The organism is Lysobacter korlensis (genome assembly GCF_042434515.1).
In genome coordinates this window covers 498,109-552,599 of the sequence record NZ_JBHLTG010000002.1, presented here as the reverse complement: position 1 = coordinate 552,599, position 54,491 = coordinate 498,109, and the positions used below count along the sequence as shown (strand labels likewise).

The window sequence follows — 54,491 nt, the reverse complement described above, 5'->3', positions numbered from 1 at the left end:
CGTAAGCGCATCGTCTTCCTGCCGAACTACGACATCGGCATGGCGAAGCTGCTCTACCCGGGCACCGACGTCTGGCTGAACAACCCGCTGCGCCCGCTGGAGGCGTGCGGCACCTCTGGGATGAAGGCGGCACTGAACGGCTCGCTGAATCTCTCGATCCTCGACGGCTGGTGGAACGAGTACTACGACGGCGAGAACGGCTGGGCGATCCCGTCCGCCGACAGCGCCGGCGACGCCGCGGAGCGCGACGCGCTCGAGGCGGAGTCGCTCTACGACCTGATCGAGCACCAGGTCGCCCCGCGCTTCTACACCCGCGACGGCGACGGCGTGCCCCGGGGCTGGACCGCTTGGATGCGCCACACGCTCTCGACGCTGTCGCCCGCGCTCTCGGCGGACCGCATGGTGCGCGAGTACGTGGAGCGGCTGTACGTGCCCGCCGCGCATTCGGAGCGACGTGTCTCCGCGGATTCGTACGCCGGAGGCAAGGAGCTCGCCGCCTGGATCGCCCGCATCCGCGCAGCGTGGCCGGACCTGCGCGTCGCGCACGTCGAGTCGGAGGGCGTGGAGATCGTGCCGCAGGTGGGTGACGAGCTGACGGTTCGTGCGTTCGTCGACCTCGGTGCGGTGGAGCCCGGCGACGTCAACGTGGAGGTCGTGTCCGGCCGTGCCCACGACGGCGACCGGCTGAAGAACGTGCAGCACACCCGACTGGAGCTCGCCGAGCAGAACGGTACGAGCGCGACGTTCGCTGGCAGGCTGCGTCTCGACCGCGCCGGAAGCTTCGGCTACAACGTGCGGGTCGTGCCGAGTCATCCGCTGCTCGCGAACCCGGCCGAGCTCGGCATCACCGCGGTCGCGTAGGGAAAGCCGGGTCTCTGATCCTGTCGAAGGGACCGCGGGGCTGACCGGTCGATCCCTTCGACGGGCTCAGCGACCGAGCGAGCCTCGTCAGTGGGCGCGGAACAGCTGCATCGAGGATGCGGCGACGCGCAGCTCGCTGCCCGGACCGTGCTCGAGCTCGAGCTCGTCCAGCTCGTCGGCCGCCGAGTCCCAGAGCAGCGAGTAGCCGGTGACGCCCTCATGCTCGGGAAGCGTCACCGTGACGTCCTCCTCGAGCCCGTGGACGATCAGCAGGATCCGGTTGAACTCTTCCTTCTCGGGCGTGTACGCCGCCAGATACTGCAGCGTGCGCTCCGAGGGGGAGTTCCAGTCCTCGATGGTCATCGAGAGGCCCTGCTTGTTGTACCAGTCCATCTGCGTCGCGGTCGGGACGGTCTCGCCCCACTTGCCGAACTTCGCGGGCCGCAGCGCCGCGTTCTCGCGACGGAGCCGGATCAGCTGCTGCGCCACCATCCAGAGCTCGTGCTGCCAGTCCTGCCAGTTCCAGTCCAGCCAGGTGAGCTCGTTGTCGTGGCAGTAGGCGTTGTTGTTGCCCAGCTGAGTGCGGCCGAACTCATCCCCGGCGGTGAGCATCGGAATGCCGGCGCTCAGAAGGAGCGTGCCCAGCATGTTCCGCATCGCCTTGGCGCGGGCGGACAGCACCTGCCGGTCGTCCGTCGAACCTTCGGCGCCGTGGTTGAAGGAGCGATTGTTGTCGGTGCCGTCGCGGTTGTTCTCGCCGTTGGCCAGGTTGTGCTTCGTGTTGTACGCGGTGAGATCCGCCATCGTGAAGCCGTCGTGGGCGGTGATGAAGTTCACCGAGGCGAGGGGGCCGCGCTCCTGGCCGAACACGTGCTCCGATCCGGTGAGCCGTCCCGCGAACGGGCCGATTCCGACCGGCGCGCTGCCGTGCTGACGTGCGGCGGCGATGTCGGTGAGCCAGAACTCGCGCATCTGGTCGCGGTATCCGTCGTTCCACTCGGCGTAGCCGGGCCGGGACTTCGATGGGCCCGGGAAGTTCCCCACCTGCCAGCCGCCGAGTCCGACATCCCACGGCTCCGCGATCATCTTGACGCCCTGCAGCTCCGGATCGTCGAGGATCGCCTTCAGCAGCGGGTGGTTCGGGTCGAAGTGCGCCTTCTCATCCCGGCCGAGGCTCGCGGCGAGGTCGAACCGGAATCCGTCGACCTGCATCTCGTTGGCCCAGTACTTCAGGCTGTCGATCACCAGGCGCTGCGCAGCTGGCGTCGCCGTGTTGAGCGTGTTGCCGCATCCGGTGGTGTCGATGTAGTGGCCGCGGGCGTCCTGGCGGTAGTAGCTGGCGTTGTCGAGTCCGCGCAGGCTCGTGGTCGGGCCCCGGCGACCTTCCTCGGCAGTGTGGTTGTAGACCACGTCCAGCACGACCTCGATGCCGGCCTCGTGCAAACGCCGGACCATGTCCTTGAACTCGCGGGCGACCGCATCGGGCCCCTCCCGGCGGGCGGCCTCGGTGGCGTACTCGGCGTGCGGGGAGAAGAAGTTCAGGGTGTTGTAGCCCCAGTAGTTCGACTTGCCCTGGCGCTTGAGGTGGTTTTCGCTGGTGAACTGCTGCACCGGCAGCAGCTCGACCGTGGTGATGCCGAGCTCGAGCAGGTACTCGATGGTGGTCCAGTGGGCGAGTCCTGCGTAGGTGCCGCGCAGGTCCTCCGGCATCCCGGAGTTCAGCTTGGTGAGGCCCTTCACGTGCGCCTCGTAGATCACCGTGTGGTGCAGCGGCACCTCCGGCTTCGTGGCGCCTCTCCAGTCGAATTCGCCGTCGATCAGATACGACCGCCAGTCGCCGGCCGAGGTCTGGGCGATCCCGCGGGCATACGGATCGATCAGGTCCCGGCTCTGGCTGAACGCGTGGGTCGCCCCACGAGGTCCGTTCGCGCGGATCGTGTACGGCACTCCGGGCTGCAGCGACCGGCTGACGCCGCACCAGACGCCGTGCTCGTCACGGGTCAGCGGAACCCGCTTCACGAGCCAGGTGGGGTCGTCCGCATCCCAGATGCAGAGCTGCATCGATGTGGCGTGCTCGCTCCACACCCGCAGCTCCCCGCCGCGCGGCGTCCGCCGCGCCCCGAGCTCACCGAGGTCGTCGGCGGTCGTCGGCCGCGAGAGCGGTCCGGAGAGCGACGGGTCGATGCTCGGCTGGACGGAGGACATGCGCTCTACAGTAGGTGCTGTTGACCGGTGCTCGGTCGGCTCTCCACTGGAGGACGAGTGGGAATCTACCTCGACCACGCGGCGACCACGCCGCTCACCGCCGCCGCGCTGGCGGAGTACACGGATGCTCTGCGTGTCGTCGGAAACCCGTCGTCGATCCATTCGGCGGGGCAGTCCGCTCGGCGAGTCCTCGAGGAGGGACGGGAGCGTGTCGCCCGTGCGCTCGGGTGTGATTCGATCGAGGTCATCTTCACCGGCGGGGGCACTGAGGCCATCAATCTCGCCCTGAAGGGGCTGTACTGGCAGCGGAAGCGCCCGCGCATCGTGGCGCCGCTGGGTGAACACCACGCCACGGTCGACACCCTGGAGTGGCTCGCCGCTCATGAGGGCGCCGTGATCGACTGGATACCGGTCGACGAGCACGGCAAGATCAGCCTCGAGGCTCTGGAGGAGGCGCTCGCGGACGATGTCGCCTTCGTCACCCTGCTCTGGGCGAACAACGAGATCGGCACGATCCAGCCAGTCGCCGAGGTGGTGGCTCACGCGGCCGTGCACGGCATTCCGGTACACGCTGACGCCGTTGCCGCTTGCGGTCAGATCCCGCTGGATTTCGCCAGAAGCGGGCTCGCCGCGCTGAGCGTCTCCGCCCACAAGATCGGCGGGCCGCTCGGCATCGGCGCTCTCGTCCTCTCCCGTGGCACCACGGTCGAGCCCCTCGTCCACGGTGGCGGGCAGCAGCGGAACGTCCGGTCCGGCACCCAGGACGCCCCGGCGGCCGCGGCGTTCGGGGTGGCGGCTGAACAGCTCCACGACCGGCGCGAGCTCCGCGACCGGCTGATTGAGGGGGTCCAGCGCGCGGTCCCGGATGCCGTGCTGCGCGGTCACCCCGTCGACCGGCTGCCGAACAACGCCCACTTCACGTTCCCGGGATGTGAGGGAGACTCCCTGCTCTTCCTGCTCGACGCTGCGGGCATCGCCGTGAGCACGGGGTCCGCCTGCCAGGCCGGTGTTCCCCAGCCCTCGCACGTGCTGCTCGCCATCGGTCTTGTCGAGGAGGAGGCCCGCGGCGCCCTCCGCTTCACCCTCGGGCACGACTCCACGGTCGAGGACGTCGACGCCCTCGTCGCCGTGCTCCCGTCCGTCGTCGGGCGGGCTCGTCTTGCGGGCTTCGCGAGCCGCGTTCCTGGCGCCCAGCGCTAGCGCGGCGTCGATCTCCGCCTCGATCTCAGCGGCGGTGCGGCGGGTTCGTCGGTACTTCGGCAGGTTCACTGGTGCGTCCCCCCTCAAACCGTCAGTCTGCTGTGAGGCCGAGCCTAACCGCGCGTCGAGTCCGCCCTCCGGCAATCCGGTGCCGAGGCGGGCCGCGTGTCGCGCGTCCGCTTGAGGTTCCCGGGAGTCATTCCAGGTTGTGCTGGATGATGCGAGGCGACGGGTGCAGGCACATCATCCGGGTGCGCCCCTCGCCGGTGACGGTGAACTTGTGCGGCGTCTCCGGCGGCACGGTATAGATGTCGCCGGGTCCGGCGTCCGCCTCCTCGCCCGCCTGGTGGAACCGCACGGTCCCCTCGATCACCAGCCATGTCTCCGCGTACGGATGCCAGTGCAGCGGCGGACCCTCACCGGCTCCGTTGTTCGTGGCGAAGAAGGAGACGCCGGCGCCGTATGGCTCACCCTCGAACGTCGCCGTGGTGCCGGGCCTCGGCATGAAGTCCGCCAGCTTCAGGATCTCGAGCATCGTGCCTCCCTCTCATCCGCCATCATTCCGCCCGCGGCGCCACCCAGGGAAGCGCGAACACCGCCGCGCGTAGACTTGGTGCATGCGTGTTCTGGCGGCCATGAGCGGGGGAGTGGACTCCGCCGTCGCGGCTGCCCGCGCCGTCGACGCCGGCCATGACGTCGTCGGAGTGCACCTCGCGCTGAGCCGCATGCCTGGCACCCTGCGCACCGGCAGTCGCGGCTGCTGCACGATCGAGGACTCGATGGATGCGCAGCGCGCCGCGAACGTGCTCGGCATCCCCTACTACGTGTGGGACTTCTCGGAGCGGTTCAAGCTCGACGTGGTCGACGACTTCGTCGCCGAGTACACCGCCGGCCGCACCCCGAACCCCTGCATGCGCTGCAACGAGCGGATCAAGTTCGCGGCGCTCCTCGAGAAGGCGCTTGCGCTCGGGTTCGACGCTGTGTGCACCGGTCATTACGCCGAGATCCGGACCGACGCCGACGGCAACCGCGAGCTGCACCGCGCCGCATCGTGGGCGAAAGACCAGTCGTATGTGCTCGGCGTGCTGACCGAGCAGCAGCTCGCGCACGCCATGTTCCCGCTCGGCGCGACGCCGTCGAAGGCCGAGGTGCGCGCGGAGGCGGCGGCGCGCGGCCTGAGTGTCGCGAGCAAGCCGGACAGCCACGATATCTGCTTCATCCCGGATGGCGACACCCGCGGCTGGCTGTCCGACCGGCTCGGCACAGCTCCGGGGGAGATCGTGGAGCGCGACGGGACCGTCGTCGGCTCGCACGACGGCTCCCACGGCTACACGATCGGCCAGCGCCGCGGGCTCGCGATCGGGCGCCCGGCCTCGGACGGCAAGCCGAGATTCGTGCTCGAGATCCACCCCAAGCAGAACCGCGTCGTCGTCGGACCGAAGGAGGCGCTCGACATCGCCGAGCTTGCCGGCCGCCGCTACAGCTGGGCGGGTGTGGCGCCGGACTTCGCAGCCGATCCGTTCGAGTGCGAAGTGCAGATCCGGGCCCACGCCGACCCGGTCCCCGCCATCGCCGTCCTCCGCGCGGTGACCCCGGTCCCCGCGGACGCGGAAGGTGCATCGGTCCCCGCGCCGGTCGAAGGGGCCGTGACGGTGACCCGGGAACTGGTGATCACCCCGCACACGCCGCTCAACGGCGTCGCCGCCGGCCAGACCGCGGTGGTCTATCTCGGCACCCGTGTGCTGGGTCAGTGCACCATCGACAGGACCGTCTCCGCCGTCCCGGCCACCGCCGCCTCCTGATCTCACCGCAGCCGTCCTCACGGTGGCCGGCAGCGTGCGTCCGATGCTCAGCGGGCGGCGCGCAGGACCGCGAGCTCCTGGGCGACGTACTCGTCATCCGGACGCTCCAGGTGCAGTGCCTGCTGCAGAAGGAGGGCTTCCGCGCGCCGCCCGAGTGAGCGCAGGCACCGCGCCTCCGCCCAGCGGGCGACGAACAGCTGCTCGGCGGTGCCGAACCGCAGGCTCGCCGTCACCGCCGCGCGGAACGCGTCGAGCGCGTGCGCGTACCGCCCGGCGTCGTGCAGGTGCCAGCCGTAGTTGGTGCAGAGCGCGACCGTCCAGCGTTGGGTGCGGGGATCGCGGATGTCGGCGAGCTCACCGATCGCCTCCTGGAACCACTGCTCGGCGTGCTGCGTGTCGACGATCGCCGCCATGTGCAGGGCGTCGAGAAGCAGGAAGTCGTCGCCGGCTTCCCGCGCCGCGGTCATCGCGCGGAGGAAGTGGGGAAGCGCTGCATCCGGGTCGCCGGCCGAGTTCAGCAGCCGCCCCCGCTCGAGCGCGATCCGGGCCGCCACCACCGGGGCGACCTCGGGAACGCTCGCGAGCAGCTCCTCGGCTTCGTCGAAGCGTGCCTGCAGTCCGAGTGCGCGCGCGACCTGCGTCTGGAGCTCCGCTCGTTCGACGGGGTCCGTGACGAGATCGGCCACCCGGCGCAGCGCAGCCTCGCTGGCGACTGGGTCGTCGAAGTCCCAGAGCGCGTCGAGCGATGCCTGCTGCACCGGCATGGCGACATTCTGGCAGGGAGCCCCACATTCTGGCAGGCAGGTCAGAGCGGCGCAGTACGACCGGTGCTGCGACGGTGGTGCTCTCTAAACTGGGCCCGTGGCGGAGCAGGCGAACCCGAATCAGCCGGACCAGGAGCCCACGGGCACGATCGTGGCCGAGCCGGAACCCGAACAGGTGCCCGAGCACGGCGATCCCGTCCTGTTGGCCGCGAAGCGCGAGGCCGACGAGCTGACCGCGCGCATCCTCGAACTCCGCGACGCCTACTACCAGGGCGATACCGTGCTGGCGTCGGATGAGGAGTACGACGCCATGATCCACCGGCTGGAGGAGCTGGAGCGTCTGCACCCGGAGCTGCAGGGCCAGGACAGCCCCACCCTCACGGTCGGCGGCCGGGCGCAGACCACCCTGTTCGCGCCGGTGACCCACGCCGAGCGGATGCTGAGCCTCGACAACGTGTTCAGCCGCGACGAGTTCGAGGCGTGGGCCGCGAAGGTCGAGCGCGACTCCGGTCGGCAGGTCCGCTACCTCTGCGAGCTGAAGATCGACGGGCTCGCGATCAGCCTCCGCTACGAGCATGGCCGCCTCACCACAGCGGCGACCCGCGGCGACGGTGTGGTCGGCGAGGACGTCACGGAGAATGTGGCGCTGATCGCGTCCATCCCCACCCGGCTCGCCGGGTCCGGGCATCCGCCGGTCGTGGAGGTGCGCGGTGAGGTCTTCTTCGCCGTCACGGCGTTCGACGAGCTGAACGCGATCCAGGCGGAGGCCGGCGACCGGGTCTTCGCGAACCCGCGGAACGCAGCCTCCGGCAGTCTCCGGCAGAAGCAGGAGGGCAAGAACGAGGCCCAGCTGGGGCGGATGCGGGCGCGACTCAGCCGGCTCAGCATGTACGTGCACGGCATCGGCGCCTGGCCGAACCCGCCCGTCCGCGCGCAGAGCGAGATCTACGAGCTGCTTCGCGATTGGGGGCTGCCGACCACCCCGTATTTCCAAGTGCGGGACTCCATCGCCGCGGCCGCCGAGTTCATCGAGCACTACGGCGAGCACCGGCACAGCGTGGAGCACGAGATCGACGGTGTCGTCGTGAAGGTCGACGAGCTCGCCCTGCACGACGAGCTCGGCGCGACCAGCCGCGCGCCGCGCTGGGCCATCGCCTACAAGTACCCGCCCGAGCAGGTGCACACGAAGCTCCTCGACATCGTCGTGAGCGTCGGCCGCACCGGTCGCGCCACACCGTTCGCCGTGATGGAGAAGGTGCTGGTCGCCGGCAGCGAGGTCCGCCAGGCCACCCTGCACAACCAGGACGTCGTGAAGGCGAAGGGTGTGCTGATCGGCGACACCGTCGTGCTGCGGAAGGCGGGCGACGTGATCCCCGAGGTGCTCGGCCCCGTGGTGGAGCTTCGCGACGGCAGCGAGCGGGAGTTCGTGATGCCGAAGGACTGCCCGGAGTGCGGCACGCCGCTGAGGCCGGCGAAGGAGGGCGACGTCGACGTGCGCTGCCCGAACGCCCGCAGCTGCCCCGCTCAGGTGCGCGGCCGCGTCGAGCACATCGGCAGCCGTGGTGCCCTCGACATCGAGGGGCTCGGAGAGGTGAGCGCCGCGGCGCTGACCCAGCCCTCCGGCGACACCCCGCCGCCGCTCGAGACGGAGGCCGGTCTGTTCGAGCTGACCCTCGAGGACATCTTCGACATCACGGTCGAGGTGCGCGACGCGGAGACCGGCCTGCCCAAGCTGAATCCGGACGGCACGCCGGACGCGCGCGCGCCGTTCCGTCGCCGGCGGAAGAAGACCGACCCGCCCGTCGACCCCACAGGGCCGTTCTTCGGCGACGAGCGGTGGGCGCCGTCCGCGGCGGCCGTGGAGCTGATCCAGAACCTGGGAGTCGCCAAGACGAAGGAGCTGTGGCGCTTCCTCGTGGGGCTCAGCATCCGGCACGTCGGCCCGGTCGCCGCCCGCGCGCTGGCGCAGCACTTCGGGTCCCTCGACGCGATCCGGGGCGCGAGTCGCGAGGAGCTGGCAGGCGTCGAAGGGGTGGGGCCGATCATCGCGGACGCGCTCCTGGAATGGTTCGAGGTGGACTGGCATCGCGAGATCGTCGACCGGTGGGCCGCCGCCGGCGCCCAGCTCTTCACTCCAGGACACCCAGGTCCCGGAGCCGCGGCCGCCGCCGGGGGAGTGCTCACCGGGCTGACCGTCGTCGCCACCGGTTCGCTGGAGGGCTACAGCCGTGAGGAGGCGCAGGAGGCGATCCTCGCCGCCGGCGGCAAGGCGGCGAGCAGCGTGAGCAAGAAGACGGATTTCGTGGCCGCCGGGCCGGGAGCCGGCTCGAAGCTGGCGAAGGCCGAGCAGCTCGGTGTTCGCATCATCGACGCGGCGCAGTTCAAGCGGCTTGTGGAGCTGGGACCCGACGCCCTCTAGCACGAGCCGCGGCACCACCCGGCGCAGCGGATTCGCGTCCGCCTTGCTCGGGTGCCGGGCGATTCGCGGACCATTCCGCGCCGTTCTCTCATATTTTTTCCTGTCCCCCTTCGGGCGGACTCCCGCATATTTACTGGCCCCTCTTCGGGGGACCGAGGTACTTCACAGGATTGTCACAATTTCGGCCCACATTCGGGGTGCAGTTGCCCATATGATGGCGCTGTCGCGGGGGCTTCGATCGTTGGGGGAGTGCCACGCGGGATTCGGGTCTCAGGGGGTGGGGAATTGCTGTTCGCGATCACAGCGCTTCTCCTTTCCCCAACGCCGGTCGGAGTCGCGCACGACACCCTCCCGCTGGTGGCGCCGACGGCGGAGTCCGGTGTCCTCCAGTCGCTCGAGGCAGAGGCCCAGAGCCGCTCAGGCCTCCTGCTCGCCGCTGACCCGGCCGACCAGAGCGGCATCGCGCTCGACGAGGCGACGGTGTCCCCGTCGAGCCTTTCCGGCGTGGGGGCCGGCCCCGACCTCGAAACGGCGTCGGTTCCGGCCCAGCCGGCCGTCGCAGCGCAATCCGCCCCGGGAACCGGATCCGGCGCCGGCCTCTCGGCGCTCGGACCGATGTCGACAGGGGCAGCCGACGCGGCACCGTCGGTCGGGGTACTCCCGGAACTCACCCAGCCTGCCGGTGGCCCGGTCACCGCCGCGGCACTGATCGGCCCGGTCGTGGCGGTTGAGCCGGCCGTGCTGCCGCAGATGAAGGGCGTCGCGCTGCTGCGGCAGCTCGCGGTGCAGCCACGCAGCGAGCTCGCCCGGTTCTTCGTGGGAAACGCCGACTCCGTCCGCTCGCTGCTCGCCGCCCCGCCGAGCGCCGGCGCAGTGACCGCGTGGTGGCAGTCCGTGCCGCCCGCCTGGAAGCACACCATCAGCCGGTCGGCCCCGGAGCTCGTCGGAAACCTCAACGGCATCCCGTTCCCGGAGCGGAGCGCCGCGAACCAGTCGCTGCTCACCGAGTCGCTCGTGCACCTCGAGTCGCAGCTCGACGCCGACCTGGGCCGCGCCGAGCTCGGCGAGACTCTCCGCCGCGTGGAGGCGCTGAAGGACATCCGCGGCGCGCTCGGCGACGGCAACAGCGAGCCGCAGCGCTACCTGCTCTCGCTCGACCTCGACCGGGAGCCGACTGCGGCGATCGCGGTCGGCGACCCGCAGCAGGCCGACTACGTGAGCTTCCTCATCCCGGGCATGTTCTTCAACACCGGCTCGCAGATCAGCGAGTGGACCGACACCGCCGCCCGCCTCTACGAGGAGCAGGTCTCCTGGCTCGAGTTGCTCGGTGCGAAGGGGAACGAAGCCGGCGACACGATCGCGACGATCGCCTGGGTCGGCTACCAGACCCCCCACCTGCTGAACGTCGGATCGCTGGACCTCGCTCGCGAGGGCCGCGACTCACTGACCGGCATGGTGGAGGGGCTGCAGTCCTCGCGCGGTGCGGACCAGCCGTTCCTGTCCATCCTGGCCCACTCGTACGGGTCCACCGCGGCGTTGATGGCGCTCGAGGAGAACGACTTCACGGTGGACGCGCTCGCGGTCATCGGCTCGCCGGGCAGTGCCGCGCAGTCGGTCGACGAGCTCAACGTGCGCAACGGCAACGTCTTCGTCGGCGAGGCGGCCTGGGACCCCATCCCCAACAGCTCCTACTTCGGGAGCGACCCGGGCGCGGAGTCCTACGGCGCCAAGCGGATGGACGTGGGCGGCGGCCTGGATGTCATCAGGGAAGAGGTCCTCGCGGCGTCGATCGGCCACAACGAGTACTTCGGCCCCGGCACGGAGTCGCTGCGAAATCTCGCGCTTCTCGCCATCGACCAGGGCGACCTGGTGACCGATGGCACCGAACGGGACCAGGAGCGCACCGTCGCTTCCGTTGGCCGATAGCGCCCGGCCCCTCGACGAGCCGGCGCGGCCCCTCCTTCCCGCGCCCGCTCGCGACTGCCGACCGGACACCCCGCGAAACAGAGGTTCGCAAACCACTTCGGGAACACACGCCGGTGATACCGTTGCCTCCCCTGTACCCGGCAGTTGAGGGATCGATGAAGTCGCGCTACCTGCTGGCCGCCGTCGCGGCCGCCGTCCTCAGCCTGACCGGGTGCGTGATGGCGCCCGGCAGCGGCGTCACGCCGGACGAAGCCCGGGAGCGGTTCATCGGCATCCTCGACTCCACGCAGGAAGCTCTCGGGGGCTCGTGGGAGAACGTGGATGACCCGACCGCACGCAACTGCACGATCCCCCTCTGGGTCGACGGGGTCCGCTACCCGGGTCTGCGGCTGGGTGAGGCACCCGAGTCGCCGATGCACGCGCTCCGCACCGTCGAAGACCACTGGGACGCACTCGAGGTGAGCTCGGAACGCACCAAGGTCGGCGAAGTGACGGAGCTCCGAGGCACCAACCCGTCGGGCGACCTGTTCATCTTCCGCGCCAACCAGGCGGCGATGACCCTGCAGGGTGAGAGCGAGTGCCGGCCAAAGGCGTGAGGCGGCCGCCAAGGTCCCCGACGGCGCTCTCGGCCTCCATCCGACCGATCGACCAGGCGAACGCGGTCTGCCCGCCGCTCGGCTGACCTCTACGGCACCGGCTCGGGCTCAGGGCCTGGGTAGGGCTCCGGCGCCGGCCCGGGGAACGGCTCAGGATCCGGGCTGGGGAACGGCTCCGGAGCGGGCGTCGGCAGGTCCGGCTCGCGTCCCGGATCCGGGATCGGATTCGGTGACGGTGAGGGAGGCGGCGGCGCCGTCGACGGCGAACTCGGGTCCGGCCCCGTCGGCGGCGGCAGCGGAGACTGCGGGTGGGTGAACGGCGGCTCCTGAGTGCCCATCGGATCGCTCATGGTCGCGACGCTATCGACCCCACCACAGGATGCGCTGAGTGCCCCGCGAGTCCGGTGCGGCGCGGTGTCAGTCCAGCGTGTCCACCTGCTGGGGGTAGACGACCGCCTTCATCGAGTCGGGCACGCGGCCGGCGAGGGTGAGGGCGTCTTCCGATCCGGCCAGCGGGAAGCGGTGCGTCACGATGGATTCGACGTCCACCCGGCCCGATGCCACCAGATCGATCGCGGTCGGCCAGGTGTGCGAGTAGCGGTGCACGAGGCCGAGCGTGAGCTCCTTGTCGTTGAGGTTCGACAGCGGCAGCTCGACCGGCTGCTTGGGCATCCCGACCATCGCCGCGCGGCCGTTCGTGCGCAGCCGCGCGAGCCCGGCGGCAAGCACACCGGGGGCGCCGGAGCACTCGAGCAGCACATCGAAATCCCGCCCGGACGGAGCGTCGCTGCGTTCGATCTGAAAGCCGAGCCGGCGTGCGAGCTCCAGCCGGAACTCGGAGACGTCCACCAGCGTCACCGACCCGGCGCCGAGGGCTCGGGCGGTCTGCGCGGCGAGCACGCCGACCGGTCCGGCACCGGTGATGAGCACGTCGTCGCCTGGTTCCAGGTTCGCCCGCTTGCACGCCCAGATGCCGACGGACAGCGGCTCGAGCAGGGCGCCCTCCTCGTAGCTCATCGAATCGGGGATGGGATACAGGTTCCGCTCGTCCATCGCCAGGTACTGCACGAGGGCGCCGTCGTACGGGGGAGTGGCGAGGAACTCGAGGTCCCGGCAGAGGTGATACCTGCCCGCCATGCAGTCGCGGCAGTCGCGGCACGGCGAGCCCGGCTCGATGGCCACCCGGTCCCCGACCTTCACCCGGGTGACTTCCGATCCGACCTCGGCAACGCGACCTGCCACCTCGTGGCCGAGGATGATGGGGCCATCGACGACCCAGTCGCCGATGTAGCCGACCTTGTAGTACGTGGTGTCGGATCCGCAGACGCCGACCGCCTGCACCTCGATCACGGCGTCGCGCGGGCCGAGGGAAGGGTATGGAACCTCCCGGAGTTCGATGGTCTGCAGCTCGGGCATCACCGCGGCGCGGTTCTCCATGACTCTCCCGTGAGGTTCGGGGCGCTGCACCGGCGACTCGCGTCGGCCTCAGCCGGCGACAGGTCCGGGCGCGCGCCTACTGTACCCGCGAATGCTAACGCTCCCAGGTGACGGCGAAGCGAGGGACCGTTCAGGATCCGGCGGCGGCTGCCGTGTACACGAGCCCGGTCGACCCGACCGTGGACATCAGCGTGAGCTGGTCGCCCTCCACCGTCGCGCGGAAGCCGCCCAAGACCCCCAGGATGTGATTCTCCTGGTCGACGAACTCAGCCGGGCAGTCGGCCGCCTCCACGTCGAGCGCGGTGGTGATCTCGCCGAAGTGGGCGTCGTAGCGTCCCTCGAAGCCTCGGCATCCGGCGCTGCCGGTGATCCGCCCGTCCGCGGTGAGCAGCAGGGTCGGCTCGCCGGTCACGCTCGAGGCGGTTCCGTTCGGACCCTCGCCGGTCAGCAGGGTGGTGAGCCGCCAATCCGTGTCGGTCAGGCTCTCCGTCGGCACCTCTGGGATCGGCTCGAATGCCAGCTCCACCTCGTCCCCGCGCAGCACCAGCGACGCCGAGCCGACCTCGGCCGAGGTCGTGGTGCTGAGGGCGGTGATGTACCGGGACTCCAGTTCCATCAGACCGTCGTCGAGGCACGCCATCTCCGTCATGGTGGCGGCGCCGATGGTGAGGTCGTCCACGGTGCCGGTGATCTCGACGTCGTACGTGTTGCATGCGGCCCGCCCGCCGGCGGATTCACCGTCGACGATGAGTGTCACGAACGCGTCGCCCGGTTCGATCGGCCCCTCCGCGTCGGCCCCGGAGGTCAGCTGCCAGGCGCCGGTCAGCGCCCCGGCGCCGGAGGATGCGCCCCCGGGGCCGCTGCACCCGGTTCCCGCCAGCAGCAGCGCGGCGGTCAGCGCCGCCGCAACCAAGGTCCTGTCGCGCATCCGTGCCTCCCGCCGTCGGCTGACCAAGCCCTTGATTGCTGAGACGAACGAGATCGCGAAATCGTTGGGGGCGTCAGCCCCCACAGCGCCGCCCGACCGGGAGGTCAGCCGGCACCGCTCGCGTCGCCGGTCTTCCGGTACACCAGCTGCAAACGGTCCCTGGTCAGCGTGAGGCGGTCGCCCTGGACCGCGGCACGGAACTGGTCGAGGACCCGTGAGACGAACAGGTCCTGCACCGCCGCCCCGCGCGGGCAGTACGTGAACGGGGACGAGCGGACGTCGTGAAGCACGGCCGAGACTTGCGTGACCGCCACCCGGTAGAACCCGAGGGAGCTGCGGCAGGCGAGCACCGCCGAGAACTTGCCGTCGTCGAGGAACTGCAGCGTCGAGGGGCGGGACATCGGAGTGTTCTGCTGACGGCTCCACGTCTCCCCATACTGCTCGAGCACCCATGAGGTGCCGGACAGCTGGGCTTCCGGGAAGCGCGGGGCGGGCCAGAACACCAGCTCCGTGTCCGGTCCCGAGAGCCGGAGCGCCCGCCCCTCGACTGTGGCGCGGGAGGAGGAACGGAGCGCCGCGAGGTACTGCACGCGCACCTGCATCAGCGGCGGTGCGCAGACCTCGAAGGCGGTGGCAGACTGGAGTTCGACGGGCGTCGAGAACTCGGCCTCCGGAGCGGTCCCGGAGAGGCTGACCCGGTACTCGCCGCACCCAGCGTATCCGGACGCCTCCTGCCCACGCACGGTGAGTGAGATCCCGGCGTTCAGCACCGCGAAGCGCCCGACGGAGTCGCGTGCCTGGATGAGCAGCCAGTCGCCGTCGAGCGGTCGCGCCGCGGTCCCGGCCGGCACGCTCGCAGCCGACCAGAGCGTCCCTCCGACGAGAAGAGCCACGACGACCGGGAGCCACCGGCGCCGTGGCAGGGCGGAGAGTTCTCTGCGGGCCATGGACGCGCCTCACTCCGCCGGCAGCGCCCGGTACATCAGCTGCAGCCGCCGGTGGGCCAGCACGAGGTGCTCATCGCCCACGACGATGACGCGGAAGCCGTCGAGGAACTGCGCCAGCAGCTGGTCTTGCTCGGAGAACGCCGACAGGCAGCCGTCGGCGCCGTACCGGTGCAGCGACGTCACGAAGACTTCGGTCCCGAGAATCCGGTAGGTGCCCGCGATCCCGCCGCACCCGAGCGTGCCGACGAATCGGTCCCTGCTCAGGAAGCGCAGGGTGGGTGACCCGATGACGTCGGTGGTCCAGCGGTCCTGCCAGGTGTCTCCGTAGCCGTTCAGCACCCACTGCTTGCCCATCAGCTGTGGGCCAGGGAACGGCGGGAACGCCTTGAAGAACAGATAGCTGTTGCCGGCCGTCAGCAGGAGCTCGTCGCCCCGGACCTCTGCGCGCTCGGCGGCGAGCAGAACCGACAGGTAGCGGGACTCGATCCGCTCGAGGGACCCGTTGCAGGGCAGCATGTCCTCGTAGGGATCGGCCGTCGGCCCGGGCTCGAGCGGGTCGCCGAAACCGAAATCCTCGGCCTCTCCGGTCATCGCGTACGCATACTGACGGCAGCCCGAGAAGCCCGACGCCGACTCGCCGTCGGACACCAGGGTGATCCCTGCGCCCGCCACCGTGAACTGGGCCTCACCCCAGCCGGCCTGCACCAGCAGCCAGTCGCCGTCGAACGGGCCCTCGGCCTCTCCGGGGAAGAGCGGGGCGCAGGCCGCCAACGTCAGGGCGCACACCAGCGCCAGCGCGGTCACCCGCAGTCTTCGCACCGCTCGCCGAACCATCGGAACTCCGCTGTCCACGCATCCGAACCGAGCTCGACGGTACTCCGGTCCGTCGGGAGTTCGCCGGGCGGACCACGGCTGGGCGACGGCACCGCAACGTCTCGGGCGGTGGAATACCGCCGCGCCGCCGCAAATAGACTGATCCGGTACCCCCGCTCATCCTTCTTGGGAGTCGCATGTCTGAAATCACGCCAGAGGTCGTCCGTCACCTCGCCGGGCTTGCCCGAATCGGGCTCTCCGAGCAGGAGATCACGAAGCTCACCGGAGAGCTCGGCGCGATCGTCGACTCGGTGGCGAAGGTGAGCGAGGTCGCGACGCCCGACGTCCCGGCGACGAGCCACCCCATACCGCTGCAGAACGTATTCCGGCCGGATGTGGTGGGCAGGACGCTGACCCCGGAGGAGGCGCTCGCGGGAGCGCCGGACCACGACGGCACGATGTTCCGGGTGACCGCCATCCTCGGCGAAGAGCAGTAGGGGAGCGCCATGAGCGACCTGATCCGCAAGACCGCCGCCGAGCTCGGCGACCTGCTCGCCGCCAAGGAGGTGTCGAGCGTCGAGGTGACGCGCGCGCACCTCGACCGCATCGCCGCCGTCGACCAGGACGTGCACGCCTTCCTGCACATCTCGGATGCCGCCCTCGCCACCGCGGCGTCCGTCGATGCGGCCCGCCTCGACGGAGCCGACCTGTCGCCGCTCGCCGGTGTGCCGGTCGCCATCAAGGACGTGCTCTGCACCTTCGACATGCCCTCGACCGCCGGCTCGAGAATCCTCGAGGGCTGGGTGCCGCCATACGACGCGACCGTCGTCGCCCGGATGCGGCACGCCCACCTGGTGCCGCTCGGCAAGACCAACATGGACGAGTTCGCGATGGGCTCATCCACCGAGCACTCCGCGTACGGTCCCACCAGGAACCCCTGGGACCTGGACCGGATCCCCGGCGGCTCCGGCGGCGGCAGCGCTGCAGCGGTCGCCGCGTTCGAAGCGCCGATCGCCCTCGGCTCCGACACCGGCGGCTCCATCCGCCAGCCTGCCGCCGTCACCGGCTCGGTCGGGATGAAGCCCACCTACGGCGGAGTATCCCGCTACGGCGCGATCGCCCTCGCATCCTCGCTCGACCAGGTCGGGCCCGTCACCCGCACCGTGCTCGACGCGGCGCTGCTGCACGACGTGATCGGCGGGCACGACCCCCGCGATTCCACCTCGCTCACCGACGCCTGGCCGTCGTTCGCGGCTGCCGCCCGCGCCGGGCAGACCGGCGAGGCGCTGAAGGGCGTCCGGGTCGGCGTGGTGAAGGAGCTCGACGGTGAAGGGTTCCAGCAGGGCGTGCGTCAGCGGTTCCAGGAGTCCCTGGAGCTGATGGCCGGAGCCGGCGCCGAGATCGTCGAGGTCAGTGCCCCGCACTTCGACTACTCGATCGCCGCGTACTACCTGATCCTGCCGGCGGAGGCGTCCAGCAACCTCGCCAAGTTCGACTCGGTCCGGTACGGCATGCGCGTCGTGCCGGACGGCGGCGGCACGGTCGAGGATGTGATGGCCGCCACCCGCGACGCCGGCTTCGGCGACGAGGTGAAGCGACGCATCATCCTCGGCACGTACGCGCTGTCCGCCGGGTACTACGACGCCTACTACGGCAGCGCCCAGAAGGTGCGCACACTCATCCAGCGCGACTTCGACGCCGCCTTCGCGCAGGCGGATGTGCTGGTGTCGCCCGCCGCGCCGACCACGGCGTTCAAGTTCGGCGAGAAGCTCGACGACCCGCTGGCGATGTACCTCAACGACATCACCACCATCCCGGCGAACCTTGCCGGAGTGCCGGGTATCGCGCTGCCCATCGGTCTCGCACCGGAAGACGGCCTGCCGGTCGGCATCCAGCTGATGGCGCCGGTGCGCGAGGACGCCCGCCTGTACACGATCGGCGCGGCACTCGAGCACCTGCTCGAATCCCAGTGGGGCGCGCCGCTCCTCGCGAAGGCCCCCGACCTGGTGAGCGGTGAGATGTTCGCGGCGGAGTCCGGCGCGGTCTGACCGAACCGGTCGCTGAGCCTGCCAGAGCCGCCTGCGGTGAACTCGGTCGCTGAGCTCGCCGAAGCGCGCTGACGACGTACCGGTTCGGTCCCTTCGACGGGCTCAGGAACCGAGGCGTCCCAAGTCGGCACACAAGTAGAGAAGCTCCCCGTGTGCGTCGTCGTCACGTCGGTGAAGACGCATCCCGATTCGGTCGAGCACCCGAAGTGACGCCGTGTTGCCCGGACGCACGGTCGCCCACACCCGTCGGATGCCGGCGGCGTGCGCCTCACCCAGAACAGCAGCCGCAGCCTCGGGCGCGATCCCGTGCCCTCGTTCACGGTGCGCGACTTCCAGCCCGATCTCGGGGTCGTCGCCGGTGCGGCCGAGGAAGAGTCCGCAGTTCCCGATGAGAACGTCCGATGAGCGTGCGCGGATGGCGTACCAGGCCAAGCCCCGGCACTCGTGAGCCTCCCGCCGCCGGGCGATCCACTCCCGCGTCTTCGCGATGTCGGTGATCGGCCCGCTCACGAAGGTATGGGTGAGCGGATCGCTGAAGAGCGCGTGCAGCCCCTCGGCGTCTTCGAGAACGAACGCTGCGAGGTCCAGGCGGGGCGTCCGCAAGGTCGTCGCCATCGTTCGCGCAGGCTCCTCGCTCAACCGGCCGACTTCCTGGCGGGCGCGAAGCACAACGCGACGATCCGCATCCACGCCGGCACCGACTTCATCCGCCCATCCTTCTCCATAATGGGCACCATGATCGCCTCTCCTGCCCAGCCGGAGTTCGACGAGCTCGCCACATCGCTCGCGGCGGACGGCGCCGCGCGGTCCCAGATGATGGGGAGGCCCATGCTCGCCATCGGCGGCAAGATGTTCGCCTGCCTCGACGGGCCGGTGCTCGCCGTGAAGCTGGGGCGCAGCACCGCGGAGTTCGAGGAGGCGCTCGATCTGCCCGGCGCCTCCGTGTTCAGCCCGGGGCAGGGCAAACGCAGTTTCCACGACTGGGTCGCCCTGCCGCTCGACGCCATCGACGAATGGGAGCGGTTCGCCCGTGCGGCGATGGGCTTCAGCGCCGCCGGTCCCGCGAAGCGCTGATTCGCCGGCCCCACGTTCAGCACCTTGCCGAGTTCGTCTGGGCACATCCATAGCCGCGGTTCGCAGAATGGCCCGCATGATCGCGTCGGTCGCCATTGCCGAGTTCGAGGAACTGGCCGCCCCCCTTGAGAGACTGGGTGCGCACCGGGCAGAGCTGCTCGGCCGCCCGGTGATGACTCTCGAAGGCCGGATGTTCGCATGCCTGGACGACACGGACCTCGCCGTGCGCCTCGGTCGCTGGACTCCGGAGTACGAAGCCGCTCTGGATGTTCCTGGAGCGTCCATCTTCAGCCCCGGCACGAGCGGCCGCACCTTCAACGACTGGGTTGAGCTGCCGCTGGCGTCCGCGGACGTCTGGCACCGGTTCGCGATCGATGCCCTCTCCCATGTGATGGCGTTCCCAGCACGACGCTGAGTGTCCAGCCCGCTCCGAGCAATCAATCACCCGGCGTTCCGTAGGCTCGGAGCATGACGACTCCCACGCTTCCCCTCAATTCCGGTCACGAGATCCCTCAGCTCGGCTTCGGCGTCTTCCTCGTCGACCCCGCCGAGGCGCAGCGCATCGTCGAGGATGCGCTCGAGGTCGGCTACCGGCACATCGACACCGCGGCGATCTACAAGAACGAGGAGGGGGTCGGCCGGGCGATCGCAGCGTCGGGCATCCCCCGCGAGGAGCTGTTCATCACCACGAAGCTGTGGAACGACGACCAGGGCACCGACACCGCACACCGGGCGATCGACACGAGCCTGACGAAGCTGGGCCTGGACTACGTCGACCTATACCTGATCCACTGGCCGACCCCGAAGCGCGATCGCTACCTGGAGAGCTGGCTGGCGCTGGAGCAGATCCAGGCCTCGGGCAAGACCCGCTCCATCGGTGTCTCCAACTTCCAGCCCGACCATCTCGAGCGGATCATCACCGGCAGCGACACCGTGCCGGCCGTCAATCAGATCGAGCTGCACCCCGCGTTCCAGCAGCGGGAGCTGCGCGCCGTGCACGCTCAGCACGGCATACACACCGAGTCGTGGGGACCGCTCGGGCAGGGCAAGTACGACCTCTTCGGCATGGACGCCATCCAGTCGGCCGCCGACGCCCACGGCGTGACGCCCGCCCAGGTCGTCATCCGCTGGCACCTGCAGTCGGGCATCATCGTGTTCCCGAAGTCCAACTCCCGCGAGCGGATGCAGCAGAACTTCGACGTGTTCGGGTTCGAGCTGACTCCGGATGAGATGGGCGCGATCGACGCACTCGACGCCGGCAAGCGGGTCGGCGGGAACCCGGACGAGGTCAACTAGCGAGCACGTGCGGCGCCCGTTTGCCGACCATGTGCGGGAACCCCGATGTTTGCTGCGATTCAGACGGCCCAACAGCATGGGGAGCGAAGCTGACCCTCTTGCCGCCAGTCGTCAGGCGCCTGCATTAGCGTCCCCATAACCACTGTGGTGGACGGAGGCACTTGTGCCGCAGGTGTATTTCGAGGTCGCGACGTCGAGCGATATGCATGAGCCATATCAGTGGCTTGTGCGTCGAGTCGGCAATCACGAGATCCTCGCGCAAAGCGAGGCCTACGTGAACAAGAAAGATTGCATCGACGCGGCCAACATAGTCCGCAACGGCACGGCGGGTGCCTCCCTGATTGACACCACCAGCGGCTCCGCGGTCGAGTTACATCCCGCGACTGGCGAGGGCGGGGCTGATAGGTCAACCGAGCCAGCGAAGTCAGCGTCTTTGAGATGGTGGGTGACAACGCTGGTCGCCATCGCCGGTGTCCTGGTCGGGGCCGCGGCCGTCTACTTCCCGGTTGCCGTCCAGGCACGGCTGTGGCCGTTCGCACCGAGCCAATCGGACATCGCGGACACGTACGACAACAAGTACGCGTCGGCAGAGTGCAGGGCGTCCGCTCTCAAACGACACACCGAGGTCATGACGCGCCTCGGTACCGAGGACCCGATGGCCACCGCAGAAGTTTGGCAATCCGTTAACTGTCCGACGAGTTGGGTGCGCGTCATCACACAGGCCGTCGACGTGACTGTCGAGAAGTACATAGAGCGGGAAGGGCAGCCGGACCTGGAGGGAGCAGTCGTTCGCAGAGCCGATCCATCCATAGAGAACAGCGAGGGCGTGATTGAAGCCACCTTGAGCGAACAGCTCTATGCGCCGGGCTGTGTCCTTGCGGGTGTGGTGATCACCGACACAGCAGGGGCAGTGGTGGCCGAAATGCCGGTCAAGGAGCTTTGCTGACTGAAACCCGAGGCGAAGCCGAGGGTTGCGGCAGGCTTCGGCATGCGTGTTATCGGGAGTCTCGATGATGGGACGACCCGCACGCTGCGGCTCTCGAGCTATCAGCCGAGGCGCACCGTGCCGTCCTCGCCGATCGACCAACCGGGGTTGTGCGCGATCTCCCACACGACACCATTCGGATCGGCGACATGCCCGGCGAATATCCCGCCGAATGGTGACGGCTGGGGCGGCTTGCGCACCGTGCCGCCTGCTGCCACCAGCCGGTCGACCGTCGCCACCACGTCATCCGGGCTGCCGACGTTGTGCGAGAGCGTCACGCCGCTGATGCCCGCTGTGGGTGTGGCTGCCGCTCGGTCCTCGTCGAACTTGGCCCGGTCGAACAGCCCGAGCAGCAGGCCGGGCGCCACCTGGAAGAACAGGATCTCTTCGGGCACGTCGAGTATCGGCTCCCAGCCGAGTCCGTCGCGATAGAACTTCCGCGCGGCGTCGAGGTCTGGTGTCGCGAGGGTGAGGAAGTGCAGTCGCGGGTCCATCGGGATCCTTTCGTCTCAGCGTTCGGCTGCCGCCCGGTCGCCGTCGTCAGAGTGACCCGGAGAGCCGACGCCACTCGCGGGGTGACATCCCGAACTCCGCTTTGAACGCCCGGCTGAAGGTGGCGGCGTCCCGGAACCCCCAACGGAACGCGATACTCGCGATGGTCCGGTCGCGGAGGTCCGGGCGGGCCAGCTCTCGACGGCAGCCTTCCAGCCTGTGGCTTCGGACCCAGTCGCCGAGCACGATGCCCGACCTCTCCAGCACGGCGTAGAGGTAGCGCACCGAGATGTGCAGCGCGGCGGCGACGCGACTGGCGCTCAGCTCCGGGTCCGCGAGATGACGCCGCAGGTGGTCGAGGATCCTCGCCTCGAGGGTCGCCTCCAACGCGGGATGAGCGAGGCCGCGATCGTTCAACCGTGTCGCGATCGCGGCGCGGAGCACCTCGATCGTTGGCGCACCCAACGCTTCCGCGTGGGTGCTGTCCTGCAGATCCGTCTGAGTCGCGAGCCGGCCAAGATACGACGCCGCGAACTTCGCGATCGGGTGGTCGTCGCCGAACGTGGTCGCCGAGACCGAGGCCAGAGCCGCGTCCGGCAGGGCGAGCGCCGCCCGCGGAACTCGGAAGAAGTGCTGGTCCATGCCGTCACCGTTGAGCAGCGTGTACGGGGTGGCGGTGTCGTACAGCGCGAACTCGCCGGGCCGCAGCGTCGCCGAGCGCCCGTGCTGGATGACCACGCTCGAGCCGGCCACTTGCAAGCCGACGAATACGGCGGGCTCCTCGAGCAGTCGGGCGAGCTTCGGCGTCCTCCGCACGTGCACCGGAGTCGCCTGAACCGAACACAGCTCGACAGGCCCGAAGGGTGCGACCACCACACTGACGTCGAGGTCCTGGGGCGCGGTCTGATGGTCGATCTCGACCTTGACCACCGACGTCCAGACGGCATCCCGCAGCAGCTCTTCGCGATCCCGCACGGGCACGGTCGCCGTGGTGAACCTGGTGAACACGTCACCTCCTCATGCCAGCCGAAGGCTGACCTCGACAACTGAGGACCTGGGCGGAACCGCCTCGCTCGTGGGACGTTCTCGCGGTTCGCGGCTGTGGGAGCCGGGCAAGTCAATGAATCTGGCGCGCCTGCCGAATCCAACCTGGCGCGGGTGTCGCGGTGAAGTCAAGTGAATTGTGCACCCCGTGTCCGCTGGCGTGCACGCCGGGTCAACACCAGAACACCGTGCGGTCGTACCGTGGCCGCGTTCACATGACAACGAAGGAGGGAAAGTCATGAACGGTAAGCCAACCATCGTGCTGGTGCACGGTTCGTTCGCGGACTCGTCAGGGTGGAACGACGTCGTCCGCAATCTCCACCAGGGCGGCTACACGGTCCACGGGATCTCGAATCCGCTGCGCGGGGTGCACTCCGACGCCGAGTATCTCGACGCATTCCTCGACACCATCGAGAGCCCGGTCGTGCTCGTCGGCCACTCCTACGGCGGAGCGGTCATCACCAACACGAAGCACGCTCCGGACAAGGTGAAGGCGCTCGTCTACATCGCGGGGTTCGCACTGGATGAGGGGGAGAGTCCGGGGGTCGCGACGGGCCTCGGCGGCGAGAACGTCGATCTGTCGCAGGTCGTGGTCGTCCGGCCGTTCCCGGGCGCGGGGGAGGGGAACGGCGACGCGTATCTCAACCCGGAGATCTTCCCGCAGGTGTTCTGCCAAGACCTGCCCGAGGAACAGGGCAGGATCATGGCGGCCCTGCAGCGTCCGTCGGCGCTCGCGTCGCTCTTGGAGCCGTCCGGGCCGCCGGCGTGGAAGTCGGCGCCGAGCTGGTACATGATCGCGACCCAGGACCGGGTCATCCCGCCGTCGGCGGAGCGGGTGATGGCCGCGCGGGCCGGGGCGAAGACGGTCGAGATCGACAGCTCGCACGTCCCCATGATCAGCCACCCGGACAAGGTGACCGAGCTCATCCTCGAAGCGGCGATGTCGGCCAGTTCGCTGGTGAGCCACTGACGCGCTCATCGGTGGATGCCGCCGCCCGGCCGCGGGAGGAGGCCGGGCGGCGTTCCGCTCGACGTCGCCGGCGAGCTCCAGTTCTTCCACTCTCGTCGCCGCTGGCTTCTCTGCGCTCAGGGCCGGATGTGTGCCCGGCGAAAGCGGGCCACGACGTCCGGGTCGCCCTCGGTGTCTACGGCGTCGAGGTCCAGCCGGTTCCACACGAACAACGCCAGCGAAGCCGGTGAGGCGGCTACCGTCGCGGTTGCGGCGCGTGCTTCGCCCGGCGACCAATCACGCGCGAAAACCCATTCCCGCCCGCAACCGGTCGCGACGATCCGGAGCGTGCCGCCCAGGTCCAGTCGGTCCGCAGCGGATGAGCGTGGGAGGAACACGTCGAACAGCTCGTCGACGGTGTCGATCCAGACCTCCTCGCTCACCTCACCGGGCGGCTCAGCATCCGGGTTGCGGCTGCGCAGATCCCACAGGTGGATCAGGGATTCGTGGAGCTGCCGCCGGTGCCAGAAGCGCACGGTCTTGTCGGTTCTGCTCAGTGTGTAGCACCGAGCGTCGGGATCGAGCTCGTGAAGTGTGCCGAGCAGTTCGCTCCGCGCCTCCGCGTACCACTCCGCGGGGGTGACGTCGAGCTCCGGCACGTTGACTCGCGGATTCCTGTGGCCGGTGCGTGCGTTGAGTGCCGCCCAGCGGTGTACGGCTCCGAGATGCGCGGCGACCTGCTGGACGGTCCAGCGCACCGCCTGCAGCGGTGCAGCAGGGTCGGCCCCGTCGAGTTCCGCCGCGAACGCACCGGTGACCCGCTCCACCTCCGCCAGAGGGTCCATAGCCGGATCCTATTCGGACCTCCCGACACCGACGCACGCGCCGGCCTCGCCCCTTGAGAGACGACCAGTCCGCGAGGACACTGAGCACATGCCCGCTCTCGGCCACGACCTGCAGTTCGGCACCTTCATCACCCCGCTGAACGCGGATCCCCAGATGCCGGTGCGGCTGGCGCGACTCAGCGAACGGGTCGGCCTGGACCTGGTCACGTTCCAGGACCACCCCTACCAGCCGAGGTTCCTCGACGCGTGGACGCTCCTCACCTGGGTGGCCGCGAGAACGGAACGCATCCGCCTCGCTCCGAACGTGCTCAATCTTCCGCTGCGGCCGCCGGCGGTGGTCGCCCGGGCGGCGGTGAGCCTCGACCTCCTCTCCGGCGGCAGGTTCGAGCTGGCCCTCGGCGCTGGGGCCTTCTGGGACGCCATCGAGGCAATGGGCGGACGCCGGCTCGAGCCGGGGGAGTCGGTCACGGCCCTGACCGAGGCGATCGACGTCATCCGCGCCATCTGGACGACCGGTGACCGCACGCCGCTCCGCGCAGGCGGGGAGTACTACCGGCTGGCGGGCGCCAAGCGCGGCCCGGCCGCGGCACACGCGATACCCATCTGGGTCGGCGCGCAGAGGCCGAGGATGCTGCGGCTGGTGGCGCGCCAGGCGGACGGCTGGCTCACGTCCCTCGGGTCGTTCCCGCCGGGCGGATTCGAGGCGGCCAACGGCATCCTCGACGACGCGGCCGCCGACGCGGGACGCGGCCCTGGCGAGATCCGCCGGCTGCTCAACATCGGCGGCCGGTTCGCTGATCGCAGCGGCGGCTTCCTGAACGGGCCGAGCCGGCAGTGGGTCGAGGATCTGCTCCCGTTGGCACTCGAGCAGGGCGTCGGCACGTTCATCCTGGCCTCCGACGATGCGGCGGCGATCGAACGCTTCGCCGCGGAGGTGGCTCCGGCGCTCCGGGCCTCGGTGGCCTCAGAGCGGGCGACGCGAGGCCAGGGCTAGGCGTCCACCCGCGGCTCCAGCAGCACGATGGCCGTCTCGCGCGAGCGGAGCGCGGCGTAGTCGTCCAGTTGTCGCGCGACCGCGGCAAGCCTCGGCCACAGCCGTGCTCGCTCCTCCGGAGTCGCTGCCCGGCCGGTCACCGGAATGGTCGCCTCCTTGAGATCCACCCAGGCGTCCGGGTTCGCCTGCAGGTTCAGCCACCAGGCGGGCTCCGGGCTCGCCCAGCCGTTCATCGCCATCGTGACGAAGTCGTCGCCGTCGTAGATGTAGAACAGCATCACGTGCCGTTCCTCGCCGGTGCGGCGGCCGACGGTGCGCAGCCGCAGCGTTCCAGCCCGCGTCTCGGTCGCCTGGTTGCTGCCGAGCCGGCCGCCGCTCGCGGCGTACAGCCCACGGTGCAGCATCCAGACCGTGCGCACGAACCAGCGAGGCGGCAGCTTCGGCGCACGCTTCGGTGTTCCGAGGCCCGGCTGGGTCGCACCCTCCGTCATGCCGCCAGGGTACGCCCGATCGGTTCCGAGCGGCGGGCGTTCAGCCGATTCCGCTGGGCGGGGTGAGACGGGTCAGGTCTCGACCGGCTCCGGCGGCTCCAGCCCCTCGAAGGGAGCCAGCCGGCGCTCGAACTCGGCCTCATCGCCCTCGGGCAGCAGGGCGTTCGCGCCGAAGCCGAAGCTGAAGGTGTTCAGCTGCCAACCGTGCTCCGTGGACGGCGCGAGATCCCGCTCGAATCGCCCGTCGACATCCTTCGACAGGTCCTGGAAGGTGAAGAACATCCACTGCCCGGTGGGGCCCATCATCGACCCGGCGACGATGACCTGCTCTTCCGGGGTCGCACCTCCGAGGTCACGGATGCGGTCCTCCTCGGTCCAGTCCCAGGAGTCGGCGTCAAGCGTCGGGGCGGAGAAGCCGTAGTCGGCCGCGATGCGGGCGATGATCTCCAGCATCCGCTCCTTGTCGGACCAGTCGGTGGGCACCCCGATAGTCTGCGAGGTCGGCCCGTTGACGGTCGTCAGCATCGACTCGCCGCCGTACCAGTTCTGGGTGCGCTCATGGAAGGGGTCGAACGGCTGCTCGGCACTGGCCGGTGGCGCCCATTCGAGCCCGAACTCCGCCGTGATCGCGGCACGCATCCTGGCGGTCATCGCCTCGCTGGCCGCGTACGCCTCCTCGGCGCTCGGTCCGTCGAGCACGTCCCGAGAATCGACCCCGGCGACGCCCGGGTACTCGCGCCAGTAGACCGTTCGCCTGCCGCCGGCTTCGTCTTCGACAACGGTGACGCGGCCGATCGACGACTCGAGCATCCACCGCATCACCGCGTTGGCGGGCAGCCCGACCATCAGGGCGACGAGCGTCGCGCCGGTAAGCAGGGCCGCGATGAGCAAGGCGCGTCGCCGGTGCCCCGTCCTCGCCGACTGACCGGTCATGGCTCGACCCTAGTGGCGGACCGGGATGCACCGCTTCGGAGAAGCAGCGTCGGCGGCGGTGCCGGCCCGACACCTCCGAAGACGCAGTCCCGGCAGCAGGCGTCCAGTCACCACTCGATGAACGCCGAGCGCGCTTGTGGGGTAATCCCGGTACTCACTAACCTTCCGAAATCCGGACCCGAACGGAGAGCACTGTGGAAATCTTCTATCTCGCCTGCCTGACCCTGTTCCTGATCGGCGTCGTCATGATGGTGTTCGAGGGGCGGATCATGCGCAAGCCCGAGTCCGAACGGTCGGACCGGGAGCGCAAGTTCCTAGGGTGGAGCCGCAAGGCGGGCGCGGGGTACAGCAAAGTCGGGCTGAAGGTGTTCCCGATCATGCTCATCGTGCTCGGCCCGGTGCTCGCGCTGCTCGGCATTCCGATGATTGCTGATGGACAGTCCGTCGGGTGGATGCTGGTGGCGATCGGCGCCGCGTCGGTGCTCCTCGGCATCGGCTTTCTCATCTTCGCGAAGAAGCGGCGCGGACCGGACTTCTGGGCACGGCACGAGGCCGCGAATCGGAAGGCGGATGAGGCAGGACGCGTCCGCTGGTTCGGCAGCCCGCAGGCGGCGATCGTGCTCGGCGTAGTGTTCATCGTCAGCGGCGGCGCGTATCTGGCCGTGACGCTGCTCACGGGCGAGGGCGACTTCACGGGCTGGGTGTATCCGGCACTGCTGCTGGGCGCCGGTGCGCTGTGCGTCTTCGCCGCGCTCGGACAGCTGCGGCAGGAACGCTAAGCGGCGCCCGGCAGCCCCACCCGATCCGGGACGGCGGTCCGCAGGCCGCGCAGCCACGGCCCGGACTCCGGCCACGGCCGCCCGGTCGGCAGCCGCCGGAGGAGCTTGGCGAGCGACTCGTCGGGGTTGGTCCACGGGATGACGCGGGTGGGGGAGGCACCGGGCAGCACCCCGAGCCACCAGTGCTTCCAGGTGCGCTCGAGCGCCTCGGGTTCAACCACGACGTAGTAGTCGGGCACGGCGATCGACCCGCTGCCGAGCGCCGACACTGTGCGGTCGATCTCGAGCTCGAGCACCTCGAAGGTCGATTCGTCCTCGAAGAACTCCACCCACGAGTTCGCGACGTGCCCGAGCGGATCCCAGTCGTGCACGAGATACGTGGCGTGTGCACGCCGGGCCCAGTGGACGGCTTCCTCTTCCGGGGCTCCGGCGAGGCTGGCCGCATCCACGTTGCTGAGGCCCTCGACGGAGCGGATCGCGCGCGGGGCCTGGTCTCCGATCACCACAACAGTGGTGCTGCTGCTTTGGTGTCCCATTTTCGGATATTACGCCCGACCGCGCGCCGGGCGGCGGATCGGCCGGTCACGAATGCGTAAAGGAGGTCGGCGTTCATGACGGGCCGGCGAAGTGATCGAGGGGGCGGCGGATGCCCGTTGGTTACCGACGAGCAACGCTCGGGCGTTTCGCCGAGTCTCCGCGACGGGGGTGCAGTAGACAGGTCCAACCCACCGGTGCCGCTTGACGACATTGACGCGGCACGGTGCGGTCTCCGGTGCACAGCGTGAGGGGACGCTCGACAGACATGGTGCTTGATCCGCTCGAGACGACGGTCGTCGTCGTCGCCGTCATCTCGGGTGTGTGGCTGTGGCGGCAGTGGACCGCCGTCGCGACGAAGAAGTTGAACCAGTCGCTCTTCTCCCGCGGCGCGCACCGCCGCGGGCAAGAGGCAACCCGCGCCCGGCTGCTCTTCGCGAGCAACCGGACGGCGGAGGAGGTCGGCCAGGCGCTGCGGGAGGGGCTCGGCGTCGAGGCGGGCGTTCCGGCCGGGATCCGTGCGCTGGTTCTCGAACGGCTGTACGTCTCCCGCACGACGCCGCGCGCCATCGAGTTCACATTCGGCAGCCGGCTGCACACCAGCTTCCGGTCCATGGTGGTGCTCGACGACCGTCCGTCCGGCGGTTGCGAGGGGAGCTACGAGGTTCGGGCCTGGGAGGAGTCGCACGGCCTGGTGAACGACCTCGAGCAGCTTCAGCTCGTGCAGCGCCTCGTGCTGGCGGAGCTGGCGGACCTCGGCGCGACGGTCGCCGTGGTGGCGGCGCCGGAGCGCGACAGCGTCCGGGCGGCGCCTCGCAAGCGCCGGCTGCGGATCCCCGCTCGCCCGCTCGGGCGGCGCGCGGCACCCACGCGGCTGCGGCTCGGTCGCGTCCGCGCATGACGGCCGACAGTCGGCTCTCCGCACGCGGCGGAGTCAGTCGATCGTGACGACGACGCTGCCGCGTTTCCGCTCGGTGTCGACGTACCGGTGCGCCTCAGCGGTCTGCTCGAGCGGATAGATCCCGTCGATCACGGGGACATACGCGCCCGTGGCCGCCAGATCGCGGATGTACTCGAGGTCCGCCGCCACCGCGGCTGCCGGACGGAGCCCGGTGAACGAGATCGCACCCCGCCGGCCCCGAGCCCGCCTCGTCACAAGCGTGCGCGCGAGGATCCCCAGCGACGGCACGGTGGTGAGGTACCGGCCGTTCGCCGTGAGTGATCCCTTGCACTTCGCGTAGGAGCTCTTGCCGATCGCGTCGAAGATCACGTCGTAGGTGCGTCCGGACGTCCTGAAATCCTCTGCGGTGTAGTCGATCACCGTGTCCGCGCCCAGAGATCGCACGAGGTCATGGTTTCGCCTGCTGCAGACGGCGGTGACCTCCGCGCCGAAGTGCTTCGCCAGCTGCACGGCGGCGGTGCCGACGGCTCCGGAGGCTCCGTTGACGAGGATGCGCTGGCCCGGCTTCAGCTCCGCGCTGTCCCGGAGGAACGGCAGCGCGGTGAGCGCGCCGTCGAACACCGCCGCGGCCTCGGCGAAGCTGAGATTCGGCGGGATGGCGGCGATCGCGCCGCCGGTGGTCACCCTGGCGACCTCGGCGAGCGCGCCGAACCGGGGCCCGACGCTTCCGAACACGCGGTCGCCGACCGAGAAGCGGGTGCCGGATCCGGTGGCGAGCACCTCGCCCGCGAAGGTGGATCCGAGGATCGGGAATCGGGGCCGGCGGAGCCCGAAGTAGAGCCGTGCGAATCCCTTCCCCTTCCTGGCGGCGGTCTCGGCTGCGGACACAGTGGTGGCGGAGTTGCGGACGAGGATCTCGCCGCCCTGGGGCTGCGGCTCGGGCACATCCTCGAGACGGAGCACATCCGGTGACCCGAAGGAGCGGTAGGCGATGACTTTCATTGGGGATCCTTCGAGAGGTCGGAAGTGGAATCGGACGCGCTGCACCGACGGAACCGGGCTAGTCGGCGTCCGGGTACTGGAAGACATCGTCGAGTGGCACGTTGAACACCCTGGCGATCTGGAACGCCATCTCGAGGCTGGGAGAGTATCGGCCCTGTTCGATGGCGATGATGGTCTGCCGGGTGACGTTGACCCGCTCGGCGAGCTCCGCCTGGGTCATCTCCCCGTGCGCGAATCGCAGGGCCCGGATCGAGTTGCTGACCTTGGTGGGCTTGACCACGGTCAGAGGCCCCGGCGGTAGGCGACGATCTTGACCGCCGAGAACACGATGGCAGAGAGGATGAACGCCAGATAGAGCGCGTGGGCGATCCAGAACTGGTCGACTCGTGCCATGGCCAGGGCGAGCGGGACGACCGTGAACGCGCTCATCACGATGAAGGCCACGTGGCCGCCCAGGCGGTTGATCTGCTTGTCCCGCTCGTCGGTCTTCCCGGTTTGCGGTGCGGCGATGGCGTTCAGCACGATGCCGGCTGCAATCGCGGCCAGCAGCGGCCAGACGTAGTCGATCTCGCGCACCGGGATGAGCACGGTCTGCGGAAGCACAATCGCGAAGTACACGATCGGCACGAACGCCGCGACCACGCCGTACACCCAAACCCGCTTCTCCTCGGACATCGTCCATCCTCCCCGTCGAGTGATGTAAAGAATTCTCGACATGGCGAACGTACGCTCTATCAGACATCGTGTCAAGAAAACCAGACAAGCGGACGCTGCCGCGGGGGCGGCAGGCAACCGCACGCACGCGCGCTCGCCGCCTCGCCGGTGCTCAGAGCCGTGCCCGGCCCAGCTCCCGGGTCGCCGTAACGGCACTGCGAAGGCTCATCGGGTCGGGAGTCGCACCCGCGACGATGTCGTCGATGCCGCGCAGGCCGGCGCGGTCCAGCATCCGCTTCTCGTTCGTGGTCCACTCGCCGCGCGCCGCGAGGATGGCGTGCGCGTACTCGGTCGCAGCCACGACGAGCTGTGCGGTGCATTGGGCGAGTCGTCCAGCCGGTGCGTGGCTGTGCTCGGCATAGCGCAGCGTCATCTCGGCGCGCCCGGCCCACCCGGCGCCGGCGGTCCGCCGCAGCTGTTCCGGGTACTCGGGCTTCGGCAGCGAGCCGCTCAGCACCCGGTTCATCGCCAGCTCGCCGACGACCAGGTAGCTCGGGATGCCGGCCAGGTGGAACATCAGGGGCTCGATGTGGAACTCGCCCGCCTCGGTGCGACGGATCTCGGCCTCCACGGCGTCGAGGTCCCGGTAGTGCACGTCGACCTGGCGGCCGCCGATCGTCAGCCACGCGCCGCCGTTGAAGACGCCGCCACCCCAGCCGCCGATCTCCGAGATCTCGCCCTCCCACCCTTCACGTCCCGCAAGGGAGCGCAGGTTCTCCGGCTCGAAGTCGCCTCGGTAGTACACGGCGAAGTCCCAGTCGCTGTCCGGGCGGTGGGTGCCCTCCGCTCGCGAGCCACCCAGCGTCACCGCTTCCACCGAGTGGAGGGTGCCCAAGCGCGTGGCCACCGCCTCCGCGAACCCGTCTCGGTCGATCCCGCCATCCACCGTTCCAGCATCCCACCTCGACAGCGGCCGAGCCCGGGACGTAGCATGCGGAGTCGGCCACGATGATCGGATCGCCACTGTGAGCGTCGCCTTCCTCCTCACCACCCTCGTCGTCGTGGCCACTCCTGGGACCGGTGCCCTGTTCACCATCGCGGCCGGCCTGTCCCGAGGCGCCCGCGCGGGCCTGATCGCAGCGCTCGGCTGCACGCTCGGCATCGTGCCGCACATGCTCGCCGCCATCACCGGCCTCGCCGCCGTAATGCACACGAGCGCCCTGGCGTTCGAGACGATCAAGTGGCTCGGTGTCGCGTACCTGCTCTATCTCGCCTGGCAGACGTGGCGCGACCGGTCGCCGCTCACCGTCGACGAGACGCCGTCGCCCCGTTCCGCGCTCCGCGTCATCTGGTCGGCCGTGCTGCTGAATCTGCTGAACCCGAAGCTCACCATCTTCTTCTTCGCGTTCCTGCCGCAATTCGTGGACACGGCCGCGGCGGACAGTGTGGTGCAGATGCTCGGCCTCAGCGCGGTGTTCATGGCGGTGACCCTGGTCGTGTTCGCGGTCTACGGCGTGTTCGCCGCGGGCGTGCGACGGCACGTCATCTCACGCCCGAAGGTCGTGACCTGGATGCGGCGGACGTTCGCCGCGACGTACGTGCTGCTGGCCGGCAGGCTGGCGCTCCAGGGCAGGTAGGGTCCCGACGGGCAGCGTGTGGCTGTGGGACGGAGGGACGTCGGCAGTCACCGTACGGCTCGACCGGCGGGGCATCCGCAGGAGCGCGCCGGGTTCGCGACAGGTGGCGGCGGCCACGCGCATCGCCTCATCGAGAAGGGCAGCCCACTGCGCCTCCGTCGGTGCCGCGCCGATCGCCGCGAGTCGTGCGCTCACCGTGGCGAGCACGGAGTCTCCGGCACCCATCGTGTCGACGACCTCGTCGGGAAGCGCCGCGATGGGTGCCGAGATCGGGGCTCCGTCCCGCCGCAGCAGGGAAGCGCCACCTGCGCCGTGGGTCGCGAGCACGTTGGTGGCGCCGCGGGCGAGCAGTCGCTGGACGGCGACTTCGGGCGGGAGTTCGAAGAGGTTGGCGTCTTCATCGCTGAACTTCACGAGGAACGCGCGTGCGCTGACCCGTTCCACGTTCCGGCGGAAGGCCGTTAGGTCTCGGATCAGCCCCAGCCGTGGATTCGGATCGATCAGCACGATGGAGTTCCGGCCCGCGAGCGCCGATTCGAGGGCGTCGACCTGCCCCTCGTCGTCGAAGGGGAACCCGGAAAGAACGACCATGCTCGCCAATCGGAGCGCTCGGCCCGTCGCGCCGCCGAAGTCGAGCGCGCGATGCATCGCGGCGGCGTTGAACCAGTACATGGGCTCGCCGTCGACCCTCGTGGAGGTGGCGCGGCCGGTGCCGAATGGGGTGGCGGTGGCGAGCAGGGGAATCCGGTGCCGCGAAAGGGTGTCGCGGATGCGTGTCCCGTCGTCGTCAGCACCGACCATCGCGACGAGGGTGCTGGGCACCCCGAGCAGTGACATGCCGATCGCGACGTTGAGCGCGGACCCGCCGACGTGTTCGCTGGAGCCGGCGTCGGTGCGCAGTTCGTCGATGAGCGCGTCCCCGACGACCACCACCCGCGCCGCTGCGCCTCGTTCGTCGCTCACCCGGTCACCCCTTCACCGCGCCCGCGGTCAGGCCGGCGATGATGTGCCGCTGAAGGAACGCGTAGATGATCAGCTGGGGGAGCAGCACGAGTGTGGCGGCCGCCATCATCCCGCCGTAGTCGACGGTGTACTGTCCCTGGAACCGTGAGACGGCGAGCGACACCGTCACGAGGTCCGGATTGTTGATGAGGATCGACACGAACGGGAACTCGTTGAACACGTAGACGACGTTGAAGATGAGGACCGCCGCAAGCACCGGCCGCATCACCGGCAGCACGACCGACATGCAGATCCGGAAGAGCCCGGCACCGTCGATGATCGCCGCCTCCTCCAGCTCACCCGGGAACTCGCGCAGGAACCCGGTCATCAGCAGGGTGTTGAACGGGATGGACACCGCGATGTAGGGGAGGATCACGGCCGCGTAGGTGCCGAAGATCCCGAGCGCCAGATCGAGGCGGTAGACGGGGAAGAGCAGCACATACACCGGTACCGCGAGCCCCGCCAGGAGGTAGAACCGCATCGCGGACTGCGATCGCTTGCGGCGCCACACCATCCGGGTCAAGGCGAACGATGCCATGAAGGAGATCACGGTGCCGATGGTGACCGAGAGAACGGCGATGAGGATGGTGTTGCCGTACATCCGCAGCAGCGGCAGATTCGTCAGCGCGTTGGCGTAGTTTTCCATCGTCAGCGAGGTGAACGAGAACGGGTCGCCGAGGATCTTGTCGCTCGGCTGGAACGAGAGCAGCACGATCCAGAGCAGCGGCAGGATGATGAGGAAGGTGACGAGGTAGGCGGCGACCGCCGTAACGATCCCCGCGATCTTCGCGCGGCGACGCCACGGTCCGCGGTCGGCCGGTGGCTGGGCGGGGTCCGAGACGGCCGCCCCCGGCCGGTGGGCGAGGTTGACATCCGGGGTGTGGTGCAGCTGCGTCATGCGATGCTCCGTCGGCGTGCGAGGGCGAGGTAGATGGCGGACACGGTGGCGCCCAGCACGAAGACGATCACGGCGATGGCCATCCCCGAGCCGTACTTCTGATTGGTGAAGGTGACGAAGTACATGTAGCTGACGAGCGTCTCCGATCGGTGGACCGGGCCTCCGCCGGTGAGCATGTAGACGAGCTCGAAGATCTTGAAGACGTTGGTGATGAGCAGGATCGCGACGATGCCGAAGGTCTCGTTCATCATCGGGATGACGACGTACCGCAGCCGCTGCCAGGAGGTCGCGCCGTCGAGTGCGCTGGCCTCCATCACGTCGGAGGGAGGAGCTGGAGGCCGGCGTAGAAGATGGTCATCGCGAACCCGATCGAGCTCCAGATGAAGACCAGCGACACGGCGTACGGGGTGAGGGTGTCGCCCCCGATCCACTGGATCTCCGGAACACCGAGCGGCACGAGCAGGCGGTTCAGCAGGCCGATCTTCGGGTCGAGGATGAACACCCAGATCAGGCCGATCAGGATCGGCGCGATGATCGCCGGGCCGAACACGAGGGCGCGGAGAAGGCCGCCGCCGCGCGCCTGCCGACGCAGCAGCAGCGCCAGGGAGAAGGAGGCGGGGATCAGCACGGCGAGGCTGACCACCAGGATGATGACCGTGTTCTGCAGCGACTGCCAGAAGAACGGGTCGGCACCGAGCCCCAGGTAGTTCTCGAGTCCGACGAAGGTCGCGGCGCCGAAGCCCGCGAAGTCGGTGAAGCTGAAGCCCACGGCGTACAGCACCGGGTAGACGAGGAACGCCGTGAAGAAGATCAGGCCCGGCAGCAGCATGATCGCGATCTTCCAGCGGGAGCTGACCCAGACCATCGGGGCCCCTTTCTGTGGTGCAGGTACTGCGGGTGCGTATCAGGGGGCGTGTGGCCGCGAGCCCGCAGCCGGAGAGTGGGCGGGACGCGTTCTCGAACGCGTCCCGCCCCGCCTGCTACCGCTCGTCCTCGAGGGCGGCCTCAACCAGTTCGACCGCCTGCTGCGGCGTCAGCTGATCCTGGATGACGCCGTAGATGCTGTCGTACATCGCGCTGGCGACCGCGGTCGGCACCAGCAGGTCCGGCTGCGACTGCGGGCTGGTGACGCCCTCCGCGGTGGCCGCATCGATCGCCGACTTCAGCGCGCTCTGCGTTTCGGGGTCGATCTCAGGCTCGTACTTCGTCACCGGCGGCTGGCCGTTCTCGACGAGGATCTGCTGCGCCTCGTCGCTGTAGTAGAAGTCGAGGAACGCCGTGACCGCGTTGAGTTTCTCCTCGTTGTCGCCCACCTTGTGGTCGACGACGAGGGGGGCGGATGCCACGTTCATGATGATGTTCTGCTCGCCGACGCCGTCCTCGAACTCGGGACCCTTCCAGAAGGTCACGTTCTCGGCGATGTCCGACTCCTGGATGGCGCTCGATGCCCAGACGCCCGCGTCGAGCATGGCCGCATTCCCGTTCAGGAACTGGTCGACGGCCTGCTGGTAGGTCTGCGTGGAGACGTTGGAGGCGAATGCGCCGGCATCCCGCAGCTCGGCGATGTGCTCGTAGAGGCGCACGAAGTCGTCGTTGTCGTAGCTCTCCTCGCCCGCGAGGATCGCGTCGATCTTCTCGCCGTACCCGAACCGCTCGAGCATGACGAGGAAGGACCAGACACTGAACGAGGACTGGTTGGCGCCGTTCGAGATCGTGGTGACGCCGGCGTCGCTCAGCGTCTCAGCAACCTTCACCAGCTCGTCGAAGGTCTCGGGCACCTCCAGATCGTGCTCCTCGAGAATCGCCTGGTTGACCCACAGGCCGGTGAGCAGACCCTGGTAGGGAACACCGTAGGTGACGCCGTCGACGGTGAAGTTGTCGATCGTGCTCTCGGGGAGCTTCTCGTCGATTCCGAGGTCAGCGAGGATCGGGGTGAGGTCGAGCAGGCGGCCCGCCTCGAGCATCTCTTCGGCGGTGGCCTTGTAGACCCAGAAGATATCCGGGAGTGTGTCGCTCTGCGCGGCGATGGACAGGCTCTGCAGGTGCTCGGCGACGGCCTGGCCACTCACCTCGATGTCGACATCGGGGTTGGCGTCCTCGAAGGCCTCGATGATCGCCCAGGTGGCGGGATCAGCGGTCTCGACGTCGGGGTTCTGCATCGACAGTGTGACCTTCGTCACGCCATTGGCGTCGGTTCCGCCGCCTCCGCCGGCGCATCCGGCGAGTGCGAGGAGGCTGAAGGCCGCGAGCGCGGTGGCAGCGACCGGCTTCCGCGACGCTGGGGTGGTGCTGAGACGGAACATGTACATCTCCCTTGATGATGGGCTGCAGGTGCGTGGTTTGAACGCTGTTCATCGAAACGTTTGCGCGAATCGATTGCCCGACGATAAGCGCGGTGCGTGCCCGGTGTCAAGCGGTGGTGCGCGTGTCGCTCAGCCGACCTGGATCCGGTGCTCCTCGGTGGAGGTGCGCAGCTCCACGGTCTGGCGGAGGCGCATGGTGCGCGGACTGCTCTGCGGGCTGGCGCTGCGGTCGATGAGGAGCTTGACCGCCGCCGTGCCCATCTCGAAGGCCGGCTGCCGCACGGTCGTGATGGTGGGCGAGAACAGGTCCGAGTGGGTGAAGCCGTCGTAGGTGGCGAACGCGAGGTCTTCGGGAACGCGCAGACCGGCGTCGCGCATGCTCTCCAGTGCGGTCACCGCGAGCGGCGTGCTGCACGCGATGACGCAGGTGTACGCCCCGCCCCGGAGGTGGCCGATGAGGGCGGACCTCAGCTCTGCATCGTCGTGGCCCTCGAGGATCGCCTGATCGCGCAGTCCCTCCGACGGCATCGCGTCGAAGAAGCCCTCGAGCCGCTCGCGCAGGGTCGGGACGCGCGTGTCGCCTGCCAGCACCGCGATCCGCCGATGTCCGCTGGAGTGCAGGTGCGTCGCCAGGCGCCGCATGCTCTCGCGGTTGTCGGCGCCGACCTGGTCGAACGGAGAGTTGTCGGCGAGGCGGTCGAGCAGCACCACCGGCGTCGCGGCGTCATCCAGATAGCGGGTGAGCGCTGGGCTGGACTCCGCGCAGCGGGCGATGATCAGGCCGTCGACCCGCCGCTCGAGGAGCGCGCGCACGGCGCGCATCTCTCGCGCTGGGTCCTCCGCCGAGTTCGCAAGGACCAGGGTGAGATCGTGGTCCACGGCGCCCTGCTCGACTCCGTGCACCATCCCCGCGAATGCCGGCTCGCCCGCGTCGGAGACGACGAGTCCGATGCTGTCGGTGCGGGAGCGGCGCAGCGCCCGGGCGAGCGCATCCTGCCGGTATCCGGTCTTCTCGATCGCGTCGAGCACCCGTCCGCGGGTGGCCGGCTCGACATTCCGCGTGCCGTTCAGCACGTGCGAAACGGTGGAGGTTGACACCCCGGCGAGCTGGGCCACATCGACGATCGTCACCATATCTGCCGCGCCTCGTTCAATCGTTTGTTTCGACGCCGCCGATGCTCCGGCGGGCGTCACCTTCCGGAAACCGTAGCGACTGTGTCGCGGTTGCACCAGGCGGCACGCTGTGCGTAAGATCGCGGCCATTGCGCAAACGTTTCGATGCGCGCCGGGCCACCGTGGTCTCGGGGAAGGGCGGACCATGAACGAATCAACCACGCCGGGGGGCTTGCTCGGTGACCTCACGCGGCACCGTCCGGGCAGATCGGCCAGGGCGTCCAGCTATGACCAGACGGGTCGCAACCGCGACAACTGGATCATCATGCCGGGGGAGGAGCGCACCCTCGCGGAGATCGAGGGACCGGGCTTCATCACGCACATCTGGATGACGCAGTCCTGCCGCATCCAGCCCGGCCCCGGGCAGATCGCGCCAGAGGCGGTCGGCGTGCCGATGCTCGAGATCCACAACGCGCTCGGCGTGAGCTGGGAGGTGGTCGACCCCGACTACTACCGCAAGGTGCTGCTGAAGATCTACTGGGATGACCAGGAGACCCCGAGCGTGCTGGCGCCGCTCGGTGACTTCTTCGGCCTGATGAACTCGCTCTCCGGCACCTACGACTCGCTGCCGCTCTCCGTCTCGGCGAAGGAGCCCGAGCTCAACACCTTCGGCGGCAGCGCCGCGTTCAACAGCTACTTCCGGATGCCGTTCGGCAAGCGGGCGCGGGTGGTGGTCGAGAACCAGAACGACATCCCGTACCTGCAGTACTTCTACATCGACTACGAGCTGGCGCCGGAGCCGCTGCCGGAAGAGACGGTCTACTTCCACGCGCACTGGCGGCGGGCGCTGCCGAACCAGGGCTGGGGCCCCGACCTGCAGGCCAACAGCATCGAGACGACGGTCCCGAACCTCGACGGGGCCGGCAACTATGTCGCGCTCGAGACCGAGGGCCGCGGGCACTACGTCGGCTGCAACCTCGCGGTGCGCCACTTCCAGGGGTCCTGGTGGGGTGAGGGCGATGACATGATCTTCATCGACGACGACAGCTGGCCGCCGAGCCTGCACGGCACCGGCATGGAGGATTACTTCGGCCACGCCTGGGGCATGCAGCGGAACGCGTTCCAGTTCAACGGCACCATCGTGCACGAGGAGGACGTCCCCGGGTTCCACCACAGCTACCGGTTCCATCTCGTCGACCCGATCCGGTTCGAGAAGCGGATCAAGGTGACGTTCGAGCACGGACACGGCAACCACCTCTCCGACGACTGGTCGTCCACCGCGTACTGGTACCAGACGCTGCCGTCGCCGCAGCTCACCGTTCCGCCAGTGGAGCAGCGGCTTCCGCTGCGCCCGGTGGACCGGGTGATCGAGGCGCCGCTGCCGGAACTGACCGATGCGCAGCGGGCCGCCCGCGAGGCCGCCGGCGCGCGGATGGAGCGCTTCGTCGCCGCCCGCGACGAGCTGCGCGAGCAGCGCCGGCGTGAGGTCGACGACTGGGAGCGCGGAAACCGCGACCAGGCGCGCGCCATCCGCCGCCGCTACGACGAGAGGAACCAGTGACGATGCGCCCCGCCATTCACTTCACCGCCGAGACCGGCTGGATCAACGACCCGCACGGCGTCACGTTCGCCGACGGCCGGTACCACCTGTTCCACCAGTACGTGCCCGGCAGTCTCGTCTGGGCGCCGAACTGTCATTGGGGGCACGCCACGAGCGCGGATCTGCTCAGCTGGCAGCGGCAGGGCATCGCGATCGCCCCCGGGGACGGCGACGACGGCATCTGGACCGGCAGCCTCGTGCATGACGCCACCGGTCCCCGGATCCTCTACACGTCGGTCACGCAGCCGGACATCGGAATCGGCCGGGTGCGCACCGCAACGCCGGCGGACGGCGCCTGGAACTCCTGGGTCAAGGGCGACGTCGTGGTCGAGTCGCCGGCGGACCTGGACCTCCTCGCGTTCCGTGACCCGTTCGTCGTCCGTGAGGCCGACGGGTGGCGGATGTTCATCGGTGCCGGAACCCGCTCCGGGGATGCGCTTGCGCTCACCTACACCTCCGCGGATCTGGACCGGTGGGAGTACGACGGTGTCGCCCTCGAGCGATCCACGAACGAGCGCGAGCCGGTGTGGATGGGCGCGCTGTGGGAGTGCCCGCAGGTGTTCGAGGTCGACGGGCGCTGGGTGATGGTCAGCTCGGTCTGGGACGACGACGTGCTGTTCTACGCCGGGTACGCGGTCGGCGACTACGCGGATGGCCGGTTCACGGCGGAGAGCTGGGGGCAGCTGAGCTTCGGCGGCTCGTACTACGCGCCGTCGTTCTTCCGCGATGCCGACGGTCGTCCGTGCCTGATGTTCTGGATGCGCGGCGTCGCTGACGCGGAGGCCGGGTGGAGCAGCGCGCTCAGTGTTCCCCACCTGCTCTCCGTACGCGATGGGCGCCTTGCCGCCGAGCCGCATCCGAAGCTCGCCGAGAAGCGCGGGACACCGTTGAATGGGAATGACCTGCGCGGGTTCGGCGACGCGGTCGTGGAGCTGGAATGGGACCCGGTCGACGACGGATCCCGGCTCTCCTTCAGCGCCGACGATGCGGAGGTCGCCTCGATCGGATCGGTCGGGGACGCCCTGGTGCTCCGCCGCACGGGTGAGTCGGATTGGTCGATGCCCTACACCGGCGGAGCGGTGCGGGTGCTCCTCGATGGACCGGTGCTCGAGATCGCGACCACGGACGGCCTGCTCGGCGGCCCGGTTGCGCAGCCGACCGCGATCGAGTCGACCGGTGGCGAGTTGTCCGCCTGGCGACTCGACGTCGCCCCGGCAGCTGCCGAGGAACTCGACGCGGTGACCGCAAGCTGAGCACCCGCCCGGTCGCTGGGCAGTGACCCGGTCCCTGAGCCTGTCGAAGGGAGCCGTCACCCGGCCGTGATCAGCAAGTCGTTGATCATGGTTGCGACGAGGTCGGAGTTGTCGGGGTCGAGCTCGGCGCCACCGGCGCCCACCGTCGTGATCCCGCTGTGATCCCACTGCTCCGCGGTGTTCACCATGGCTTTGTCGTAACCGGCGTATTTCGGCCCGCAGAAGTCGTCGCCGTCGTCGCACTGCCCGACGGTCGAGATCAAGATCGAGAACGGCACCTGGCCCGGTGCCGGCGCCGAAGCGATCTGCTCACTCGAGGCCGCGAAGTCGATGCCCTCGTCGTTCTCGCCGGTGTAGTACGCGTCCACGGCGGCTTCCTGCTCGTCGTCCATCCGCCCGAACATCAGCTCCTGCGCCCAGTCGTACCGTGGGACAGGATTGATCGCCACCACGCCCGTCACGTTGTCCAGATGGGTGCGCGCGTAGTGCTGAACGAACATGCCGCCCGCTGAGTGGCCGACCAGCACGAACGGGCCCGGCACACCTGCGGCTTGCAGCAAGGCGTCGAGATCCGCGCTGATCTCCTCAGCCGTGCGGGGCACCTCCGCAGGGTCGCTCACCCCGACGTTCGCTCGGTCGTAGGAGCAGACGTGGGTGTCGGAGCCGAGCGCTGCCCGGATCGGCTCCAGCGCGTCCGAGCCCTGCCCCTCGCCGCTCTCCAGTAGAACGGTGGGTCCACGGGAACCGGTGCACTTGAGGTGCAACTCACGCTCGCCGACGGAGAACCTGCCGTCGATGGGGCCCAGCTCCGGAGGAGGCGTGGCCTCGGGTTCCCCACCCGCCGCGCATCCGGAGAGCAGCAACGTCACGGCCAACGCCGCAACCGTCCAGCGCTTCATATCGGGCTCCCGATCTCGCTGGCTCAACCAAACCACCGCCTCCGGTGGCTGTCGAGAGGCTTTCGCTATGAAATCACCCTCCGCACTGGTCCGTAGGATTGACCCGTGGCGCGCACTGAACTCATGGATTACGACCAGGCCCTCGAACTCTTCGAGCCGGTGATCGGCCTCGAGGTTCACGTGGAGCTCTCGACCCGCACCAAGATGTTCTCCGACTCGCCGAACCCGGCCTTTGGCGACGACTTCAGCGCCGAGCCGAACACGCTCATCACCCCGCTCGACATCGGCCTGCCCGGCAGCCTCCCGGTGGTGAACGAGCAGGCGGTGAAGTACGCGATCTCGCTCGGCCTCGCGCTCGGATGCCAGATCGCCGAGTCGAGCCGCTTCGCGCGGAAGAACTACTTCTACCCCGACCTCGGCAAGAACTACCAGATCAGCCAGTACGACGAGCCGATCGCCCACGACGGCGAGGTGGAGGTGGAGCTCGAGGACGGCCGCATCTTCACCATCCCGATCGAGCGCGCGCACATGGAGGAGGACGCCGGCAAGCTCACCCACGTCGGCGGCGCCACCGGCCGCATCCACGGCGCCGAGTTCAGCCTCGTCGACTACAACCGTGCCGGGGTGCCGCTGGTCGAGATCGTCACCCGGCCGATCTTCGGTGCGGAGCAGGATGCGCCGGCGCTCGCCGCGGCGTACGTCTCCACTATCCGTGACATGGTGCGCGCGCTCGGCGTCTCGGAGGCGCGGATGGAACGCGGAAACCTCCGCTGCGACGCGAACGTGTCCTTGCGGCCGCGCCCTGCGGCCGTCGACGCGTCGGGAAACCCGGTCGCTGAGCCTGTCGAAGCGCCCCTCGGCACCCGAACCGAGACCAAGAACGTGAACTCGTTCCGGTCGATCGAGCGGGCGGTGCGCTACGAGATACAGCGGCAGGCAGCGATCCTCGCTGGGGGCGGCACCATCACGCAGGAAACCCGACACTGGCACGAGGACACCGGCACCACCTCACCCGGCCGGGTGAAGAGCGACGCGGACGACTACCGCTACTTCCCAGAGCCCGACCTGCTGCCAGTCGTGCCGACCCGTGAGCTGGTCGAGGAGCTGCGCGCAGCGCTGCCCGAGGCGCCCGCGGTGCTGCGCCGTCGGCTGAAGAGCGACTGGGGCTTCTCCGACGAGGAGTTCCGCGACGTGGTGAACTCCGGCCTGATCAGCGAGATCGTGGAGACGGTGCGCGAGGGCGCGGCGCCCTTCCAGGCGCGGAAGTGGTGGCTCGGCGAGATCCTCCGCATCGCGAACGCCACCGCCGTCGACGCGTCCACGCTGGTGTCGCCGAAGCACGTCTCCGAGCTCATCGCCCTGGTGGAGAACGGCGACCTCACCGACCGACTCGCCCGGCAGGTGCTCGAGGGCGTCATCGCGGGGGAGGGCGCCCCGCACGAGGTGGTCGAGGCCCGCGGCCTGAGGGTGGTCTCCGACGACACCGCCCTGATTGCAGCGATCGACGAGGCCCTCGCCGCCCAGCCCGACGTGCTGCAGAAGATCCGCGACGGCAAGGTGCAGGCCGCCGGCGCGATCATCGGCGCGGTGATGAAGGCAATGAAGGGGTCCGCGGATGCGGCGCGCGTGAGGGAGCTCGTGCTGGAGCGGGCGCAGGGGTAGCCCACTCCGACCCGTGTTAGCCGTCTTCTGCAGGAGGTAAGTGAGTGACGAACCCGCCCCAGGTGAGATACCAGGTGTTCATCAGCTCGACCTACCTGGATCTCCAAGAGGAGCGCCAGGCAGTCACCTCGACCCTTCTAGAGTCTGACGCTTTCCCGACGGGAATGGAGTTATTCCCGGCCACAGACGACGACGCTTGGACCTTGATCAAACGTGTAATCGACGAAAGCGACTATTACCTGCTGATCCTGGCTGGGAAGTATGGGTCTGTTCACGAGCTCGAAGGCGTCGGCTTCACCGAACGCGAATATGACTATGCCACTTCGGTTGGGAAGCCGGTCATGGCCTTCCTTCACGCCGATCCGGACTCTCTGCCGGCCGCGAAGACTGAGAAGCAAGAAGCGATGCAGCTGCGGCTGGCGGCCTTTCGGAATAAAGTGAAGGCTGCGCGGCACGTGAAATTCTGGACGTCGCCAGACCACCTTGCGGGTCAAGTTGCGCTCACATTCAACAAGTTCGTGAAGCTCTACCCGGCGGTGGGGTGGGTCCGCGCCGATCAGGCGGCGTCCACGGACACTCTGCGGGATCTGGCGAAAGCTCACGCTCAATTGCGGGAGCTTGAAGCGCAATTGGCGAGAGGGGCTGCCGAGCCACCAGCAGGAGTCGAAGAACTGTCGTCGGGCGCTGAACAGCTGACGATTCCTGTTTGGGTAAGTGGCGCACCGAAGCTAACTGACGGCGCAAGAGGAAAAGCCCAAAGCAAGTGGGTTTCTATAGCCACTACCTGGGATGACATATTGGCGGCGATAAGCGCGCGCCTTCTAGTTGAAGCCGAAGAAGCCGAAATCAGAAGCATCCTCGTCGAGTGGATGAAGTACAACTTCCTCGACGATTTGACGAACCCACTCGCCGACGCGGCCAAGGCGGGCGGGGAGGGCGTGAAGCGAAGTGCCGTGCCTTTCTCCTTCAATGTCGATCTGAAACCGGTCGAAGTCGGAACGATCTTGTTGCAACTAAAGGCGCTCGGGCTGATCACGAGAAGCGAGCGGAGACGCAGCGTGAGTGATACGGGCATCTACTGGAGCCTGACGCCTCTTGGAGAGCAACAGGCAGTGAAAGTACGAGCAATCAAGAAAGGGGAGAAGCGGAAAGGCCACGGCGTGTCCGCGGTGCCGACACCCAACTAGCCACCGTCGCTTGAAGCACGATAAGCCTGGAAGCGTGGGATTGTCACCGGTGACAACCGCGACTTCGGAAGGCTCGTTCGATGAGCGGTTACGAGGGAATCAAGCGGTTTCGGGCGAGTCGAGCGGGTACGTGTCGTCAGCCACCTTCCGTCGGGCCGGATACGCACTCGCTCAACTCTGCGTAAACCGTCAACCCCGGGCGTAGAAGGGGCGCCATTGTGTCACGCGCGAACGCCTCAGCAGTGCTGCCGGCACCTTGAAGGGACAGAAGCCGACGAAGCCCTTCGGCGATGGAGCCTGACGCACGCTTCACGTCGTCAGGGTCATTGCCGCGCTGCACGCTAGAGGTAAGCGCATCCGACTTGACTCTCAGAGCGTCCGGAGTCCGTTGCGGTTGTTCCACCTCCGCACAGAGAGCGGCAATCACTTCGTCGTCAAACAGGAATGCCTCAAGGTGTCTGCGACTGAGGACCCGAGTACCTTGCCTCTCGAGGAGGGCGATCTCGGCGTCGCTTCTGAAATCACGGTCAATCACCCGTGAAACGATCGTGCCTGGTGCGATGGTTTGGATCGCGCGACCGATTCCCAAACGATCATTTGCGGTGTCCGCGGAATTACCGACCGAGAGGAAGTCGGTCTCAGGATGCTCGGCTGCGAAGATTATCCGGTAGCACTGAGCGTCAAATGCCGCCTTCGCATCTTCGCCAACAGTGGGCGGGCGCCCCTCACATAGCACCACTCGCTCGGGAGCGACAAGGGATGCAAGGTCGCCAAGAGCGACGTTGAGGGTTCGACTCCAGAAATCGCGGGACGGCTTGATAGGGGTCAGGGTGACCGGAGAGTCGAAATCCAGTCCTTCCATATCCAAGAAGCAAACGCTTGCGAAGTCAGCTTTCGACAGCTCCCAAGCCTGGCGCATGAAGCCGATGCTGTGGCTCGCGAGCCACAGCTGACTGTTATCAGGAACCAAGCTGTAGAGAGCGGTCAGGAGCTGAGCCTGAATTCTCGTGTTCAGGTGGGTCTCGGGCTCGTCAATGCACCAGATGGTGTCGTCGAAAAATTCGCTCTTGATGACGGCGTCCAGAATCAAATCGAAGGCGGCCTTCTCACCAGCGGACAAGTTCTTGTAGAGGAAGCGCGGAGAGGCGCCTTTCTCGAAATAGAACGTGCCTTCCGTGCCGGTTTGGCCCCCGATCCCGCCTACACCCGTAAGTACTAAGTCGGGAAAGACCGACAACATCGATGTTCGGACGCGCCCGATTATCCGATCACGTATCTCGCCTTTAGTCATCGTGTCCGGGAGACTTTGGTCGTACACACCATCGATCGTCTGCATGATGAGCCGTTGGTAGTTTTCGGAGACGGTGACGTCGTTATCAATCATCCGAGAGACTCGACTAGTTTCGAGCGGCGACGCAAGCCGGTTGAAACGCGACACATTGAAATCTGCCTCGTTGCGAAAGGCCGTCCGCGTGTAGATCAGCTTCTTGCGATCCTCTGCACCAGCGGGAAGGGGCTCGTGAAACTCCACGCGCACGCGTTCAGTCCAACTGGCGCTGGCCGCTCCCGCCTTGGTGCCATAGCTCTCGTCCCAGTTGCCCCCAACGCCGCCGTTGTACCAATGCCACGTCTTCAATCCATCAAAAAGGGAAGACTTGCCCGACCCGTTGGGGCCAGCCAATACAACCAATTTCGCCGTGGCCGGCAGACTAGTGATCGTCGCGTCGGTGAATCGCTTGAGACCTCTTAGATGGATCGACGACACATGCACACTTGCTCCTTGGCGGCCTAGAATCCACTGCCGTTTAGCAGTCGGGCAGAAAGAACCCCGGCCATGCCATCGTATTGGCCGTACTCAGCCCGGATTTCGCTGAGAGACGAGCGGTGAAAATTCGGACACTCGTCCTCCTGCATTCAGAAAGTCGGCGAGCTGAGGCTCGTGCTTCGTTCGAGCCCGGGTTCGCTAAGGGGCGTCCACGATGCGTTATGGACGGGCATCGTGCGCAAGGATCGCCAGTTGGATGCGGTTGTCGAGGGAGAGCTTCGTCAGCGCGCTGGAGATGTGCGCCTTGACGCTGCCGTGGGAGAGGAAGAGGCGCTCGGCGATCTCGGCGTTGCCGAGGCCCTCGGCCACGGCCAGTGCCACCTTGCGCTCGCGGTCGGTGAGTGGCGCCAACGGGTCCACCGAGGGAGCCGGCGGGCGCAGCTCGGATGCGGCGACGTGGTCGATGAGCTGGCGCAAAACGTCGGGGGAGACGGTCGGCTGACCAGCCGCCGCCGTTCGGATCGCCGTGACGATCTCTGAGGGCGGCGTGTGCTTGAGGAGAAAGCCGGCGGCACCGGCCCGAAGTGCGTCGAGCACGGTCGCGTCGGTGCGGAAGGTGGTCAGCACGATGACGGCCGGCATCGATGGCAGGGCGGCGTCGCGCAGGCGGCGGATCGCTGAGATGCCGTCCACCCGGGACATCCGCACGTCCATCAGCACCACGTCCGGCGACCAGGACCGGACGGCGTCCAGCACCTCGTCGCCATCCGAGATGTCACCGACCACCTCGAGGTCGGGTGCGCCGCCGAGCATCAACCGGAGGCCCGCTCGCACGAGCGCGTCGTCGTCGACGATGAGCACGCGGATGGCGTCGGGGGTGGCGGTCATGGTGTCCCGATCGGCAGCTCGCCGGACAGGGCGAAGATGCCACCGGTCAGCCCGTGGCGGAGTTTGCCGCCGTCGATCCGCACCCGTTCGGTGAGGCCCGCGAGGCCGGCGCCGGCGCCCGGGATCTCCGTCGCCGTCAGTCCGAGCGCGACCGGGTTGGTCACCTCCACTCGCAGCCGGCCGTCGTCACCACGGATGGCGACCGAGACGGGGGAGTGCGGCGCGTGCTTGCGGGCGTTCGTGAGGCCCTCCTGCACGATGCGGTACGCGGTCCGCTGCACCGACGCGCGCGCGTTCTGCACCGCGGCCTCGTCGATCGTCATGTCGACGTGCTGCCCGGCCCGCCGAGCTTCGTCGATCAGGTCGCGGACATCCTCCAGCCGCGGCTGCGGGCGGGAGGCGCCGAGGGGCGACGCGGACTCGTCCTCCCGGAGCACCTCCAGCAGCTCACGCAACTCCTCCACGGCGAGGTGCGCGTTCTCGCGGATCACCACAGCGGCGTCGTGCACCTCCTCCGGGCTCATCGGCCGGTGACCGGGGTCGGCCGCCGACTTCGTCCGGAACTCCAGCGCCCCGGCGTGCACCGAGAGCAGCGAGATGCGGTGGGCGAGCACGTCGTGCATCTCTCGGGCGATCCGCTCGCGCTCATCCCGCCGGAGCGTTGCCAGCTGGGCGTTGTACCGCTCACGGTCCGCAACGGCCGCCCGTTGGAGCCCCTCGATCACCTGCTGGCGGGCACGGGCGAGGAGCCCGACGCTCAAGGTCAGCAGATAGAGGAGGGGGATGAAGATGAGCCAGGTGAGCCAGTCCATGCCGGGCACGTCGACCACCCAGTGGTACGGGAGGGCGAGCGCGAGATGCACTCCCACCACCGGGATCGATAGCCGCGGCGACGCCGAAGCCCCGAGCCGGTAGACGGCGGCGACCACCGCGAGACCGGCGGTGATCGACAACGTTCCGGGGATGATCATCAGCACCCCGATAAGCACCGGATGCTTCCGCGCCCACCACAGCGCGACGGAGGCCACCACGCCGAGCGCGATGTCGACGCCCCAGTACCACTGCGGAAGCCGCGCGAACTCGCCGAAGCCGAAGGAGTTTGCGAGCACGTACAGCAGCGCGATCGCGATGAGCACCACGTCGAGCGTCCGGGCGCGCCCGGTCAGGGCCGGGAGCTCCGCCTCCGGCGACCGGGGCTGCGACACGGCCTGCCTCATGCTCCGAGGATACGAAGGATGCGGGCGCCGCTCCACGGCTCGGGCCCGCGATGGCCGCCCGGCCGGAAATCTGGCCGGTCGGCCAGACGGATACGCGCATTGTGGCCTGGCAGCGGATGCGGCGCCCGCCGGGTCCGGAGGACACTGGCGGCATGGCAGCTGCAGACACCTCAACCCTGGAATCGGAGCACGCGCTTGAACTCGTCGACCTGCGGCGCGAGTTCGCCGACAAGGTGGCCGTCGACGACGTGAACCTGCGGGTGCCGCGTGGCTCCTTCTACGGCCTCGTCGGCCCGAACGGCGCCGGCAAGACCACCGCCCTGTCGATGGCGGTGGGCCTGCTCCGCCCGAGCGGCGGGCAGGCGTTCGTCGAGGGCGTCGACGTGTGGCAGGACCCGGTGGAGGCGAAAAAGCACCTTGGCGTCCTGCCCGACGGGCTCGCGCTGCCCGAACGGCTCACCGGCGGCGAGCTGCTCACCTACTGGGGCCGGTTCCGCGGGCTCGACGCGCAGGTGGTCGCGAGCCGCAGCGCCGAGCTCATCCGCCTCCTGGAACTGGAGGAGGCGGAGGCGCTCGGCACCCTCGTGGGTGAGTACTCCACCGGGATGCGCAAGAAGATCGGGCTTGCCACGGCGCTGCTGCACGCGCCGAGCGTGCTGGTGCTCGACGAGCCCTACGAGGCGGTCGACCCGGTCTCCGCGCGCGTGCTCACCCGCATCCTGCGTCGCTTCACCGCGACCGGCGGCTCGATCGTCATCTCCAGCCACGTGATGAGCCTCGTCGAGTCGCTCTGCGACCGGGTCGCGATCATCGCGAACGGCAGGGTCGTCGCCGACGGCACGCTCGACGAGGTGCGAGGTGGCACATCGCTCGAGGACCGCTTCGTCGAGCTCGTCGGCGCCCGCGACATCGACGAGGAGGAGCTGTCGTGGATCGGCTCCTGATCGACCTCAAGTTCGCGCTCCTCCGCAACAGCTCCAAGGGCCTCCGGATCTTCGGCTGGATCGTCGGCGCCGCGCTCGTCGTCGCCACCTGGGCTGCCGCGGTGCTCGCCAACGGCGACGAGGTGCGCTCCACCGTGCTCACGCTGCTCTTCGCCGGCTGGGCGGTCGGCGCAGGTCTCGGTCCCGTGCTGATGAGCGGCAGCGGGGTGCTCCGCCCCGACTACTTCACCCTGCTGCCCATCGACGGACGCCGGCTCAGCCGGGGACTCCTTGCCACCGTGTTCGTCAGCATCGCCTCCGCGTTCGTGCTGCTCGCGTTCCTCGCCGCTGCCGTGCACGCGGTGCTGCTCGATCCGGCCACCCTCGCGCTGGTGCTGATCGGCGCCCCGCTCACCTGGATCTTCGCCGTCACCCTGTCACGCCTCATCTACGGACTGCTCGGCGCTGCCATGCGGTCGAAGATCGGCGTCGAGATCGCGGCGATCCAGTTCGGGCTGATGTTCGCCGCCATGTTCACCGGATGGATCGTGGTGTCGGCGACCGTGAACAACATCCCGGTGCTGCTGCAGAACGGGCCGCCGGAGGGGCCGATCACCGCGGTGCTGAACGGGTTCCCGAGCTCGTGGCCGGTGCTCGCCCTCGAGCAGGCGGCCGCCGGGAACTGGGGCGGCGCGGTGCTGCTGCTCGCCGCCCTCGCCGCGCTCGATGGGCTGATGATCCTCGCCACCATCGCGCTGCTCACCCCGCGGACGGATGTCTCGGCGCGGCGGCGGCGCGGACGGCGGCTCTCACCCGGCCTCGTCGACGGCGGCGGGCTGCTGCCGAAAACGCAGCTCGGCGCTGTGATCGGCAAGGAGTACCGGCAATGGACCCGCGATCCGTGGCGAGCGCTCGAGGTGCGCACCGGCATCTGGACGGGACTCGCCATCGGGTTCTTCGCGCTGGCCGGCGGGGAGTTCGCCGCGGTCGCCGCATTCGGCGGACTCATCGTCGCGTTCATGATGGGCATCGCCGGGCTGAACGTCTACGGGCAGGACGGCAGCGCCGTCTGGCAGCAGATCGTCGGCCAGGACGCGACCTCCGTCCGCTCGGATGTGCGCGGCCGGCAGTGGGCGCTCCTGCTGGTATTCCTGCCCTGGACCCTCGCCATCACCGTGCTGTTCCTCGTGCTGAGCGGGCACTGGTGGGTCACCCCGGCCGTCGCCGCCCTGCTGCCGGCGCTGTTCGGCTCGGGAGCCGGTGCGGCGATGATCACCTCCGCCGTCGGCGTCTCACCCGGGGTCGACCCACGGCGCCGGGTCGGGCCGAACGACGCGAACGGCAACATCGGCCTGCACCTCTGGGTGGCGATGCTGCTCATCTCGATCGGCGCGGCTCCCACCGGTGCGCTCGCGGTGTTCAGCCTGCTCAACCCGTCCGGCTGGCTGACCGCCGCCACCGTGGTCGTCGGTCTGCTGAACGGATGGCTCGCCGCCTGGCTCTTCGGACGGATCGCGATCGCCTACCTCTCCACCCGCATGCCCGATGTGTTCACCCGCATCCGCTACGGGCAGGTGTTCCGCGAGAGGGGCGGGGGAGTGCTCGGCTGGATCGAGGGTGCGACGCTCGCCGGCGAGCAGAAGGCGCAGGCGTACAAGCAGAAGCAGCGGCAGGCGAAGATCGCGGCCGGCAAAGACGGATGACGCGGGCCTCGGCTGACGGATTACCGTGGGCTGGTTTCGATAGGACGGCCTTCGGCTGTCTACTCAACCAGGGAGTGGGATGCGGCCGCCGCCAGCGCGAGGTCGAAGTCCTCGGTGACGAGCGCCGCGTTGACGGCCGCGCCGGTGAACGATCCGGCACCGATCGACAGCGGCACGGTGGCCGACGGGTTCACCACGTTGCCGACGGCCCAGATCCGTTTGCTGCTGGTGCGGTTCATTGCGTCGACGGCGACGAACGAGCCGGCCGGTGTCTCGGTGCGCGACAGGCCGAGGTGACTGAGGAACCCGTCGTGCGGGCGTAGGGTGCCGCCGGTGAAGATGGCGTCGACCGGCACCTCGCGGCCGTCGGCGAGCCGCACCGCCGTGAGGGCATCGCCATCGCCGAGGAGTTCGACGACCGGCTCGGCGACCAGCTCCACTCCGCGCGCCCGGAACCGTGCCTCCTCCTCGGCGGTGAGCGGATCGAGCCCGGCGGTGAAGACGACGACGCGGTCGCTCCACTGCCGGATCAGGTGCGCCAGGTGCAGCTGCAGCGGCGAGGTTGTCAGCACCCCGAGCCGCTGGTTCCGCACCTCCCAGCCGTGGCAATAGGGGCAGTGCAGCACACTGCGGCCCCACCGCTCGGCGAGACCGGGGATCGCGGGAAGCTCGTCGGTCAGCCCGGTCGCCGCGATCACGGCCCGGGCGGTCAGCACCCCACCGTCGGCGACCGTCACCACCACGCCGTCCTCGGTCTCGTCCACCCGCTCCACCGTGCCCTCGGCGAACTCGACGCCGTAGCCGGACGCTTCCGCCCTGCCGTGCTCGAGCAGCTCCGAAGGCGGTGTGCCCTCGTTGCCGAGCACCCCATGCATGTGGTCGGCGAACCGGTTGCGCGGGCTTCCGGCGTCGATCACCAGGGTGCGCCGCCCCGCTCGTCCCAGCATGAGGCTCGCCGAAAGCCCCGCCGCGCTGCCACCGATCACGATCACGTCCCATTCCATGCATCGAGCATCACCCGCTGCGGCGCTACACTGCAAGCTGTCTTGCGGAATCGGCAAGTGCGTCGACAGGAGGGTGTGCCGGATGGTGCAGGAGCTCGAGCAGGTCGGTTCACGGCTGCGGGCGGTGCGGCATTCCCGCGGCTGGACGCTCGACGAGCTCGCCACCCGTGCCGGCATGTCGGCAAGCACCCTGTCGCGGCTGGAGTCCGGCAAGCGGCAGGCGAGCCTGGAGCTGCTGCTGCCGCTCACCCGGCAGCTCGGCATCCGCATCGACGACCTGCTGCCGACCGAGGCTCCCGATCCGCGGGTGCGCCGACCGATTCTCCGCCGCGACGGACTGATCATCGCCCCGCTCGCACCGGAGGCGTCCCCGGTGCACACCTACAAGATCACCTACCCGCCCGTCAGCGAGCTGCCCGAGCTGCGCGTGCACGACGGGTTCGAGTGGCTCTACGTGCTCACCGGAAAGCTGCGGCTGCGGCTCGGTGAGCAGGATCTGACGCTGACGCGGGGCGAGGCGGCGGAGTTCGACACCCGCATCCCGCACGCGATGTGCGCCGCCGGCGGGCGCCCCGCGCAGGTGCTCAGCATCTTCGACGACTCGGGCGCCAGGATGCACACCCACGTCGCCGAAGCGTGACCCACGGCGGCAGGCGCGCATCACGCCTTGCCGCGGCGAGAATGGGGGAATGGCGGAGGTTTCGCGGAGGCGACGCTTCGCCACAGCGGCGATGATCGGCGTCGTCGTCTACGCACTCGTCGTCGGCGTCCTGCAACTGCTGCCCCCGCATTACGACCCGATCCGCGAGGCCGAGAGCAACCTGGCGGTCGGCCCGTTCGGGTGGATCATGAACCTCAACTTCCTCGGCCGCACCGTGACAACGGCGTTCGCGTTGCTGGCCATCAGCCGAGTCGGACCGGCGACCGGGTTGCGGCGGGTCGGGCTCATCTCGTTCGGCATCGGAGGCGCATCGTCGGCGGTGCTCGCCTTCTTCGCCACCGATGTCGACGTTCCTTCCGGTACTGGCAGCGCGACGTCCACACCGAGTGGGCTCGTGCACCTGCTCGTTGCCGCGATCGGGTTCGCCGCCGCGCTCCTCGGCATCCTGATTCTCACCGCGTGGCTGCGATACCAGTCGGAGCTGCGCCAGACGTATCGGGTTGCGCTGGCCTTCGCCGCCCTTGCCGCCGGCGGCGCCCTCTGGCTCGCGCTCAGCGCCACCGTGGCCCCCGGTCTGATCGGGTTGGCGGAGCGAATCTGCCTGACCGGGGTTCTCGGCTGGACCTTCTTCGTGTGCGCGGGCATCCGCCGCGCATCCTGATGGCGGTGGGTCGCGGCTGCACCCCAACGGGCATCGCCCTTCCGCGACCATGCCGCACTCTGCTTCGCTGGAGACGTGAAGACCGACTTCCGCACTGAACGGCCCGACCTGTACTCGCCGAAGGCGGACGGATTCAGCGTCGTCGACGTTCCGCCGTTCCGGTTCGCCATGATCGACGGGCGCGGGGATCCCAACACCAGCCCGGAGTATGCCGCGGCGGTCGAGGCGCTGTACTCCGTCTCGTATGCCGCGAAGTTCGCCAGCAAGGCCGAGCTGCATCGCGACTGTGTCGTGGGTCCGCTCGAGGGGCTCTGGGACGCCGAGCGCATGGCCTCGTTTCTCGACCGCTCGAAGAGCGAGTGGCGCTGGACGATGATGATCCGCCAGCCGGACTGGATTCCGCCCGAGCTCTGGGAGCACGCGATCGCCAAGGCGGCGAAGAAGCGACCCGGTGTCGCGAATGTGCGGCTGGAGACCTTCACGGAGGGGCTGTCGGTGCAGATCCTGCACATCGGCAGCTACGACGACGAGGGGCCGACGCTCGCCCGGCTGCATGACGAATATCTCCCCGCGCACGGCTATGCCGAGACCGGGCGGCACCACGAGATCTACCTCAGCGACCCGAGGAGGGTGGCGGCGGCGAAGCTGAAGACGGTGCTGCGCCAGCCGGTGAAGACGAGGTAGCTCACGCCGACATCACCGTGGACGGCGGCTCAGCGCGGGGGTTCCGGATCGTCGCTCGCCACCAGCCGCGCGGTGATGTCGTGCCACCGCAGCAGGAATGCGGGCTCGTCCAGGCCGCGCCGGCGCATCCACGACGTGACCTCGGAATGCCACTTGCTGGTATTGCACGTGCGACACGCGGGGACCACGTTGGAGATTGTGTAGCGCCCTCCACGGGCCAGCGGCAGCACGCAGTCCCGCTGGAGCGCCGACTCCTGGGCGCCGCAGTATGCGCAACCGCCCCACGCGCCGACGATCAGTCTCCACTCGGCCGGGGTGAGGTCGTTGTCGGCGCGGCGCATGCGCCCGGTCCGACGTCGAGCCGCCCGATCCCGACCGCGCTTGCCACCCGCAACCCGCACACGCTCACGCTAGCTGCGAAACCCCGACGCCGGCGCGACCGACTCGGCCCGGATTCGTGCACGGCAGGTTCGGGGAGCGGCCTCTCACCGAGCGGCAGCCCCGGAGCCGGC

At 68.9% G+C, this 54,491-nt stretch carries 58 protein-coding genes (2 of these 58 only partly in view); 26 read left to right on the top strand and 32 right to left on the bottom strand.

The annotated features are described in order from the left end of the window. Window positions 1-861, top strand: the end of a protein-coding gene (glgP, locus tag ACFFGH_RS12080) for an alpha-glucan family phosphorylase (protein WP_386668554.1). 1,689 nt of this gene lie to the left of the window's left edge; only the last 861 of its 2,550 coding nucleotides appear in the window; the start codon falls outside the window, past its left edge; it ends in the stop codon at window positions 859-861. Between the two features lie 87 nt (window positions 862-948). Here glgP and glgX read toward each other — a convergent pair whose 3' ends face one another. Continuing rightward, a complete protein-coding gene (gene glgX / locus ACFFGH_RS12075; protein WP_386668552.1) occupies window positions 949-3,066 on the bottom strand; it encodes a glycogen debranching protein GlgX in 2,118 nt (705 codons plus the stop codon). Window positions 3,067-3,123: 57 nt separating this feature from the next. Between glgX and ACFFGH_RS12070 the strand changes: the two genes are divergently transcribed. Continuing rightward, window positions 3,124-4,266 carry a cysteine desulfurase family protein gene (locus tag ACFFGH_RS12070; protein WP_386668551.1) on the top strand — a complete coding sequence of 381 codons (1,143 nt, stop codon included), beginning with the start codon at window positions 3,124-3,126 and terminating at the stop codon, window positions 4,264-4,266. A gap of 196 nt (window positions 4,267-4,462) precedes the next feature. Here ACFFGH_RS12070 and ACFFGH_RS12065 read toward each other — a convergent pair whose 3' ends face one another. Then, complete coding sequence (locus tag ACFFGH_RS12065; protein ID WP_386668549.1) at window positions 4,463-4,801, bottom strand: cupin domain-containing protein; 339 nt, start codon at window positions 4,799-4,801, stop codon at window positions 4,463-4,465. 82 nt (window positions 4,802-4,883) lie between these two features. On the opposite strand from ACFFGH_RS12065, the gene mnmA reads away from it, so the two are divergent. After that, window positions 4,884-6,068 carry a tRNA 2-thiouridine(34) synthase MnmA gene (gene mnmA / locus ACFFGH_RS12060; RefSeq protein WP_386668547.1) on the top strand — a complete coding sequence of 395 codons (1,185 nt, stop codon included), beginning with the start codon at window positions 4,884-4,886 and terminating at the stop codon, window positions 6,066-6,068. A gap of 47 nt (window positions 6,069-6,115) precedes the next feature. Here mnmA and ACFFGH_RS12055 read toward each other — a convergent pair whose 3' ends face one another. Beyond that, complete coding sequence (locus tag ACFFGH_RS12055; protein ID WP_386668546.1) at window positions 6,116-6,832, bottom strand: tetratricopeptide repeat protein; 717 nt, start codon at window positions 6,830-6,832, stop codon at window positions 6,116-6,118. Window positions 6,833-6,929: 97 nt separating this feature from the next. Here ACFFGH_RS12055 and ligA point away from each other — a divergent pair, with 97 nt between their 5' ends. From ligA to ACFFGH_RS12040, 3 genes are all read left to right on the top strand, one after another. Beyond that, window positions 6,930-9,251 carry an NAD-dependent DNA ligase LigA gene (gene ligA, locus ACFFGH_RS12050; protein ID WP_386668545.1) on the top strand — a complete coding sequence of 774 codons (2,322 nt, stop codon included), beginning with the start codon at window positions 6,930-6,932 and terminating at the stop codon, window positions 9,249-9,251. 357 nt (window positions 9,252-9,608) lie between these two features. After that, entirely contained in the window at window positions 9,609-11,177 is a 1,569-nt protein-coding gene (locus ACFFGH_RS12045; protein WP_386668544.1) for an alpha/beta hydrolase, read from the top strand. 155 nt (window positions 11,178-11,332) lie between these two features. Then, complete coding sequence (locus ACFFGH_RS12040; protein WP_386668542.1) at window positions 11,333-11,773, top strand: hypothetical protein; 441 nt, start codon at window positions 11,333-11,335, stop codon at window positions 11,771-11,773. A gap of 89 nt (window positions 11,774-11,862) precedes the next feature. Here the strand turns inward: ACFFGH_RS12040 and ACFFGH_RS12035 are convergent, their stop codons facing one another. The 5 genes from ACFFGH_RS12035 to ACFFGH_RS12015 form a co-directional block, all read right to left on the bottom strand. Beyond that, entirely contained in the window at window positions 11,863-12,123 is a 261-nt protein-coding gene (locus ACFFGH_RS12035; RefSeq protein WP_386668541.1) for a hypothetical protein, read from the bottom strand. A 67-nt stretch (window positions 12,124-12,190) separates the two neighbouring features. Further along, the gene (locus tag ACFFGH_RS12030) at window positions 12,191-13,210 is read right to left on the bottom strand and encodes an NAD(P)-dependent alcohol dehydrogenase (protein ID WP_386668539.1); all 1,020 of its coding nucleotides are present in this window, start codon (window positions 13,208-13,210) and stop codon (window positions 12,191-12,193) included. A 130-nt stretch (window positions 13,211-13,340) separates the two neighbouring features. Further along, window positions 13,341-14,138 (bottom strand): META domain-containing protein, encoded by a 798-nt coding sequence (locus tag ACFFGH_RS12025; RefSeq protein WP_386668537.1) that lies wholly within the window; start codon window positions 14,136-14,138, stop codon window positions 13,341-13,343. Window positions 14,139-14,242: 104 nt separating this feature from the next. Next, the gene (locus ACFFGH_RS12020; RefSeq protein WP_386668535.1) at window positions 14,243-15,085 is read right to left on the bottom strand and encodes an META domain-containing protein; all 843 of its coding nucleotides are present in this window, start codon (window positions 15,083-15,085) and stop codon (window positions 14,243-14,245) included. Window positions 15,086-15,094: 9 nt separating this feature from the next. Beyond that, window positions 15,095-15,919, bottom strand: a complete 825-nt coding sequence (locus tag ACFFGH_RS12015; protein ID WP_386668533.1) for an META domain-containing protein — start codon at window positions 15,917-15,919, stop codon at window positions 15,095-15,097. Window positions 15,920-16,095: 176 nt separating this feature from the next. On the opposite strand from ACFFGH_RS12015, the gene gatC reads away from it, so the two are divergent. Further along, a complete protein-coding gene (gene gatC, locus ACFFGH_RS12010; RefSeq protein ID WP_386668531.1) occupies window positions 16,096-16,395 on the top strand; it encodes an Asp-tRNA(Asn)/Glu-tRNA(Gln) amidotransferase subunit GatC in 300 nt (99 codons plus the stop codon). Between the two features lie 9 nt (window positions 16,396-16,404). Beyond that, window positions 16,405-17,946, top strand: a complete 1,542-nt coding sequence (gatA, locus tag ACFFGH_RS12005; RefSeq protein WP_386668530.1) for an Asp-tRNA(Asn)/Glu-tRNA(Gln) amidotransferase subunit GatA — start codon at window positions 16,405-16,407, stop codon at window positions 17,944-17,946. Between the two features lie 102 nt (window positions 17,947-18,048). Here the strand turns inward: gatA and ACFFGH_RS12000 are convergent, their stop codons facing one another. Then, window positions 18,049-18,561 (bottom strand): GNAT family N-acetyltransferase, encoded by a 513-nt coding sequence (locus ACFFGH_RS12000; RefSeq protein ID WP_386668528.1) that lies wholly within the window; start codon window positions 18,559-18,561, stop codon window positions 18,049-18,051. On the opposite strand from ACFFGH_RS12000, the gene ACFFGH_RS11995 reads away from it, so the two are divergent. From ACFFGH_RS11995 to ACFFGH_RS11980, 4 genes are all read left to right on the top strand, one after another. After that, a complete protein-coding gene (locus ACFFGH_RS11995; protein ID WP_386668960.1) occupies window positions 18,463-19,020 on the top strand; it encodes a hypothetical protein in 558 nt (185 codons plus the stop codon). The genes ACFFGH_RS12000 and ACFFGH_RS11995 overlap by 99 nt on opposite strands. Window positions 19,021-19,096: 76 nt before the next feature. Continuing rightward, the gene (locus tag ACFFGH_RS11990) at window positions 19,097-19,435 is read left to right on the top strand and encodes a hypothetical protein (RefSeq protein ID WP_386668526.1); all 339 of its coding nucleotides are present in this window, start codon (window positions 19,097-19,099) and stop codon (window positions 19,433-19,435) included. Window positions 19,436-19,488: 53 nt separating this feature from the next. Then, complete coding sequence (locus ACFFGH_RS11985) at window positions 19,489-20,316, top strand: aldo/keto reductase (protein ID WP_386668524.1); 828 nt, start codon at window positions 19,489-19,491, stop codon at window positions 20,314-20,316. Between the two features lie 163 nt (window positions 20,317-20,479). Next, complete coding sequence (locus ACFFGH_RS11980) at window positions 20,480-21,262, top strand: YegP family protein (RefSeq protein WP_386668522.1); 783 nt, start codon at window positions 20,480-20,482, stop codon at window positions 21,260-21,262. A 101-nt stretch (window positions 21,263-21,363) separates the two neighbouring features. On the opposite strand, the gene ACFFGH_RS11975 is transcribed toward ACFFGH_RS11980, so the two are convergent. Then, the gene (locus tag ACFFGH_RS11975) at window positions 21,364-21,795 is read right to left on the bottom strand and encodes a VOC family protein (protein WP_386668520.1); all 432 of its coding nucleotides are present in this window, start codon (window positions 21,793-21,795) and stop codon (window positions 21,364-21,366) included. A gap of 46 nt (window positions 21,796-21,841) precedes the next feature. Next, window positions 21,842-22,801 (bottom strand): helix-turn-helix domain-containing protein, encoded by a 960-nt coding sequence (locus ACFFGH_RS11970; protein ID WP_386668518.1) that lies wholly within the window; start codon window positions 22,799-22,801, stop codon window positions 21,842-21,844. Between the two features lie 274 nt (window positions 22,802-23,075). Here ACFFGH_RS11970 and ACFFGH_RS11965 point away from each other — a divergent pair, with 274 nt between their 5' ends. Beyond that, a complete protein-coding gene (locus tag ACFFGH_RS11965; RefSeq protein WP_386668516.1) occupies window positions 23,076-23,807 on the top strand; it encodes an alpha/beta fold hydrolase in 732 nt (243 codons plus the stop codon). A 116-nt stretch (window positions 23,808-23,923) separates the two neighbouring features. On the opposite strand, the gene ACFFGH_RS11960 is transcribed toward ACFFGH_RS11965, so the two are convergent. Next, a complete protein-coding gene (locus ACFFGH_RS11960) occupies window positions 23,924-24,631 on the bottom strand; it encodes a maleylpyruvate isomerase N-terminal domain-containing protein (RefSeq protein ID WP_386668514.1) in 708 nt (235 codons plus the stop codon). Between the two features lie 88 nt (window positions 24,632-24,719). Between ACFFGH_RS11960 and ACFFGH_RS11955 the strand changes: the two genes are divergently transcribed. Next, window positions 24,720-25,625 carry an LLM class flavin-dependent oxidoreductase gene (locus ACFFGH_RS11955; RefSeq protein WP_386668512.1) on the top strand — a complete coding sequence of 302 codons (906 nt, stop codon included), beginning with the start codon at window positions 24,720-24,722 and terminating at the stop codon, window positions 25,623-25,625. On the opposite strand, the gene ACFFGH_RS11950 is transcribed toward ACFFGH_RS11955, so the two are convergent. Next, on the bottom strand, window positions 25,622-26,116 hold the full coding sequence (locus ACFFGH_RS11950) for a nitroreductase/quinone reductase family protein (protein ID WP_386668511.1): 495 nt from the start codon (window positions 26,114-26,116) through the stop codon (window positions 25,622-25,624). The two genes, ACFFGH_RS11955 and ACFFGH_RS11950, sit on opposite strands and share 4 nt — an antisense overlap. A gap of 72 nt (window positions 26,117-26,188) precedes the next feature. Next, window positions 26,189-27,049 (bottom strand): hypothetical protein, encoded by an 861-nt coding sequence (locus tag ACFFGH_RS11945; protein ID WP_386668509.1) that lies wholly within the window; start codon window positions 27,047-27,049, stop codon window positions 26,189-26,191. Window positions 27,050-27,243: 194 nt separating this feature from the next. Here ACFFGH_RS11945 and ACFFGH_RS11940 point away from each other — a divergent pair, with 194 nt between their 5' ends. Continuing rightward, window positions 27,244-27,828 carry a hypothetical protein gene (locus tag ACFFGH_RS11940; RefSeq protein WP_386668507.1) on the top strand — a complete coding sequence of 195 codons (585 nt, stop codon included), beginning with the start codon at window positions 27,244-27,246 and terminating at the stop codon, window positions 27,826-27,828. Here ACFFGH_RS11940 and ACFFGH_RS11935 read toward each other — a convergent pair. Then, window positions 27,825-28,364 (bottom strand): hypothetical protein, encoded by a 540-nt coding sequence (locus ACFFGH_RS11935; protein WP_386668505.1) that lies wholly within the window; start codon window positions 28,362-28,364, stop codon window positions 27,825-27,827. The genes ACFFGH_RS11940 and ACFFGH_RS11935 overlap by 4 nt on opposite strands. 266 nt (window positions 28,365-28,630) lie before the next feature. On the opposite strand from ACFFGH_RS11935, the gene ACFFGH_RS11930 reads away from it, so the two are divergent. Further along, window positions 28,631-29,263, top strand: a complete 633-nt coding sequence (locus tag ACFFGH_RS11930; RefSeq protein ID WP_386668503.1) for a hypothetical protein — start codon at window positions 28,631-28,633, stop codon at window positions 29,261-29,263. 33 nt (window positions 29,264-29,296) lie between these two features. Here the strand turns inward: ACFFGH_RS11930 and ACFFGH_RS11925 are convergent, their stop codons facing one another. From ACFFGH_RS11925 to ACFFGH_RS11910, 4 genes are all read right to left on the bottom strand, one after another. Further along, window positions 29,297-30,265 carry an NAD(P)-dependent alcohol dehydrogenase gene (locus tag ACFFGH_RS11925; protein ID WP_386668501.1) on the bottom strand — a complete coding sequence of 323 codons (969 nt, stop codon included), beginning with the start codon at window positions 30,263-30,265 and terminating at the stop codon, window positions 29,297-29,299. Window positions 30,266-30,323: 58 nt separating this feature from the next. After that, a complete protein-coding gene (locus ACFFGH_RS11920; RefSeq protein ID WP_386668499.1) occupies window positions 30,324-30,545 on the bottom strand; it encodes a helix-turn-helix transcriptional regulator in 222 nt (73 codons plus the stop codon). 2 nt (window positions 30,546-30,547) lie between these two features. After that, the gene (locus tag ACFFGH_RS11915; RefSeq protein WP_386668497.1) at window positions 30,548-30,940 is read right to left on the bottom strand and encodes a hypothetical protein; all 393 of its coding nucleotides are present in this window, start codon (window positions 30,938-30,940) and stop codon (window positions 30,548-30,550) included. Window positions 30,941-31,091: 151 nt separating this feature from the next. Further along, window positions 31,092-31,865 carry a nucleotidyltransferase domain-containing protein gene (locus ACFFGH_RS11910; RefSeq protein WP_386668495.1) on the bottom strand — a complete coding sequence of 258 codons (774 nt, stop codon included), beginning with the start codon at window positions 31,863-31,865 and terminating at the stop codon, window positions 31,092-31,094. Between the two features lie 79 nt (window positions 31,866-31,944). On the opposite strand from ACFFGH_RS11910, the gene ACFFGH_RS11905 reads away from it, so the two are divergent. After that, window positions 31,945-32,556, top strand: coding sequence for a LysE family translocator (locus ACFFGH_RS11905; RefSeq protein WP_386668493.1), 612 nt, complete (start codon window positions 31,945-31,947; stop codon window positions 32,554-32,556). Here ACFFGH_RS11905 and ACFFGH_RS11900 read toward each other — a convergent pair. The 6 genes from ACFFGH_RS11900 to ACFFGH_RS11875 form a co-directional block, all read right to left on the bottom strand. Further along, entirely contained in the window at window positions 32,467-33,519 is a 1,053-nt protein-coding gene (locus ACFFGH_RS11900) for a PfkB family carbohydrate kinase (protein WP_386668491.1), read from the bottom strand. The genes ACFFGH_RS11905 and ACFFGH_RS11900 overlap by 90 nt on opposite strands. Before the next feature lie 4 nt (window positions 33,520-33,523). Then, window positions 33,524-34,456 (bottom strand): carbohydrate ABC transporter permease, encoded by a 933-nt coding sequence (locus ACFFGH_RS11895; protein ID WP_386668489.1) that lies wholly within the window; start codon window positions 34,454-34,456, stop codon window positions 33,524-33,526. Continuing rightward, entirely contained in the window at window positions 34,453-34,770 is a 318-nt protein-coding gene (locus ACFFGH_RS11890) for a carbohydrate ABC transporter permease (RefSeq protein ID WP_386668487.1), read from the bottom strand. The genes ACFFGH_RS11895 and ACFFGH_RS11890 overlap by 4 nt, the downstream gene beginning before the upstream one ends. Beyond that, window positions 34,770-35,321 (bottom strand): carbohydrate ABC transporter permease, encoded by a 552-nt coding sequence (locus ACFFGH_RS11885; RefSeq protein ID WP_386668485.1) that lies wholly within the window; start codon window positions 35,319-35,321, stop codon window positions 34,770-34,772. The genes ACFFGH_RS11890 and ACFFGH_RS11885 overlap by 1 nt, the downstream gene beginning before the upstream one ends. Window positions 35,322-35,436: 115 nt before the next feature. Continuing rightward, a complete protein-coding gene (locus ACFFGH_RS11880) occupies window positions 35,437-36,759 on the bottom strand; it encodes an ABC transporter substrate-binding protein (RefSeq protein ID WP_386668484.1) in 1,323 nt (440 codons plus the stop codon). Window positions 36,760-36,888: 129 nt separating this feature from the next. After that, window positions 36,889-37,893 (bottom strand): LacI family DNA-binding transcriptional regulator, encoded by a 1,005-nt coding sequence (locus ACFFGH_RS11875; protein WP_386668482.1) that lies wholly within the window; start codon window positions 37,891-37,893, stop codon window positions 36,889-36,891. 184 nt (window positions 37,894-38,077) lie between these two features. Between ACFFGH_RS11875 and ACFFGH_RS11870 the strand changes: the two genes are divergently transcribed. Beyond that, complete coding sequence (locus ACFFGH_RS11870; protein WP_386668480.1) at window positions 38,078-39,433, top strand: glycoside hydrolase family 172 protein; 1,356 nt, start codon at window positions 38,078-38,080, stop codon at window positions 39,431-39,433. A 2-nt stretch (window positions 39,434-39,435) separates the two neighbouring features. Further along, a complete protein-coding gene (locus ACFFGH_RS11865) occupies window positions 39,436-40,725 on the top strand; it encodes a glycoside hydrolase family 32 protein (RefSeq protein WP_386668478.1) in 1,290 nt (429 codons plus the stop codon). 56 nt (window positions 40,726-40,781) lie between these two features. On the opposite strand, the gene ACFFGH_RS11860 is transcribed toward ACFFGH_RS11865, so the two are convergent. After that, window positions 40,782-41,624, bottom strand: a complete 843-nt coding sequence (locus ACFFGH_RS11860) for an alpha/beta fold hydrolase (protein WP_386668476.1) — start codon at window positions 41,622-41,624, stop codon at window positions 40,782-40,784. A gap of 105 nt (window positions 41,625-41,729) precedes the next feature. Here ACFFGH_RS11860 and gatB point away from each other — a divergent pair, with 105 nt between their 5' ends. Both gatB and ACFFGH_RS11850 read left to right on the top strand, forming a co-directional pair. Continuing rightward, on the top strand, window positions 41,730-43,286 hold the full coding sequence (gene gatB, locus ACFFGH_RS11855; protein ID WP_386668474.1) for an Asp-tRNA(Asn)/Glu-tRNA(Gln) amidotransferase subunit GatB: 1,557 nt from the start codon (window positions 41,730-41,732) through the stop codon (window positions 43,284-43,286). A gap of 44 nt (window positions 43,287-43,330) precedes the next feature. Continuing rightward, window positions 43,331-44,473, top strand: coding sequence for a DUF4062 domain-containing protein (locus ACFFGH_RS11850; protein WP_386668472.1), 1,143 nt, complete (start codon window positions 43,331-43,333; stop codon window positions 44,471-44,473). A gap of 136 nt (window positions 44,474-44,609) precedes the next feature. Here ACFFGH_RS11850 and ACFFGH_RS11845 read toward each other — a convergent pair whose 3' ends face one another. From ACFFGH_RS11845 to ACFFGH_RS11835, 3 genes are all read right to left on the bottom strand, one after another. Further along, window positions 44,610-46,238 carry an AAA family ATPase gene (locus ACFFGH_RS11845; protein WP_386668470.1) on the bottom strand — a complete coding sequence of 543 codons (1,629 nt, stop codon included), beginning with the start codon at window positions 46,236-46,238 and terminating at the stop codon, window positions 44,610-44,612. A gap of 219 nt (window positions 46,239-46,457) precedes the next feature. Then, window positions 46,458-47,126, bottom strand: coding sequence for a response regulator (locus ACFFGH_RS11840; protein ID WP_386668468.1), 669 nt, complete (start codon window positions 47,124-47,126; stop codon window positions 46,458-46,460). Then, window positions 47,123-48,343 carry a sensor histidine kinase gene (locus ACFFGH_RS11835; protein ID WP_386668467.1) on the bottom strand — a complete coding sequence of 407 codons (1,221 nt, stop codon included), beginning with the start codon at window positions 48,341-48,343 and terminating at the stop codon, window positions 47,123-47,125. The genes ACFFGH_RS11840 and ACFFGH_RS11835 overlap by 4 nt, the downstream gene beginning before the upstream one ends. Window positions 48,344-48,495: 152 nt before the next feature. On the opposite strand from ACFFGH_RS11835, the gene ACFFGH_RS11830 reads away from it, so the two are divergent. Together ACFFGH_RS11830 and ACFFGH_RS11825 are read left to right on the top strand one after the other, a co-directional pair. Next, entirely contained in the window at window positions 48,496-49,287 is a 792-nt protein-coding gene (locus ACFFGH_RS11830; protein ID WP_386668465.1) for an ABC transporter ATP-binding protein, read from the top strand. Beyond that, complete coding sequence (locus tag ACFFGH_RS11825) at window positions 49,272-50,969, top strand: hypothetical protein (RefSeq protein WP_386668463.1); 1,698 nt, start codon at window positions 49,272-49,274, stop codon at window positions 50,967-50,969. Before ACFFGH_RS11830 ends, ACFFGH_RS11825 begins: the two co-directional genes overlap by 16 nt. A 59-nt stretch (window positions 50,970-51,028) precedes the next feature. On the opposite strand, the gene ACFFGH_RS11820 is transcribed toward ACFFGH_RS11825, so the two are convergent. Continuing rightward, entirely contained in the window at window positions 51,029-51,973 is a 945-nt protein-coding gene (locus ACFFGH_RS11820; RefSeq protein ID WP_386668461.1) for an NAD(P)/FAD-dependent oxidoreductase, read from the bottom strand. A gap of 82 nt (window positions 51,974-52,055) precedes the next feature. Here ACFFGH_RS11820 and ACFFGH_RS11815 point away from each other — a divergent pair, with 82 nt between their 5' ends. The 3 genes from ACFFGH_RS11815 to ACFFGH_RS11805 all read left to right on the top strand — a co-directional run bounded on the left by ACFFGH_RS11815 (window position 52,056) and on the right by ACFFGH_RS11805 (window position 53,979). Then, window positions 52,056-52,613 (top strand): helix-turn-helix domain-containing protein, encoded by a 558-nt coding sequence (locus tag ACFFGH_RS11815; RefSeq protein ID WP_386668460.1) that lies wholly within the window; start codon window positions 52,056-52,058, stop codon window positions 52,611-52,613. Window positions 52,614-52,662: 49 nt separating this feature from the next. Continuing rightward, window positions 52,663-53,295, top strand: coding sequence for a DUF998 domain-containing protein (locus ACFFGH_RS11810; RefSeq protein ID WP_386668459.1), 633 nt, complete (start codon window positions 52,663-52,665; stop codon window positions 53,293-53,295). Between the two features lie 75 nt (window positions 53,296-53,370). Next, a complete protein-coding gene (locus ACFFGH_RS11805) occupies window positions 53,371-53,979 on the top strand; it encodes a GyrI-like domain-containing protein (RefSeq protein WP_386668457.1) in 609 nt (202 codons plus the stop codon). Window positions 53,980-54,008: 29 nt separating this feature from the next. Here ACFFGH_RS11805 and ACFFGH_RS11800 read toward each other — a convergent pair whose 3' ends face one another. Together ACFFGH_RS11800 and ACFFGH_RS11795 are read right to left on the bottom strand one after the other, a co-directional pair. Continuing rightward, window positions 54,009-54,320, bottom strand: coding sequence for an HNH endonuclease (locus ACFFGH_RS11800; RefSeq protein ID WP_386668455.1), 312 nt, complete (start codon window positions 54,318-54,320; stop codon window positions 54,009-54,011). 144 nt (window positions 54,321-54,464) lie between these two features. Next, window positions 54,465-54,491, bottom strand: partial view of a winged helix DNA-binding domain-containing protein gene (locus tag ACFFGH_RS11795; RefSeq protein ID WP_386668454.1) — the end only. Its footprint extends 1,164 nt past the window's final position; only the last 27 of its 1,191 coding nucleotides appear in the window; its start codon lies beyond the right edge, outside the window; the stop codon is at window positions 54,465-54,467.

Excerpts from the sequence above, each read along its gene's own strand:
- ACFFGH_RS11930 (WP_386668503.1), top strand. The coding sequence starts at position 28,631 with ATGGTGCTTGATCCGCTCGAGACGACGGTCGTCGTCGTCGCCGTCATC.
- ACFFGH_RS11820 (WP_386668461.1), bottom strand. The coding sequence starts at position 51,973 with ATGGAATGGGACGTGATCGTGATCGGTGGCAGCGCGGCGGGGCTTTCG.
- ACFFGH_RS11985 (WP_386668524.1), top strand. The coding sequence starts at position 19,489 with ATGACGACTCCCACGCTTCCCCTCAATTCCGGTCACGAGATCCCTCAG.
- ACFFGH_RS11800 (WP_386668455.1), bottom strand. The coding sequence starts at position 54,320 with ATGCGCCGCGCCGACAACGACCTCACCCCGGCCGAGTGGAGACTGATC.
- ACFFGH_RS12000 (WP_386668528.1), bottom strand. The coding sequence starts at position 18,561 with ATGGCGACGACCTTGCGGACGCCCCGCCTGGACCTCGCAGCGTTCGTT.
- ACFFGH_RS12065 (WP_386668549.1), bottom strand. The coding sequence starts at position 4,801 with ATGCTCGAGATCCTGAAGCTGGCGGACTTCATGCCGAGGCCCGGCACC.
- ACFFGH_RS11830 (WP_386668465.1), top strand. The coding sequence starts at position 48,496 with ATGGCAGCTGCAGACACCTCAACCCTGGAATCGGAGCACGCGCTTGAA.
- ACFFGH_RS11835 (WP_386668467.1), bottom strand. The coding sequence starts at position 48,343 with ATGAGGCAGGCCGTGTCGCAGCCCCGGTCGCCGGAGGCGGAGCTCCCG.
- ACFFGH_RS12035 (WP_386668541.1), bottom strand. The coding sequence starts at position 12,123 with ATGAGCGATCCGATGGGCACTCAGGAGCCGCCGTTCACCCACCCGCAG.
- ACFFGH_RS12055 (WP_386668546.1), bottom strand. The coding sequence starts at position 6,832 with ATGCCGGTGCAGCAGGCATCGCTCGACGCGCTCTGGGACTTCGACGAC.
- ACFFGH_RS12040 (WP_386668542.1), top strand. The coding sequence starts at position 11,333 with ATGAAGTCGCGCTACCTGCTGGCCGCCGTCGCGGCCGCCGTCCTCAGC.
- ACFFGH_RS11915 (WP_386668497.1), bottom strand. The coding sequence starts at position 30,940 with ATGTCCGAGGAGAAGCGGGTTTGGGTGTACGGCGTGGTCGCGGCGTTC.
- ACFFGH_RS11960 (WP_386668514.1), bottom strand. The coding sequence starts at position 24,631 with ATGGACCCTCTGGCGGAGGTGGAGCGGGTCACCGGTGCGTTCGCGGCG.
- ACFFGH_RS11870 (WP_386668480.1), top strand. The coding sequence starts at position 38,078 with ATGAACGAATCAACCACGCCGGGGGGCTTGCTCGGTGACCTCACGCGG.
- ACFFGH_RS11875 (WP_386668482.1), bottom strand. The coding sequence starts at position 37,893 with ATGGTGACGATCGTCGATGTGGCCCAGCTCGCCGGGGTGTCAACCTCC.
- ACFFGH_RS11885 (WP_386668485.1), bottom strand. The coding sequence starts at position 35,321 with ATGGTCTGGGTCAGCTCCCGCTGGAAGATCGCGATCATGCTGCTGCCG.
- ACFFGH_RS11880 (WP_386668484.1), bottom strand. The coding sequence starts at position 36,759 with ATGTTCCGTCTCAGCACCACCCCAGCGTCGCGGAAGCCGGTCGCTGCC.
- ACFFGH_RS12025 (WP_386668537.1), bottom strand. The coding sequence starts at position 14,138 with ATGCGCGACAGGACCTTGGTTGCGGCGGCGCTGACCGCCGCGCTGCTG.
- ACFFGH_RS11810 (WP_386668459.1), top strand. The coding sequence starts at position 52,663 with ATGGCGGAGGTTTCGCGGAGGCGACGCTTCGCCACAGCGGCGATGATC.
- ACFFGH_RS11995 (WP_386668960.1), top strand. The coding sequence starts at position 18,463 with ATGGGTGAGCGGATCGCTGAAGAGCGCGTGCAGCCCCTCGGCGTCTTC.
- gatA (WP_386668530.1), top strand. The coding sequence starts at position 16,405 with ATGAGCGACCTGATCCGCAAGACCGCCGCCGAGCTCGGCGACCTGCTC.
- ACFFGH_RS11925 (WP_386668501.1), bottom strand. The coding sequence starts at position 30,265 with ATGAAAGTCATCGCCTACCGCTCCTTCGGGTCACCGGATGTGCTCCGT.
- ACFFGH_RS11975 (WP_386668520.1), bottom strand. The coding sequence starts at position 21,795 with ATGGACCCGCGACTGCACTTCCTCACCCTCGCGACACCAGACCTCGAC.
- ACFFGH_RS11945 (WP_386668509.1), bottom strand. The coding sequence starts at position 27,049 with ATGACCGGTCAGTCGGCGAGGACGGGGCACCGGCGACGCGCCTTGCTC.
- ACFFGH_RS11950 (WP_386668511.1), bottom strand. The coding sequence starts at position 26,116 with ATGACGGAGGGTGCGACCCAGCCGGGCCTCGGAACACCGAAGCGTGCG.
- ACFFGH_RS12015 (WP_386668533.1), bottom strand. The coding sequence starts at position 15,919 with ATGGTTCGGCGAGCGGTGCGAAGACTGCGGGTGACCGCGCTGGCGCTG.
- ACFFGH_RS11890 (WP_386668487.1), bottom strand. The coding sequence starts at position 34,770 with ATGGAGGCCAGCGCACTCGACGGCGCGACCTCCTGGCAGCGGCTGCGG.
- ACFFGH_RS11815 (WP_386668460.1), top strand. The coding sequence starts at position 52,056 with ATGGTGCAGGAGCTCGAGCAGGTCGGTTCACGGCTGCGGGCGGTGCGG.
- ACFFGH_RS11965 (WP_386668516.1), top strand. The coding sequence starts at position 23,076 with ATGAACGGTAAGCCAACCATCGTGCTGGTGCACGGTTCGTTCGCGGAC.
- ACFFGH_RS11955 (WP_386668512.1), top strand. The coding sequence starts at position 24,720 with ATGCCCGCTCTCGGCCACGACCTGCAGTTCGGCACCTTCATCACCCCG.
- ACFFGH_RS11935 (WP_386668505.1), bottom strand. The coding sequence starts at position 28,364 with ATGGGACACCAAAGCAGCAGCACCACTGTTGTGGTGATCGGAGACCAG.
- ACFFGH_RS11895 (WP_386668489.1), bottom strand. The coding sequence starts at position 34,456 with ATGACGCAGCTGCACCACACCCCGGATGTCAACCTCGCCCACCGGCCG.
- gatC (WP_386668531.1), top strand. The coding sequence starts at position 16,096 with ATGTCTGAAATCACGCCAGAGGTCGTCCGTCACCTCGCCGGGCTTGCC.
- ACFFGH_RS11990 (WP_386668526.1), top strand. The coding sequence starts at position 19,097 with ATGATCGCGTCGGTCGCCATTGCCGAGTTCGAGGAACTGGCCGCCCCC.
- ACFFGH_RS12030 (WP_386668539.1), bottom strand. The coding sequence starts at position 13,210 with ATGGAGAACCGCGCCGCGGTGATGCCCGAGCTGCAGACCATCGAACTC.
- ACFFGH_RS11860 (WP_386668476.1), bottom strand. The coding sequence starts at position 41,624 with ATGAAGCGCTGGACGGTTGCGGCGTTGGCCGTGACGTTGCTGCTCTCC.
- ACFFGH_RS11865 (WP_386668478.1), top strand. The coding sequence starts at position 39,436 with ATGCGCCCCGCCATTCACTTCACCGCCGAGACCGGCTGGATCAACGAC.
- ACFFGH_RS11840 (WP_386668468.1), bottom strand. The coding sequence starts at position 47,126 with ATGACCGCCACCCCCGACGCCATCCGCGTGCTCATCGTCGACGACGAC.
- mnmA (WP_386668547.1), top strand. The coding sequence starts at position 4,884 with ATGCGTGTTCTGGCGGCCATGAGCGGGGGAGTGGACTCCGCCGTCGCG.
- ACFFGH_RS12020 (WP_386668535.1), bottom strand. The coding sequence starts at position 15,085 with ATGGCCCGCAGAGAACTCTCCGCCCTGCCACGGCGCCGGTGGCTCCCG.
- glgX (WP_386668552.1), bottom strand. The coding sequence starts at position 3,066 with ATGTCCTCCGTCCAGCCGAGCATCGACCCGTCGCTCTCCGGACCGCTC.